This is a genomic window from Collimonas sp., from assembly GCF_044339385.1.
GTDB lineage: Bacteria > Pseudomonadota > Gammaproteobacteria > Burkholderiales > Burkholderiaceae_D > Collimonas.
The window spans coordinates 1-41655 of record NZ_JBIIVN010000003.1 but is presented as its reverse complement, the minus strand read 5'-3'; the positions used below and the strand labels follow the sequence as shown (position 1 = coordinate 41655).

Here is a 41655-nt window from a genome sequence, read left to right as displayed (position 1 = left end):
AAGAAGTGGACGATGCCATTGCGGGACTGGAAGGGAGCACTTAACCGCTTCACTATCCAGTTTGAAGAACGGATGAAGCCGAATTAAACGAAATTCCGTTTACACAAAATCCAGCACACCCTCCGGCTCATAGCAGGCTTGATCGCCTGCCTGACATTAACCGTTGCCGCATGCCAAACTGCATTGCACAGCCCTTTGCGGAAGTCCCCATGGCTCTCAAGCGGAAGTCACTTAGTCCAATGAGTATCACCGGAATGACTACCAACTATTTTGCACCACTCTGTCAACGCGGCATCAAGCGACGTACTTTGAATAATTCGCCAAAAATCAGTATGTGTTTCTGGCAAGACTTTGTGCAATATCCGCTTTAACCATACCAAGCGAACAAATGTCCAGACGCTCTGGATGTATATTTTTAAAATTAACGCCTACTTTATCGTGTTTATCTATTGTCAACCAAGCACTAAGGCCGCAACACATATTTGTTTTCGCTGACGCATTCATAGCGCTGCAAAATATTGCCGCTGTCGTCGGCGCTCTCCAGATACACATTGAACTGCCACAGGCGCGCCATGTGCCGCAGCATTTCATCGGTGCCATCGGCAAGCGGCCGGCCGTCGCTGCGGAAATGCCGCAAGGTCAGGCTGCGGTCGCCGCGGGTGTTGACCGACCAGACCTGGATATTCGGTTCGCGATGATTGAGATCGTATTGACGCGACAGCGCCTGCCGCACGTATTGGTAGCCGGAACCATTATGGATCGCTGAGACTTCCAGCTCGCTGCGGGTGTCATCGTCGAGCACTGCAAACAGCCGCATGTCGCGGATCAGTTTGGGCGACAGATATTGCGCGACAAAACTTTCATCCTTGAAGTTGCGCATCGCGTAATGCAAGGTGTCGAGCCAAGGCGTATTAACCAGTTCGGGAAACCATTCACGGTCTTCATCGGTCGGATTTTCACATATGCGGCGGATATCGCTCATCATTGCGAACCCGAGCGCGTAAGGATTGATGCCACTGTAGTACGACTTGGTTACCGGCGGCTGATACACCACATTGCTATGCGAATGGAGGAACTCCATCATGAAGCCATCGGTCAGACGGCCTTCATCGTATAACGTATTCAGTATCGTGTAGTGCCAGAATGTCGCCCAGCCTTCGTTCATGACCTGAGTCTGGCGCTGCGGGTAGAAATACTGTGCAATCTTGCGCACGATACGAATCACCTCGCGTTCCCAGGACTCCAGCAAAGGCGAATTTTTCTCGGCAAAATACAACAGGTTTTCTTGCGGCTCAGGCGGGAAACGGCCTTCTACCTTCTCTGCTGCTTCGGCCTTCTTTTCCGGCAAGGTGCGCCATAATTCATTGACTTGCGACTGCATGTACTCGGCGCGCTCGCGGCGCTGCGCACGCTCTTTTTCCAGCGACAATTTTTGCGGCCGCTTGTAGCGATCGACGCCATAGTGCATCAATGCGTGACAGGAATCCAGCAGCTCCTCAACTTTGGCAAAGCCGTAGCGCTCTTCGCACTCGGCAATATAACTCTTGGCATACACCAGATAGTCGATGATGGCGTGGGCATCGGTCCACAACTGGAACAGATAGTTACCCTTGAAAAAAGAGTTATGTCCATACGCCGCATGCGCGATCACCAGCGCCTGCATGGTCATCGTATTTTCTTCCATCAGATAGGCGATGCAGGGATTCGAATTGATGACGATTTCGTAGGCCAGGCCCATCTGGCCGCGCTTGTAGTCGCGCTCTGTCATCAGGAAATGCTTGCCGAAAGACCAGTGCCGGTAATTCACCGGCATGCCCGCCGAAGCATAGGCGTCCATCATCTGTTCGGCGCTAATGATCTCCAGCTGAATCGGATAGATATCCAGTTTGTAACGCGCCGCGACACGGGCAATTTCATCGTTGTACTGTTCGATCAGATCGAAACTCCAATCAGACGGACAAGGCAGCTTTTGATTGATCAGACGGTCGTTCATGTCTGCACCTACTTCTCGAATAATTCGCGGAAGACCGGATAGATTTCGCTGGCAGTCTGCACCTTCTTCATTGCAAACTGCGGATTGACCGCAGCGATCTGCTGATATTCGGTCCATAGATTCTGTTCTTCGACGGTCACCTGGATATACGCAAAATAGCGCGAACGCGGCAGGATTTCCTGTTCCAGCAGTTGCCGGCACTTAGGTGAATCGTCATTCCAGTTATCGCCGTCCGACGCCTGGGCGCCATAAATATTCCAGTGTCCGGGCGGATAGCGGGCATCGATGATCTGCTTCATCAGCTCCAGTGCGCTCGACACTACCGTGCCACCGCTTTCCTGCGAATGAAAAAAGGTATCTTCATCGACCTCGTCGGCACGCGTGTGGTGACGGATAAAAACCACTTCGATATGTTCGTAATTACGGGTCAGGAACAAATACAGCAGAATGAAGAAGCGCTTCGACAGATCCTTGCGCTGCTCATCCATCGAGCCCGACACATCCATCACGCAAAACATCACGGCGCGGCTAGAGGGTTGCGGCACCTTGACCCGGTTGACGTAGCGCAGATCGAAAGGATCGATAAACGGGATGCGCCAGATGCGCCCCTTCAGGTGATGGATATCGTCTTCGAGCCGCTTGATCTCATCGCACCGGTCTTGCGGATCGGCCTTGAGCGTCTCCATCAGCTTCTCCAGCTCGCGCAGCTTGACCACCAGCGGTGAACCTAATGCAATGCGCCGCCCCAGCGAACTGCGCAGCGAACGTACGATATCGATATTGTTGGGGGTGCCATCGGTTGAGTAACCGGCGCGCATGTTCTTCCAGCTAGGCACTGCGATCAGGTTGGTTTTGATCAGGCGCGGCAACTCCAGGTCTTCAAAGAAGTACTGCATGAATTCTTCGCGCGACAACTGAAATACGAAATCATCCTCGCCTTCGCCCTGATCGCTAGCTGAACTGCCGCCGCCACCGCTGCCGCCCTGAGGGCGAGCAATGCGATCACCTTGCAGATAATCCTGATTGCCGGGATGAACCATTTCGCGCTTGCCGCCCGGCCCGTGGCCAAATACCGGCTCACCGATGCCCTTGCGCGGAATGCTGATGCTCTTGGCGTTCTCGATTTCCTTGATGATGCCACGGTCACGCACCGCTTCGGTCACCGAACGATGGATGGCGGCCCGGAAGCGCCTTAAGAAGCGCTCCCGATTGGCAATACTCTTGTTCTTGCCAGAAAGTCTACGGTCGATTATCTGATGCAACACGGTCGGCTCTCCTGGTCGGAATGCATCTGGTGAGCTGCCGGTAACAGGAACTTAACTTTATGCCGCTTACCGGCGATTCACCTTATGACGATTTGCGCACACGCAGATACCATTCGCACAGCAAGCGCACCTGTTTTGGCGTATAACCTTTGCTGACCATGCGATTGACAAAATCTTCGTGCTTGCGTAATTCTTCGTTGGAACCCTTGGCATTGAATGAGATAACGGGAAGCAAGTCCTCGGTATTCGAGAACATTTTCTTTTCGATCACCACACGCAATTTCTCGTAACTGGTCCACAACGGATTCTTGCCGGCATTCGAGACCCGCGCGCAATACAAAGTTGACAATTTCGTTACGAAAATCCTTCGGGTTACTAATGCCGGCGGGTTTCTCGATCTTTTCCAACTCGGCATTCAGTGCCGCACGGTCAAAACTCTCACCGGTGTCGTGATCGCGGAATTCCTGATCCTGAATCCAGAAGTCTGCATAGGTCACATAGCGGTCGAAAACATTCTGACCATATTCGGAATACGACTCCAGATAAGCGGTCTGGATTTCCTTACCGATGAATTCGGCATAACGCGTCGCCAGCGTATCCTTGACGTAGGAAAGGTACTTCTGCTCTACCTCTTGCGGGAATTGCTCGCGTTCGATCTGCTGCTCCAGCACATACATCAGATGCACCGGACTGGCCGCGACTTCGGTCGAATCGAAGTTGAACACGCGCGACAATATCTTGAACGCGAAACGCGTCGATACGCCGGTCATGCCTTCATCAACGCCGGCATAGTCACGATATTCCTGGAACGACTTGGCTTTCGGATCGCTATCTTTCAGATTCTCGCCGTCATAGACCTGCATCTTCGAGAAGATACTCGAATTTTCCGGTTCGCCAAGACGCGTCAGAATCGAGAACTGCGCCATCATCTTCAGCGTACCCGGCGCGCAGACCGCCTTGCCCAGCGACGATGTGCGGATCAGCTTTTCATAAATCTTGATTTCCTCGGAAACCCACAGGCAATAAGGGACCTTGACGATATAGATGCGGTCGAGCAGCGCCTCGTTATTTTTGTTGTTGCGGAAGGCTTTCCACTCCGATTCGTTCGAGTGCGCCAGGATGATGCCGTCGAAAGGAATCGCGCCAAAACCTTCTGTGCCCTTGAAATTGCCTTCCTGCGTCGCGGTCAGCAAAGGATGCAATACCTTGATCGGCGCCTTGAACATTTCAACGAATTCCAGCAAGCCCTGGTTCGACAGGCACAACCCGCCGGAATAGCTGTAGGCGTCGGCATCGTCTTGCGAATATTGCTCCAGCTTGCGGATATCGACCTTGCCGACCAGGGTTGAGATGTCCTGGTTGTTTTCGTCGCCCGGTTCGGTCTTGGAAATCGCAATCTGCCGCAAGATCGACGGATAACGTTTCACCACGCGGAACTTGCGGATATCGCCGTTGAATTCGTGCAGGCGCTTGACAGCCCAGGGGCTCAGGATTGACTTCAGGTAACGGCGTGGAATGCCATACTGTTCTTCCAGGATAGCGCCATCTTCTTCGTAATCGAACAGGCCGAGCGGCGACTCATTGACCGGCGATCCTTTCAGCGAATAAAACGGCACGTGCTCCATCAACTGCTTGAGGCGCTCGGCGATCGACGATTTACCGCCGCCGACCGGGCCCAGCAAATAGAGAATTTGTTTGCGCTCTTCCAGGCCTTGCGCAGCATGGCGGAAATAAGCCACCACCTGCTCGATCACCTCTTCGGCACCGTAGAATTCCTTGAATGCCGGATAGACCTTGAGGGCCTTGTTGGCAAAGATGCGCGACAACGATGGATCATGGCGCGTGTCGACCTGTTGCGGTTCGCCTATCGCCATCAGCATGCACTCCCCAGCTGTCGCATAACAGCTTGGATCGTTCTTACAAAGCGACAGATACTCTTCTAGTGAAAATCCTTCTTCTCTGGTTTTGTCGAACCGGCTCGCAAAGCTGCTTTAGATATCCATATCACCCCCCCGCATCAACGATGTTGCGAAAACAAACTGAACGAATCTTTCTACCAAATTTGACTACTTCCGAAGCGCGCAGTTCCGAGATGAAACCCCGCAGCTTTCGCAGGATCCGGAAGACGCCGACACGATCTGATTCTATATCTTTTTCCTGCTTGTAACAGGGATTTCTCTGTGAACACACAAACAGTTTAAATGTGACGCATTTTCTCTGCATATCATTTCTGATTCCACGGTGCGACCTTAAACAGAATCAACATGCCCGGCAACGCCAGCACAAAGCATAAAATAAAAAAATGAAACCAGCCTGTTTGAGTAACGATGTAACCTACCGATGAGTTGACAAAGGTGCGCGGCACCGCGGCAAGACTGGTAAACAATGCGTACTGCGTAGCAGTGTAACGCGGATCGGTAGTGCGGGCGATATAGGCAACAAAAGCGGCCGTACCGAGGCCAACGCCAAACGCCTCGCCGCCAATCACGAGCGCCAAAACGAAAGGATCTGGCCCGATCTGCGCCAGCCAAGCAAAGCCGAGAATCGTCACCGCTTGCACCACACCGAAAATCCACAACGCCCGATTGATGCCGATCCTGACCATCCATATGCCGCCGATCAAACCACCGATCAGACTGGCCCAGAGGCTGGTCGTCTTGGAAATCACGCCGATTTGCGTCAGCGAAAAACCCAGATCAATATAAAATCTGGTAGCAAGGGCGGTGGCCATGCTGTCGCCGAGCTTGTACAGGAAAATGAATCCAAGTACCCACAGCGCGCCGCGCCAGCCGTCTCGGGCGATGAATTCCTGGAACGGCAAGACTACCGCCTCGCGGATATTCTTCGGCGGCGAACCGTACACGTCCGGCTCCTTAATCAGTAAGGTGCAGATCAGACCGGGCAACATGAACGCGGCAGTAATCCAGAACACCGCCTGCCAACTCATATGATCGGCGAGGAACAGCGACAGCGCTCCCGGCACCATGCCGGCCACCTTGTAAGCATTGACGTTGATCGCCGCGCCCAGGCCCTGCTCACTATCCGGCAGGATTTCGCGGCGATAGGCGTCGATCACAATATCCTGGCTGGCCGACAGGAACGCCACCACTGAAGCGACGAAAGCGATCCCTGCCACTTGCGTGTGCGGATCAAGCATGCCCATGCCGCCGATGGCGACGAACAGGCTGACCTGGGTCAGCATCATCCAGCTGCGCCGACGTCCCAGCTTGCCGAAATGGAACCGGTCCATCAGTGGCGACCAGAGGAACTTCCAGGTATACGGGAACATGACCAGCGCGAACAGCCCGAGCGCTTTGACGTCAAGACCCGACTTGCTTAACCAGGCTTGCAACAAACTCAGCAGGATGAACAAAGGCAAGCCGGAAGTGAAGCCGAGGAAGGCGCAAATCAGCATGCGCCGGTTGAGATAGTGATGCCAGGGATTTGAATTTGATGTCATGAGTGCGCCCGCGACAGCGGGAAGTTAAGTATCTGCCGGACTACAGCATCAGTTGCTGTGCAATCGGACATTTGAAAATCACCTTCATGCGCGCGCCGACAGGAATCCATGGTGACAGAAAAGTGCATCCCCGCCCGCGTGGCGATGACATGGTTATCGTTGTATCGAAACAGCTTGGCAGGTCTCCTTGATTTTTACTTATTACCGGTTTATTTTTTGCGAAAGCGGAATACCGCAAGACTACCACGCCAGTTGGGCAAGACCGAGACCGGCTGGCCGTGGTGCAGCGCCACGCATTCGAGCACTTCCAATCCGACCTGGTTCGCCAACTCTTCAAAATCCTTGATGGTTGCGCAACGCAGATTGGGCGTGTCATACCATTCGTAAGGCAGGCTCTTGGAGACCGGCATGCGACCGCGCAATAGCGCCACTCTATGCGGCCAGTAGGCAAAATTGGGGAACGACACGATCGCCTCACGGCCAACGCGGGCAATATCGCGCAAGACGCCCTCGACATTCTTCATCATCTGCAGCGCCGACAGGCATAGCACGGTGTCAAAGGCGTTGTCGGCAAACAGCGTCAGGCCGGCCTCCAGATCCTGTTGAATGACCGAGACGCCACGCGTGACGCACGCCGGAATCTTGTCATCGTCGATCTCGACGCCGTAACCGGCACATTGCTTGTCGGACTGCAAGTAATCCAGCATGACGCCGTCGCCGCATCCTAAATCAAGCACTTGCGAGTGCGCCGGTACCCAATGCGCGATGAAGGCCAGGTCGGGACGCAAATTGCTCAATTGCTGGAAATTCATGCGCTTGCTCCTGTCACTTCGGTCTGGTCGTTGATTGTCGATGATTGCGGCAGCCCCAACTCCTGCCAGATGCGGTTGTAATATTCACGCACCACGCTCATATAACGCGGATCATCCAACAGGAAAGCGTCGTGGCCGTGCGGTGCATCAATCTCGGCATAGCTGACGCGGCGCTTGTTGTTGACCAGCGCCTGCACGATTTCGCGGCTGCGCTCCGGCGCGAAGCGCCAATCGGTCATGAACGACACCAGCAGGAACTGCGCCTGGGTCTTGCTCAAAGCGCGCGTCAGATCGTCGTCGAACTCCTTGGCCGGATCGAAATAATCGAGCGCCTTGGTAATCAGCAAATAGGTATTGGCATCGAAATATTCAGAAAATTTATCGCCTTGATAACGCAGGTACGATTCGATTTCAAAATCGATACCAAAGCCGAACTGGTACTCGCCGGAGCGCAGATCGCGGCCGAATTTTTCAGCCATGTCGTCATCCGACAGATACGTAATGTGGCCAACCATGCGCGCTACCCGCAAGCCGTTCTTGGGCACCACACCATGCGCGTAATAATCACCGCCGTGAAATCCCGGATCGGTCAGGATCGCCTGGCGGGTGACATCGTTGAATGCAATATTCTGCGCCGACAGCTTGGCGGTCGAGGCGATCACCAAGCAGTGGCGCAGCCGGTCCGGATACATCAGGCTCCACGCCAGCGCCTGCATGCCGCCCAGCGAACCGCCCATGACCGCGGCGAAGCGCACGATGTCCAGCGCATCGGCCAGCCGCGCCTGAGCCTGCACCCAGTCTTCGACCGTGACCACCGGGAAATCGGCGCCGTAGGGCTTGCCGGTGGCGGGATTGACATGCATCGGGCCGGTTGAACCGAAACAAGAACCGAGATTGTTGACACCGATGACGAAAAATTTATCGGTGTCGAGCGGCTTACCCGGCCCCACCATATTGTCCCACCAGCCGACATTCTTTTCATCGTCCTGATACACGCCGGCGACGTGATGCGAGGCGTTCAGCGCATGGCAAACCAGCACTGCATTGGATTTGTCGGCATTGAGGCTGCCATAGGTTTCGTATACCAGCGTGTAATCCGCCAGCAGCGCGCCGCTTTGCAACTGCAGCGGCGTCGCGAAATGCATCGATTGCGGTGAAACTATTCCTTGGGACATGGTTCGGGCGCCAGGAGGTCATTGACAATAAAAAAAGCCCGAAAGCTTGCGCTAGTTGGGATAATCAAGGGCTTGTAGTTCAAGCTCGCTTTAGCCCTATTTATTTGGCACTCCCGATCCATGACGGATCCGGCAATGCCGCGCGCCCGCAAGCTGACGTGGTAAGACCAATCAAATCGGCGCGATACGCAAGAATAACCAAGTCGAGCGCTGGCGTCAAGCGCTACTAAATTATCAGCCTCCTATGCCGTCGCCCGCATTTGCCCCACCGCCGCCGCAATCGCGCTGGGTTCGGTGCTGCGCAGGATCTTTTTGGTTTGTTGCGTCAGGTCGTCGAGATCGCTGTTCAGGATTTCTTGCTTGACCGCAAGCAATTGTGCCGGATGCATTGAAAACTCCAGCAAGCCCATGCCGAGCAGCAAACGGGTGAATTTAACGTCGCCGGCCATTTCGCCGCATACCGAGACCGGAATCCCGGCCTTGCGGCCCATCGCGATCACGCTCGACAACAGGAACAGCACTGCCGGGTGCAGCGGGTTGTACAGGTGCGCCACCTCGTGATCGACGCGATCGATTGCTAACGTGTACTGGATCAGGTCGTTGGTGCCGATTGACAAAAAATCCATGCGCTTGATGAACATCGGCAGCGCCAAAGCGGCGGCCGGAATTTCGATCATGGCGCCGGTCTTGATATTTTCGTCGAACGCAATGCCTTCATCGCGCAGTTGCTGCTTGGCTTGCTCGATGATGGCCAGGGTCTGGTCGATTTCAAAGGCGTGCGCCAGCATCGGGATCAGCAATTTGACAGTGCCGAAAGCGGAAGCGCGAAGGATCGCCCGCAGTTGCGTCAGAAACAATTGCGGCTCGGCCAGGCAATAACGGATCGCGCGCAGACCCAGGGCCGGGTTCAGGGCGGTCTGCTCATCCTTGTTGAGCGGCTTGTCGGCACCGACATCCAACGTGCGGATGGTTACCGGGCGCCCCTTCATCGCCACCACCGCCTGCCGATACGATTCAAACTGCTCATCCTCGGTTGGCAACTGGTGCTGTGAGCCGATCCGGCCCATGAGCAGGAACTCGGAGCGGAACAAACCGACGCCGCTGGCGCCGGACTCCAGCGCCGACGCACAATCGCTTGGCAGATCAATGTTGGCCAGCAGACTGATTTCGGTGCCGTCCAGCGTAACCGCGCGGGTTTTCTTGATCTTGCCGAGTTTGCGGCGGGCCCGCAGTTGATGCGCCTGGCGCTCCCGGTATTGCTTTAATATCAGCGGCGCCGGATCGACGATCACTACGCCGGCGTCGCCGTCGATGATGATCCAGTCATCCTGCTTGATCATCTTGGAGGCATTGTTCATGCCGACCGCAGCCGGGATATCGAGACTGCGGGCGACAATCGCGGTGTGCGAGTTCTGACCGCCCAGATCGGTGACGAAACCGGCAAAGGCGCGACCGCGGAACTGCAACATGTCGGCTGGCGAAATGTCGTACGCCACCACCACGATATTGGCGAAGGATGCACCGTCGCTGTCGATTTCCGGCAGGCGGGTGGCGGTGCCGGTGAGGACTTTCAGCAAGCGCTCGCCGACCTGCAGCACATCCATCTTGCGCTCGCGCAGATAGGTATCTTCAATTTCATCGAACTGCGCCGACAATTCATCGATTTGCGTCACCAGCGCCCATTCGGCGTTGTACTGGCGGTTGCGAATGATATCGAGCGACATCTCGGCCAGCATCGGGTCCGACAGGATCAGCAGATGGACGTCGACAAACGCCCCTAGCTCGGGCGGCGATTCTTTCGGCAAATCGTTGCGAATGGTCTGCAGCTCGGCGCGCACCTCGGCCACCGCATTTTGCAGACGCTGGACTTCAGCCTCGACCTCGGTCTCGCCGATGACGTAATGTTTGACGTCCATTGCCGCCAGCGCGAGCAGGTGAGCGCGGCCAATAGCGATACCGCGCGATACCGGAATGCCATGTAGGGTAAAGGATGCCATCTGGTGAGCCCGCTGGAAAATTCAATTCAAATGATCGTGGCACGGAGATGTGGTATAAGTCTCAGCGTCTGGCATCAGGTGCTGTGTCGGCAAGGCCATCCCTGCGACAAATTACCTTATCGCCAACCGATTCAACAAGAAACATCAAGTCGCCAAGTAGTGCCCAAGTAAGTTGCCGCGACAGGCGGCGATCACCCGGGTTTATTCGCCTTCGCCAAATTTGTCCTGAATCAGTTGGTTGAGGGCATCGAAACAGGCTCTTTCGTCCTCACCCTCTGCTTCCAACAGGATCGTACTACCCTTGCCGGCTGCCAGCATCATGACACCCATGATCGACTTGGCATTGACGCGGCGCTTGTTGCGCGTCATCCACACTTCGCTTTTGAACTTACTTGCCAGTTGTGTAAATTTGGCCGAGGCACGAGCGTGCAGGCCGAGCTTATTAATAATTTCGATTTCTTGTTGAATCATTTTGTCTTTTAATTAGTGTTGTTTTATTAAAATGCAACTTTACCTGATCGCTACGCCGTCAGTGCGACGTCAGTAATATCGCCGTCCGGTCTCAGTGAGATGCCCGAACCCGGTTATCGACCCGCACCGCGCCGCCCTGCCCCCCGGCCAGCGCCATTTCAGTGACCACATCCAGCGTATCGTTACGATAAGTCAGCGCCCGGAGCAGCATCGGCAGGCTGATTCCGGCAATCACCTGAGTCTGATTACCGCTACAGAACGGCAGTGTGCAATTAGACGGCGTACCGCCCATGACGTCAGTAATTACCAGCACGCCAGAGCCATCGTCGAGCCGCGCTGCAGCCTGCTTGGCCAGTTTTTGCACTTCAACCGGATTCTGGTCGGCGATGACGTCAATCGCTTCGAGTCGCTCCGGAACCTGACGAAACACATGAGCAGCAGCGGCGATGAATGCCTGCCCCAGCGGGGCGTGGGTTAATAGAAGAATGCCAATCATAATGTTGATCTCAAATCCGCTTGGCGGATCTATCCGGTTTACAACGGTTTTACAGCAACTTGCATCGCGCCTGCTTGCTTAACTGCTTGCTCAAGCAACAATTCAGGATAACTAAACTAAAAACAAACTCCCGGCCTACTTCAGCGCTGCTTCCAGCGCATCAATGAACATGGCGGCAACATCGAAACCGCTTTGTTGCTTGATTTCCTGAAAACAAGTCGGGCTGGTGACATTCACCTCTGTCAGGTAGTCTCCGATCACATCTAATCCTACCAGTAACAAGCCGCGCTGTGCCAACACCGGGCCAAGCGCTTCGCCGATTTCGCGATCGCGCTCGGTCAGCGGCTGCGCCACGCCAATTCCGCCGGCAGCCAGGTTGCCGCGCACTTCGCTGCCTTGCGGAATCCGCGCCAGCGAATACGGCACCACCTTGCCGCCAATCACCAGCACGCGCTTGTCGCCGGCGACGATCTCCGGGATGAAGCGCTGAATCATGATGGTGCGATTGCCGTTGTCGGTCAGAGTTTCGATGATCGATCCGAGATTCAGCGCATCCTGCCGCACCCGGAAAATACCGGCGCCGCCCATACCGTCTAGCGGCTTCAGGATCACATCCTGATGTTCAGCATGGAAAGCGCGCAGACGAGCGGCATCACGCGTGACCAGGGTTGGCGAAGTGAATTTGGAAAATTGCGCGATTGCCAACTTTTCATTGTGATCACGGATTGCCTGCGGTTTGTTGAACACCCGTGCGCCTTGCGCCTCGGCCAGTTCCAGCAGATAGGTGGTGTAGATGTACTCCATGTCGAAAGGCGGGTCCTTGCGCAGCAGGATCGCATCGAATTGCGACAGAAACATCGACGTCGCCGGGCTGGCCCGATACCAGTCCTTGGCGTCCCCGGTCAGCGTCACACGCGCCACGCTGGCGGTGACGATCCCGCTTTCCAGGGCCATGTCTTTTGGCTCGAAAGCATAGATCGTATGGCCGCGTTTGACCGCCTCGACCATCATTGCGTAGGTCGAGTCTTTATAGGTTTTGAAGGTGTCCAGGGGGTCGGCGAGGAAAGCGATTTTCATTTTTTCAGATCCATATTGTTGAATGGCTGTTTAGTATTCTTCCGGATTCGGATCGGTCTTCTCCATCTCCAGCGACGCCGCCAGCAACCCCAGCCGCGCCACCACACCATACATATAAAAACGGTTGGGTGCGGTGGTGCCTGGCTTGGCCAGCATATCCGGCAGCGCGTGCTGCTGGGCGAATGCGAGCGGTACGAAATGCGCGCCGGGGGCGTTCAGATTTTCGTTGATGCCGCGTTCGGCGTGGACCCGGTAAAAACCGCCGACCACGTACCGGTCGATCATGTACACCACCGGTTCGGCGACCGCGTCATTAATGTGCTCGAAGGTATGCACGCCTTCCTGGATGATCAGGTCGTGGATCTCGCCTCCGGCCTTGCCTTGCGAGAGTTTCTCGCGCTGCTTGCGACTGAGTTCCTTGATCTGACCGACTTCAGTCACGCTCATCACGCACATGCCGTCGGTGCCGGCATCGGCTTTGACGATCACAAACGGTTTTTCCGTGATGCCGTATTCCTTGTATTTCTTACGGATCTTCGCCAGCAGTGAACTGACGCTAGCGGCCAGCTTGTCTTCACCGTCGTTGGCCTGGAAATCAACCTGATCGACCTTGGCGAAGAAAGGATTGAGCATCCACGGATCGACATCAACCAGCTTGGCGAATTTCTTCACCACGTCGTCGTAGGCGGAAAAATGGTTGCTCTTGCGGCGCACCGTCCAGCCGGCATGCAGCGGCGGCAGCAGGTTTTGTTCGTTGAGGCGTTCCAGGATGCCCGGCGTGCCGGAGGGCAGATCACTATTCAACAGGATGGTGCACGGATCGAAATTCTTTAGACCCAGGCGACGGCCGTTGGCGGAGCGTTCAAGCGGCTCCAGCGTGATGGTGCTGCCGTCCGGCAGTTCGATGGTCTGCGCGTCTTTCAAATCCGGCGACAACGAGCCGAGCCGGACATGCAGGCCGGTCTGGCGGAAAATCTGCATCAGCCGGGCGACATTCTGCAAATAAAAAGTATTGCGCGCGTTCATCTCCGGCAACAACAACAAATTTTTGGCGTCCGGACAATATTTTTCGATGGCGGCCATCGCCGCCTGGACCGCCAGCGGCAGCATTTCCGGTGAGAGATTATTGAAACCACCCGGAAACAGGTTGGTATCGACCGGCGCCAGCTTGAAGCCTGAATTGCGCAAATCCACCGAGCAATAGAACGGCGGCGTATGCTCTTGCCATTCCATGCGGAACCAGCGCTCAATGGCCGGGGTAGCTGTGAGAATTTTCTTTTCTAGGTCAAGCAAGGGGCCATTCAGGGCCGTGACTAGGTGGGGAACCATAAAAACTTTCTCTGTGAAACTAAATGGCGTCGTTTAAAGCTGATTTTTAAAGCTAATTAATTGCAAATTAATCGCCAATTACTAACTAATTACTAGCTAATTACTAACTAATTACTAGCTAATTACTAGCTAATTACTAGCTAATTACTAGCTAATTACTAGCTAATTACTAGCTAATTACTAGCTAATTACTAGCTAATTACTAGCTAATTACTAGCTAATTACTAGCTAATTACTAGACAACAGCCTCTTGCGAAAGTGTATTCGGCGTCAAAACCAGATACGCAGAAGAGACGCCGATTCTAACGGCAATTGCACAATTTCGCCGCTCCGCCGACGCACTGTTGCTAAAACGGTGTGGAAACCCGGTGGTGAGGAAGCTCGGCAAGCCTGCGTCAGCTTTAAGTCGGGCCGCTTGCGTTTTTTTAAAGTACCCGGAAAGAAAAAAAGCGCCCTCTTGGTGCCTTCTGCATCATGTCACATTGACATCAATTCGGATAGTATCTCATTGCGCCGCGCTCAAACCAGTTTCTTGTACATGAAACTGGTGTCGGCCAACCTGCCGGTAGTCGAGCGTGCGTAGTCGGGAATCACTCCTGCCAACTGATAGCCGAGGGAGCGATACAGCGATTCCCCGGCATCACCGGTGCGTGTGTCGAGCGTCAATAGAGAACGGCCCTCGGCACGGGCGACCGCCTCGGCCTGTTGCATCAGGCTGCGCGCTACGCCTTGACGACGCGCGTCGGGATGCACCAGCAACTTGGAAATCTCGGCCCGATGGCTGCCATTGGCTGGCGTGGCCAGCAGCACCTGCACCGTGCCAACCACTTGCCCGGCAACCCGCGCCACCAGCAGACGACGGCCACCGCTGACCAGCGAACCATTGACGCCATACCAGAATGAAAACGCATCCTCGGCATCCGGCACGCCCAAAAAGCCGACACTGGCACCGTGCCTGACGCAAGCCATCAAAATATCAGCGAGCGCGCCCACCACCTGATCGAACTGGCCGGCCCTGATGTCTTCCACCGTGCACGTTGGCAGTTGTTGCGCCGCGCTACTCGGGTTCACTTTGACCACTCCGTATACAGATAAAACTCAACAGCTTAAACACAAAATCCCAGGTTATGACTGCGGACCCGGGATCACATGGCTTCGATCAAACCGCCGGATGGCCGCCGCTGCGGCCATCCGGCAAAATCAAACTAGACTTAATAGTGATAGGCGGATTCGCCGTGGCTGGAGATATCCAGGCCTTCGCGCTCTTGCTCTTCAGTCACACGCAGTCCCATGACGATGTCGACCAGCTTGAACGCGATGAACGAAACCACGCCGGACCAGATCAACGTCGTCATCACACCTTCGAACTGGATCCACAGCTGGCCGCTGATCGAATAGTCTGGCAACACGGCATTGGTCACATAGTCATAGATACCGGTGCCGCCGAGGCTAGGCGCAGCAAACACGCCCGTCAGCAGAGCACCCATGATGCCGCCCACGCCGTGCACGCCGAACACATCCAACGCATCGTCCGCGCCCAGCAACCTTTTCAGGCCAGTGACGCCCCACAAGCAGACGAAGCCAGCCAGCAGACCCATGATCAACGCCCCAATCGGGCCGACAAAACCAGCCGCAGGGGTGATCGCCACCAAACCGGCGACAGCGCCGGAAGCGCCGCCCAGCATCGAAGGCTTGCCTTTACCGATCCACTCGCCGGCGCTCCAGCTGAGGACGGCAGCAGAAGTCGCCAACAGAGTATTGATGAATGCCAGCGCGGCACTACCGTTTGCTTCCAACGCCGAACCACAACAACGAAGCGCCAACCATGGTCAAGGCCAGGCTGTGCGGCTTGAACGCCTCCTTGCCGAAACCGACGCGCTTGCCGATCACATACGAACCAACCAAACCGGCGATGGCCGCATTGATGTGCACCACGGTGCCGCCGGCGAAATCGAGTGCGCCTTTTTGGAACAGCCAGCCACCGGCGGCGGTCAGCTTTTCAGCTGCGGCAGCATCGGTGAAACCGTCCGGACCGGGCCAGAACCAGACCATGTGCGCAATCGGCAGATAAGCGAATGTGAACCACAAAACGGTGAACACCAGGATCGCGGAAAACTTGGCGCGCTCGGCAAATGCGCCGATGATCAGTGCGCAAGTAATGGCGGCAAACGCGCCCTGAAACACCACATAAGCGAACTCCGGAACGATCACGCCTTTGCTGAAGGTACCGGCGACAGAATCCGGCGTCATGCCGTGCAAGAACAAGCGGCTGAAGCCGCCAAAGAATGAATTGCCTTCAGTGAACGCAACGCTGTAGCCGTAAATAATCCACAGTACGATGATCAGCGAGAAGATGGTAAAACATTGCATCAGCACCGACAGCATGTTCTTGCTGCGCACCAGGCCGCCATAGAACAGGCCCAGGCCTGGCAAGGTCATCAGGATCACAAATGCGGTACATACCAGCAGCCAGGCGGTGTCGCCCTTGTTGGGCACTGGCGCGGCAGGCGCTGCTGATGCTGCAGGCGCGGCAGCAGTTGCGGTTGCGGTTGCGGCAGGTGCAGCAGATGTGATAACCGCCGGTGCGGCTGCGGCCGGTGCCACGGCACTGGGTGCCGCCGCACCGGCACTGGCCGCTGCGGATGCGTCATCCGCGGCCGACGCCGGCGCCATCGCGGTAGCTGCAAGCATCAGCGTGCACGACGCCAAAACCGTAGCAAACATTCTTTTGATATTCATATTTTTATCCCCTTACTTAGATTGCGTCTTTGCCGGTTTCACCGGTACGAATACGAATGACTTCTTGCAGATCAAAGACAAAGATCTTGCCGTCGCCGATCTTGCTGGTGCGCGCCGCTGTCTCGATGGCTTCCACCGCTTGCTCGAGGATCGAATCGTCGACTGCCGCTTCGATTTTTGTCTTCGGTAAGAAATCGACGACGTACTCCGCACCGCGATACAGCTCGGTGTGCCCTTTCTGGCGGCCGAAGCCTTTGACTTCTGTCACGGTGATGCCTTGTACGCCAATCGCCGACAGCGCTTCGCGCACCTCGTCGAGCTTGAACGGTTTGATGATCGCGGTTATCAGTTTTATGTTGGCCTCGTTATGGTCAGTTCAAATTTCTAGATTGCGGTATGTTGTAGTTAGCATCGCGCAACGCGTCAGAAGGTTTTTGCCAGTGAGAACACAACACCGTTGCGGCCCAGATTCTTGCCGCTTGGACTGACGTAAGCGCCATCCTTGGCGTTGGTGCCGACAAAAGCCAGGCCCAACGTCACACCGCCGATCTGGTCGAAAGTCTTGGTGACCCCGGCTTTCCAGTCGGTATAACTGGCGAAGCTGAAATTCTCGACAGTCTGGTGGCCAACATGCAGGCCGAGCGTGACACTCGCGCCGACATCAAAATTGGCACCGGCATCGTAGTAAGCGCTGTTCTTGCTGTTGGCGGTGTCAAACAGATTGGTCAGCGCATGCGAGTATTTGAAGTAAGCAGGGCCGTAGCCGAGCTGGCCATACAGTTCGAAGGTATTGGCGTTGCGGCCGATCTGCGTGTAATTGTTGGCCGGGTAGTAGTACAGGCCACCGATGTCATAGGTAAAACCGCCTGGCAGATCGCCGCGCTTACCGCCGTAGATATCCCACTCAACCGGACGCTTGCCGCTGGTACCGGTATTGGCGCTGTCGACCGCATCCTTGATCCATTTGATGTTGGATAGCCAGGTGCCCGCATACAGGCCGGTCGGGTTGTTGGTGTAATCGGCACCGCCCTGCACCGCAGGATCAAAGCGCGTTTGCGAAATGCCGCGGAAACGGTAATCGTTGACCAGGCCGATGTTGTAACTGACTTCATTATCGGGCTTGGCATCTTCGGCATGCGCAAATCCGGTGGCGAAACTTGTTGCTATTGCGGCCGCTAAAATCAGCTTTTTCATGTGAGTCCCTGTTGGTATGTTGAATGAAAAACCGATAAATCGTTACTCTTCAAACATTCCATAGCAGAACCCATGCCAACCGCCGGGCCCGTCCTGTTGCCGCAGTGCTGCAAGCCGCCGCTTGCGACGCATTTAGCGGCAACGATTCGTGACTGTGAATGACAAAAACTTTTCAAAAACAAATAAGCTGCCCAAAAACGCACCTCCATGATGCACGCCGAAGAAGGGCGCCTTATTTTGGTGTGATGATTGCCGCATTTTCCCCCATAGCGTTCAATGGCTCAGCCTATAAAAAGACCGATAACATAACTTCAAGACAATTTTCAATGGTGCACGAACCCAATGATACCATATGGCAACTTTAGAGCAGCATCGCGCAACGCCCCGGATTCAGGCAATATCGCAAGCAATGCAAGCAGATTTTTCAACCACACCTCCTCACCAGACCATGCAAAGCACAGCCATGCCCCAACCATCCGCCACCGACACCGGCCGACCGCTCTCAGATTGGAAGCCAGCACCACGGCCGCAACCGATCCCGCTGCAGGGCGCCAGCACGAGATGCAGCCGATTTGTATGAAGCCGGACATGCCGCCGACGCCGACCCGACCCAATGGGATTTCCTCAGCGCCAGGCCGTTTGCCAATGCGCAAGAGTTCAGCGCCTGGCTCAACAGCTGTGCCGCCAGCAGTAACCCACTGTTTTTTACCGTAGTCGATCAACACAGCGGCAAGGCGACCGGCCTGCTGAGCTATCTGGCCATCGCGCCGGAACACGGCTCGATAGAAATCGGCCATATCTGGTTCAGCGCGCGCATGCAACGCACACGCCAGGCCACCGAAGCGATTTACCTGCTGGCACGCCATGCGTTTGACGATCTCGGCTACCGCCGCCTGGAATGGAAATGCAATTCGCTCAATCGACGTTCGCAGCGGGCCGCATTGCGCTTCGGTTTCACCGCTGAAGGTCTGTTCCGTCAACATCGCGTGTTCAAAGGCAAGAACCGCGACACCGCATGGTTTTCGATGCTCGATAGCGAATGGCCGTTACAACGCGCAATCTTCGAAGCCTGGCTGCACGCCGATAATTTCGACAGCAGCGGCAAACAAAAGAAATCACTGCAGCAAATTCGCGCCGAACAGCTCTGGCCTGCGCGGCTTGACTGCATCAACTGCGGCCGCGAAGCGCGTAAAAATGCTTCGCGGCTCTCACGGCCGCAGTGCATCATCAGCAAGTTGCGTATTTTCTATTGATATTCTTGCGACGCTGCTCCGGAAATGTCGACTATCTGCGTTGCCCCAGCGCCAGCGCCAGCGCCAGCGCCAGCGGCAGCGGCAGCGGCTGCCGTGCCAACCGCAAAGCTGGCGACCACTATCTCATTTCCACAACAAGCCCAGATTGATTGCTTACCTTCCGCTCGGCGATCTGCTAAGTTTGGAGCGAGTACTAATTGGGTGCTACTTGTTATGCTCGCGGCCGCAGGTACGGAGCGACGCACCAGGCGCGGGATGCAGGCGTTTGCGAACAAAGATTCCTCGATCAGCAGCGCTATCTGCCCAACAATCATGTTCCCCGTCTTCGGTACATAGAAATGCACACAATAACTCCTCCTGAATACTCTGCGCCCGCGAAGTTTTTTCATTGGCTGACCGTCATCCTTCTGGTGATCCAGTACTCGATCGGCTGGCTGATGCCTGATATCGGACGCAATACGCAGCCGCTCGGATTGATCAGCTGGCACCTGTCCATCGGCGCGCTGATCGTGTTGCTGGTAATGATCAGGCTGCTATGGCGCTGGATCCACGGCCCGACTGCGCAAGCGCAGATCGTGTCGCCGCGGTTGCACCGGGTTGCGCAAGGTACCCACTTACTGCTGTATTTTTTGCTGCTGGCTTTTCCCCTCATGGGCTGGGCCAATGCCTCGTCGCGCGGCTGGCCGGTATCTTTGTTCGGCGTACTTCCTTTGCCGACGCTCTCATCCAAGGGCTCGCGATTAGGCCACACCCTTGGCGACATGCATCAGTTGCTCGTCTGGGTACTGATCGCCGTCATCGCCTTGCATGTTGCAGCGGCGCTGTACCACCACCTCATCCTCAAAGATGACACACTGCGGCGCACGCTACCGGGCCGCTAAAATTCAGCAATTTCCACACAACGGTTTTAGCCAGACCCAGCTGCAATAGCTGGCGACAATGCGGTGGTTCAACCGCAGGGTATAGGTCATGTAGTTGTAACATTCTGTAACTATGATGACGCTTTTTTTACAATACCTGAAGCCATACAAATGCGACTCCGACACCCTTTCCTGCTTGGTCAGCTGGCGCTGGCCGTCGCTGCGACACTAACATTAACAGCTTGCGGCGGCGGATCAAACGATCCACAAACGACTTTACCTGGCGCACCGTCAGCGCTGATCATTCCGCCACCGCCAGAGGACCCCGGCTATGTCGATACGGCGGCGGTTGCCGCTTCGATTCCGGCCTTTGTCGATAACGCGGCAAGCAACCAGCGCGGCGACGCCCGCTATGCAACTCTGGAAACGAATGCTGGCGTGCGTATTCTGGCCGGCTTTAAGGAAATTTGGCAGCCGCTCACCGATATCGTGGATGCTGGCGTCACCGCTCCCGCCGTGGGTAATTTCCCGGCGATTGTGCCATCGGCATGGACCGGCGTTCCGGACGATGGCACCCCGGGCGGCACAGTACTCAACGCAGCAGTGCACAACGCCAACATACAATACGTCGTCACAGCAACCTCGAACCGCACCCCAGATCAAGCAACGGCAGCTTATCTGGATGATCGGCGCGGCAAGGGATATAGCGTCACCGATGGCATGGGCCCTCTGACGACAGCATGGCGTCAGGCAGCACAACAAACGACAAGCATCACCACAGTGCCGGCCGACGCCACCACTGTTTTGTAAAACGATAGCGGCAACAACACCGGCGTCGGCGGCAGTGCCAATCCGGGGTTTGGCGGCGGCGTCGATTTTGTCAACGCAATGAGCAACAATGGTTCAACAGAACCGGCCAAGCGTTTTTACAAGTACACACGGCCATTCCGCTGGAACAGCAATGTGGTTGTCTTGCCGGCTCTGGTGCCGGCAAAAAGCACAACACCAGCCACCGACGGCGGCTTTACCAGCGGCCATTCGGCAGAAGCTACCCGCGACGCAGTGGCGATGGCCTATGCGGTTCCTGAGCGCTTCCAGGAGATGATTGCCCGTGGCCTGGAATTGGGCGAGAACCGGATTTTGGCCGGTATGCATTCGCCACTGGACGTCATCAGCGGGCGCGTACAAGCGCAAGCCGTGGTGGCAGCCAATCTGCTCGATCCAGCGAATGCGGCTGCCAAGGTTGCTGCCGTCAAGCAAGCGCATGCGACGCTGATGGCGCAAACCAATACCACGCCGGATACCTTCAATGCGTTTGCTCACTCGTCTGACACCAACACTGATCGCTTTGCCGATTACGCCGTCAACAAAGCAAACTATTTGCGCCGGATGACTTACGGCTTTGCGCAAATCGGTAAAACAACCGCGCCGGCGATCGTACCCAAGGGCGCCGAAGTACTATTGGAGACGCGCTTGCCTTACCTCAGGGATGAGCAACGCCGCGTGGTGTTAAAGACCACAGCGATTGCTTCAGGATATCCGGTATTGGACGATCCGGAAGGCTGGGGCCGCCTCAATCTATTTGCCGCAGCGGACGGATATGCTGCGTTCAATGGCAATGTTGTGGTATCGATGGACGCCAGCAAGGGCGGGTTCTTTGCAGCCGACAAATGGCGCAATGACATCTCAGGCACGGGTAAGCTGACCAAGCAAGGCAGCGGCGTTCTGACATTGAGCGGCAAAAAAATACCTGGAGCGGCGGCACCCAGCTGGAGGGTGGCACGCTGGAAGGAAATTCCGTATCGGCCTTCGGTATCGGCGATGTCTACGTTCGCAGCGGTACGCTGGCGAGCAATGCTCCTGCGGCACTGACCATTTCCGGAAAATATACGCAATTGGCGACCAGCACATTGGAGCTCAATCTTGGCAATGGCCAGCAAGGAAAATTTGCTGTCGCCGGCAATATGACGATTGCCGGTGGCACGCTGCGCGTCAAATTCCAGGGCGGCTACAAGCCTGCTCCGGGAGAAACACTAAATATCATTACCGCAGGCAGCTTGAAAGGAAAATTTGATGCGATCTCTGTAGACGGCTTCTCCGCGACGCCGTTGTACAGCGATACCGGTCTGCAATTACGTATCGGCGCCTGATGGCCGGTTGAGGCCGTGAGGCAGGTTGAGACTCGCCAAAACCTGCCAAGACCCGCATGCCGTTCAGTTGAGACTGGACGGCATTTTTATTTGCAAGAACAGCGAGAGTTGCACCCATGAGCGGTCGTTGGGCCGACTTCGCGTCCGAAAACACTAGTGCCTGCACCAACAAATGGACTGGCACGCGGATAAGCGTCGCCGCGCCTGTTGTTAGTAAGAGTCCGATTCGTGTAGACAGCGTGAGTATCCCTGCAATGACGATGGCGATAGACGCCGGAACCGGCGCGGTACGTATCCTCTGTCCATGCAATGTAGATCGCAACATTCAAGAATACCGCCAGTGATATGGCACGTTCGAGCAGGCTGCTGACCGCGGCGCTCATGCGCAGGCGCACGAACACAGGCAGGACGCGAACAGGCAGGCTAGTGCTCAGCAAGGCCAGAATGGCCCGGCTATGAGAGGAAATCATCATGCCCCGGCCCGCCACATCCGCCAGGTGCTGAAGGTGATACCAGGCAGCCAAAACCACACTGGCCCCAGTGCTGCCAATAGCCCAAGCAGCGCGGATCCGGCCTTGCAAGAAAATACAGATCAAATTGGGTTCAAAGCTCAGTTGCCCCTTTTTTGCGGAACAATTTTTGCAATCCCGCTCGGTAACAACATCGTTGCCCCGGCAACACCTGGAAAATTTTCTGCCAGTAGCCGCTGTGCACAAGTCAACCTTAAGTCTCTCAACACGGCCGCCGCAAGACGGAAAATTGCTTAAACCGCGTGGTCGGTTCATAATTTGAATACCAGCGCGGGACGCATCGGTTATCATTTTTCATATTGTCGAGGCGAGCGCAATCGGCCACGCGACGGCGCTCATGAAACTCCGTCCCGCCAGACTTTTCCACCTTCAGAGGACGATCATGAACAAACCTAATTTCTTCGACGACATTCAAGCCAAGATCAATCAAGCGATTGAAAACTCACCTGCCAAAGACATCGAGAAAAACGTCAAGGCCATGCTGGGCCAGGGCTTCTCCAAGCTTGATCTGGTGACTCGCGAAGAATTCGACGTGCAAACGCAAGTGCTGGCAACCACCCGCGCCAAGCTGGAAGCACTGGAAGCGCGCGTGACGGAACTTGAAGCCCAATTGAAGCGCTCTTGATTCCGCCAAGACGGTGACGCTAGCGGTATTAAAAAGTCGGGCGCTGGCAGGCATGCAAGCACCCGAAGTTACAGTGGAAGTCCATCTGGCCAATGGCCTGCCCTCCTTCACCATCGTCGGCCTGCCCGAAACCGAGGTCAAGGAATCCAAGGACCGGGTCCGCGCAGCATTGCAAAACGCCCGCTTCGAATTCCCCTCGCGCCGTATTACTGTCAATCTGGCACCAGCCGACCTGCCCAAGGAATCCGGACGCTTCGATCTCCCTATCGCACTCGGCATACTGGCGGCATCCGGACAAATGCCGGCGGATGAACTCGATGCCTACGAATTCGCCGGAGAACTGTCGCTGTCGGGCGAGCTGAGGCCCATTCGCGGCGCGCTTGCGATGACTTTTGCCATGACCTCGGATAACCGGAATGCCGGGGCATCCAAGGCAGAGGGTAGCGCCTCAGCAACACCAGCCCCATCGGCGCGCGCCTTCATCCTGCCGCGCGCCAACGCGGACGAAGCGGCGCTGGTGTCGAATGCACATGTTCTGCCGGCGCAATCGTTGTTGCAGGTATGCGCGCATTTCTCCTCTCGACAAGCCGATACCAGACTGCAACGTCATATACCCCGACCGCAATCGAAGCCTCGCAGCCATGCCGACTTCAGCGATGTCAAAGGACAGTTGCAAGCCAAGCGTGCTTTGGAGGTAGCCGCGGCCGGCAACCATAGCGTGTTGTTGATCGGGCCGCCCGGCACAGGAAAATCGATGCTGGCTTTACGGTTTCCGGGAATCCTGCCGCCGATGACTGATCTGGAAGCGCTGGAATCGGCAGCCGTACAATCGCTGACGAAAGGATTTTCGGGAGAGGCCTGGAAAATCCGTCCTTATCGCGCCCCGCATCACACCGCATCGGCGGTGGCGCTGGTCGGTGGCGGTAGCCCGCCGCGTCCCGGCGAAATTTCACTCGCGCATCGCGGCGTTTTGCTTCTCGATGAATTGCCGGAATTCGATCGCCGCGTCCTCGAAGTGCTGCGCGAGCCACTCGAATCGGGTCACATCACGATTTCCAGGGCAGCGCAACAAGCCGACTTTCCGGCTCGCTTTCAATTGATCGCAGCGATGAATCCCTGCCCCTGCGGCTATCTCGGTCATGCGACCCGGGAATGCCGCTGCACGCCAGATGGCATCGCCCGCTACCAGAACAAGATTTCCGGTCCGCTGCTGGATCGCATCGACATGCAGATTCAGGTTCCGGCAGTGCCTCACGAGCAATTGCTGCAGCAAGCCGATGGCGAGCCATCAGCACTTATTGCCGCCCGCGTCGAGCAGGCGCATGAGCTTCAGTTGTCACGCCAGGGCAAACAAAACCAGGCGTTATCTACCAGCGAAATCGATCACTTCTGCAAACCCGACAGCGCCGGCGAAAACATATTACGCAGCGCGATGACGCATCTGCACTGGTCTGCGCGCGGCTACCATCGGGCACTGAAACTAGCACGCACCATCGCCGATCTGGCTGGTGCCGAAAACATTGCGGTGACCCATGTCGCCGAAGCCATTCAGTACCGGCGGGCCTTGCGTGATACCTAGTTGAGGCTAGGCGTTGCGTATCAATGGCGCGCTATTTTTGGCTAGGTTGCTTTGATCAGGTTGTCGCGCAATGCGGCGACTGCGCCTTGAACGCTGGAAAATTCGCTATCGGTCAAACCGCAGGCGCTGACCAGATTCATGTCGAGTCCCTTTTCGCGCAGGCGTCGGCCGGCATCGGTCAGACTGACCAGCACCTGGCGTTCGTCGCTAGGATCTATCCGGCGTTTTAGATAGCCCATCGACTCCAGCTTCTTGAGAATCGGCGTGAGCGTGTTCGATTCCAGGAACAGCTTCTCGCCGATGCTGCTGACCGTCTGATGATCCTGCTCCCACAACACGATGATGACGATGTACTGAGTGTATGTGAGGCCGAGCGCTTCCAGTATTGGTTTGTATGCTTTTCCGAAGGCGAGATTGGTCGAGTAGATGGCAAAGCATAAAAACTCGGAAAGTTTCGGGCTCCTCTTATTGGTGGTGTTGGGCATGGTCTTGCGACTCCTTGTGAATGCAAATAACTGTGCCGCCAGCGCACAGGGGAGATGGCGGTTTTTGCCGCCAAAACTTTCCGGCAAGCATTAAAATAGCATACATTATACATCGCGCACGATTTAATAGCATATATTGACATATCGCAATTCCCCGATATAATCAGCGCTGTTGTTGGATGACCTCGGATGTAAATTAACTTACCCTAACGATTGCCAGCCGGTTGGCAATCCCAGTCTTTAGAGAGGATTGATCATGACTAAAATAGAAAAAGTGCTGTACACAGGTAAAACCCACACCTCTTCGGGCGGCCGCAGCGGCACCTCGCGTAGCTCCGACGGTCGTCTCGATATTCAATTGTCGCCACCTGGCGGCAACGGCACCAATCCAGAACAACTGTTCGCGGCTGGCTGGTCGGCCTGCTTCATCGGTGCGATGGGGTTGGCGGCAGGCAAGTTGAAAGTGGCTCTGCCTTCCGACCTCTCGGTAGATGCCGAAGTCGATCTGGGCACCACCGATGGCGGCTATTTCCTGCAAGCGCGCCTCAACGTCAGCCTGCCTGGCATTGATCGCGAAGTCGCTCGGGCACTGGTGAATGCAGCCCACGAAACCTGCCCTTACTCCAAGGCCACACGCGGCAACATCGGCGTGGAAATCAATCTGGTCTGAGCCGCTGATGACGCTGATCTGATGCGGCGCTGAAGCGCAACCAGGCTCAGCGATAAAAAGCCCGCCGTTACCATCAGGCATCGGCGGGCTTTTGTTTACTGGCTAAGTACAGATGGCTTCTACGGAAGCGCGATACGACACTCAGCTCAGATCATGCAGGGTGGCAGCGGTATTCAGCTTTCAACCGAGCTGTTAATCATTCATCCATCAGCTCATCTTTGGCACTCCCAGCCTGGCTTCCAAGCCGCCCTCGGCGAGGTTGTGCAGCGACAGCGTAGCGCCCATCATCAGCGTCAGTTGCCGTGAGATAGCCAGCCCGAGCCCGGTGCCGCTGGCGTTGCGACTGCGCGATTCTTCCACACGATAGAAAGGTTCGAATACGGCTTCCAGCAAATCCTCTGGAATGCCCGGCCCGCTATCGCGCACGAGGATTGTCAAGGGCGTGTCGGCAGGCGATGCGGCGGCGATGATGCGGGCGTTGCCGCCATATTTCAAGGCATTGTCGATCAGATTGCCAAGGACGCGCCGTAATGCCTGCGGACGGGTTACCAGGGTCGTGCCGATGCGGCCCTCCAGCACCACGTCGCTACCGGCATCGACATAGTCGCACACCATACTGTCGAGCAAGGCATCGGGATCAATCGACATGGCGGCTCTGCGGTGCCGTGCAGGGTCCGGGCAAATGCCACTCCCTCCTTGACCAGATTTTCCATCTCGTGCAGGTCCTGCTGCAGCTTGACGTGCGGGGGGGGTTCATCCATCACGTCGACCCGCAACCGCATGCGCGTAATAGGTGTCTGCAAATCATGCGAAATCGCTGCCAGAATTTGTACGCGCTCGGTCATGTAGGTGGCAATCCGATCCTGCATGGCATTGAAAGCCTTGGATGCGCGCGCCACTTCCCAAGGGCCGTTCTCGGGCAGGCGCGTGGCCTTGAGATCGGGGCCGAGCGTGTCAGCCGCGGCCGCCATTGTGTGCAACGGACGCGTCGCCAGCCTTACCGCAAACCAGCAGCAAGCAGCTAGCAAGAAAAGTTGCAACAGCAGCACCAGCGGCAGCCATGGTGAAACCGGTAAGCCCCACACCGGACGCATGTCGATGGTCAGCGGAGTGCCGTCGCTGAGCTTCAGATGCACTTGCATGTGCTCTTTGTCGCCGGGTATGGCGTTGACGGTCAGCGCGTAGGTTTTTCCGATGCCGTCGGCGATTGATTTCTCTACCATTTGCGACAAGCGGGCGTCGGGCCGTGCACCGGGAGTCGCAGGAATGCCGGAATCGAGAGCAAAAGTGTAAGTACGGCGCGCCAGACGCGGTAGCCACTCAACCCGTTCGGCGGGCGATAAGCGATCGAGCAGCGCCACCGAACTGACTGCTTCACGCTCGATGTAACCCATCATGACATTGGTGGAGGCTTGATCACGCTCGGTCAGCGTCAGCCAGAACGACAGGGTCTGCGCCAGCACCAGGCCAATGCAGAGAATCAGAGTCAGCCAGGCGAACAGTGTGCGTGACCAACGCAAAAAAGGGAGGGTCATTGGTTGCTCTCGATCAATATTGCGACGACCGGAAATACTCAGACCCATTGCGTAGCACCTTGATGTCGCTCTGTGTATCGCGTCGACTATCAGGATATGGCCCAAGATATGACTCAAGACAGGGCTCAGAATTTCCGTACGCGAATGATACCTTATCTGGTTTGCGCCGACCTGCCGCTCAGCCCCTCAACCCATGTAACAAGGGGCTTACAACCTACTCTGCGGCAATAAATGAGGCGTCACAAATACATCACCGGCACTCGAATCGCCCTTTTTTACTACCGATATCGATTCGCCACAGGCTGCGACTATTGCAGGCCGGAGCTAACGGCTAAATGCGCCAGCGACTTTCATGTCTGCCCGATAAAAAATCCGCCGGAGATTTGTGTCGGAATGTATCTGGCTCTGATCCATACACAAAACACGCGGCAATGCCGCTTTAGGGAAACAAGCCAGATACATCCAGGCATTCAAATAGAGGCTAGTTAAAAAACATTGGATGCCAATCATGTACAACCTTCTAGAAACACCACTTGCCTTGCTGGCCGGTATTCTGACCATCGCCTCGCCGTGCGTCTTGCCGGCGCTGCCAATTTTGCTCGGCACGTCGGTCAGTTCTTCCGGATCGGCCCCTAGCCGCACGCGGCCGCTGTTTATTATCGCCGGCTTCATTTTGAGCTTCTCGGCGTTCGCCATGTTGTTGGGCGCCGTCTCCAGCAGCATCCACATCGCTCAGGACGCTATTCGTACCGGCGCGATTGCGCTGCTGGGGCTATCGGGGCTGCTGCGGTTGTGGCCACGTCCGTATCAAATGCTGGTGGCGTATCTGCAAGCGCCATTGCAACGCATGCAAAGCGCTGCGCCGAAAGTACGGCCCGGCAACACCGGCGGCTTCGTACTTGGCATGTCGCTGGGTGCGGTCTGGACGCCCTGCGCCGGCCCGGTACTGGCATCGATTCTGGTGCTGGTTGTTAAGGCGCAAGACCTCGGCTGGTCGGCTCTGCTGCTGTTGATGTATGCAATCGGTGCTGAGATCCCGATGCTTGCCATTCTGTACGGCGGCCAGTACATCAGCCGTCACGTCCGAGTGGTAGCGCGCCATGCCGAAAACCTGCAACGACTGTTCGGCGTGCTGGTGATACTCACCGCGCTGGCGATCTATCTGCAGTACGACGTGCTGATCATCGCTCGACTGACCTCCTTGTTTTCTTCCACTTCTCTGTAATCTGTAAAGGAATATTTTATGCTTTCCCGTCTCAAAACTTTCACCATCGTTACGGCACTTGCCGCCACCGTTTCCACTGGCGCCTCCGCCAGCGCACTGACTAAGAGCTTCGCTGCACCTGAATTTACCGGTATCGAAAAATGGCTCAACAGCGAGCCGCTGACCATGCAACAACTGCGCGGCAAAGTAGTGCTGGTGGACTTCTGGACCTACACCTGCATCAACTGTATCAATACATTGCCGTACGTTAAATCGTGGTATCAGAAGTACAAAGACCAGGGTCTGGTCGTGGTCGGTGTGCATACCCCGGAATATCCGTTCGAGCGCAACACGGACAATGTCAAAACCGCGATCAAGCGACTCGGCGTACCTTACCCGGTAGCGCAAGACAACCAGTACGCCACCTGGAACGCTTACCACAACCAGTATTGGCCAGCGGTGTATCTGATCGATAAAAAGGGTCAAGTGGTCTACACTCACTTCGGCGAAGGCCAGTACGGGCAAACCGAAGAAGCCATCAAGAAACTGCTGGCACAACCGTAATCCGCCGAGCATCCGTAGGGAATCAGCAGAGATCTTGGTCTGCCTGGGTTATGCGTCAACCGCCACACCCGGCGCGCTGTTTAGGAATAGACAGGGCGCCGGGGTCAGCGCAAACGGCTGACAGGCAAACTTTGAAAGTTGATCTGATTTAAGCTTGTTTTAATTTTATTTTCGTATTGTGTGGGTGTGAGCTGAGGAACGTTATTCGTTGCCGTACCGAGCTGTCTTTTCTGGAGGACGCACCATGAACAAGCACATCTTTCTTGCCGCATGGGCATTGTTTACCGCGACTGCGGCGTTTGCCGCAAATCCCGCGCAATCCCAGGATACGCGCACCGTCGCGGCTGCCGTCAGCTACCTCTCAGGCGACATTGGGCAGGACCAAGCGGCGGCCATACAGCGCCAGGCAAAAAATTACCCGCTGGAGCTTGAATTTGTCGTCAAGGCGACCCCCCAAAGGATGAGTTTACGGCCGACGTCCGCGTCAAAATCAGCGACGCTGACAACCATGCGGTGCTCAATGCCGTATCCAATGGGCCTTTCTTCCTGGCGCAATTACCGGCCGGACACTATCGCATCGAAGCGATCAAAAATGGCCAGTCGAAAACCCGCGATGTTGTCATTACCAGCGGCTCTCATCAGCACATGCTGTTTGAATGGATCGAGTGACAGCTATAAAACATGGCGATAGGCAAATATTTATTCGCTTGTAGCGAAAATGCATTGCCTTAATGAATATTTAATCTGTGATAAACATTTGCCGTGGCGTACCATATGACAAAATGGCTACGTTAATTCTTTGATCAGTGAATTTTGGCCGGTGCATATGTCCATCCAGACAGAAATAACTTTCTTCAATCAGGAGCAAGGAGCTAAAAAATAATATTTTTGCGGGCTGACTTGAAAACTGCTTACTTGATCATTACCTTCTGTATTAACTACCGGGAGCGCATATGAACCTGATTTATAACAGTGGCCAATACAGCGTCGTCGAATTTGTTGCAGACGAACAACGCGAAGCTCTGCGTTTCGGAGGCTATGAAATCGTCGATAAGTCGTTCAAGCGCGAGATTTTCATTGCTGGTGCTTTAGCAGAGTTTTTCCGTAAAGGGGTCGAAGATCTGATTGCAACAGAACCGAGCATCGAAGATATCGATGCTTTTCTGGGCAGTTATGACTCCTTGATGAGCCAGCCAGTGACGTTGCAGTAATCCCGGCACCTTGCTTCTTCGCCGTTCCAGCACGTGCGCTGGAACGCGCTGCCGTGCCGCCGCCTGAACTGCTGTCGCCGACGCTGCTGCGGGTGCGTTGCGCTTATCTCTAAGTTTTATATTTCTAAATTTTATATCTTCAAGATTTATATTTTTGCGTTTGTTTTATATCTTTACGCTTCCTGTCTTTACGTCTTCCATCGCTACGTTTCATGTTTGCCAACTCCAACCCCATTCACAGCGCGCAAACCGGCATCCATGAGCAGCTAGCGGCAACCGTGGCCAGACATGCCGCACACACATTTCAGAAACCAGTCAGCGGCTACAACCAGGCCGCATTCGATGCCAGTATTGCCGCCTGGCGTGCCGCCGGTTGTCTGCCACCGATACTGGATGCCGGTTGCGGAGTTGGCTTGTCAACCATGCATCTGGCGGCGCAATACCGGGATCATTTCGTCATCGGCGTCGATCAATCGGCAGACCGGGTCGGGCGTAACACGCTATGGTCCGGTAGCACGCCGCAGCCGCAGAATTTCATCAGGATACGTGCCGATCTGGTAGATTACTGGTGCTTACTGCTGGCGGCTAACATTTATCCGGCACGGCATTACCTGCTGTATCCAAATCCCTGGCCGAAAATCGGCCAGTTGAGCCGGCGCTGGCATGCCCACCCGGTATTTCCAGATATCGTCGCGCTGGGCGGCATTCTCGAATGCCGTAGCAACTGGCAAATCTATGTGGAAGAATGCGCCAGCGCGCTGACGCAATTGAGCGGTATTCATGTCAACTGCGAGCCATACCAGACGACGGTCCCTATCACGCCGTTCGAGAATAAATATCTGGCTTCGGGACATCAGTTATGGCGTTGTCGGGTGCAGCTCGGCCAGCCGGCAACAAAGTAAGGGCGCCAGCCGCCAGCGCCGCTTCCGCCGCGACCATCGGCAGCCGGCGCGAATGACAGACGCAAGCCGGCACGGCTTGCGCTGAGGGGCACAACGCTTAAATTTCGACTTTGGTGCCCAATTCAACCACACGATTGACCGGGATGTGGAAAAAGTCGGATGGCTTGGCGGCATTCTGATACATCCACGCGAACAGCTTTTCGCGCCATAGCTGCATGCCCGGGATCTTGCTCGGGACAACCGTGTCGCGGGCCAGGAAGAACGAGGTATCCATGACGTCGAACTCTAGCCCGAACTGGGCTGTGGTCAAGGCCATCACGGTCTGCACATCCGGCGCTTCCTTGAAGCCGAATGCCGCACGCAGGACATAGATATCCTTGCCCAGTTCGCGCAATGTCAGGCGCTTGCTGTCTTCGACGAAAGGGACGTCCCAAATGCTGACCTTCATGAAAAACACGCGCTTGTGCAGGATACGGTTGTGCTTCAGGTTGTGCAGCATCGCCACCGGCACCGTATTGACATTGCCGGTCATGAATACCGCCGTACCTTCAACCCGGTGCGGCGGGTGCGCCAGCAGCCCTTCGACAAAAGGCTCAAGCGGAATCCCTTCATCCTTGGTGCGCTCACGCAGCAGCATGCGACCAGCGTACCAGGTCATCAGCAAGAAGAAGGCAAAGCCGCCGAGCAGCAACGGGAACCAGCCGCCGTAGACAATCTTTAGCAGGTTGGCGGCGAAAAACGCAAAGTCGACAACGAAGAAAGCACTGATGACCAACGCCACCAGAAAAGGATTCCATTTCCAGACGGTGCGCATGACCACCGCTGCCAGCACTGTGGTGATCAGCATGGTGCTGGTCACGGCGACGCCATAGGCGGCGGCCAGGTTGTCGGATTTCTTGAACGCCAGCACAACTGCTACCACCAGAATCAACAGCATCCAGTTGATCATCGGGATGTAGATCTGGCCGCGTTCGTCTTCAGAAGTGTGCAGGATACGCATGCGCGGCACAAAGCCCAGCAGGATGGCCTGACTGGTCAGCGAAAACGCACCGGAAATTACTGCCTGCGATGCGATCACGGTAGCGGCGGTCGCCAGAATCACCATCGGCACCAGCAAGGCGTCCGGCACCATCAGGTAGAAAGGGTTCTCAATCGCACTCGGGTTGGCCAGCAAGTTGGCGCCCTGGCCAAAGTAATTCAGCAGCAGGCATGGCATTACGGTGTACAGCCAGGCAAAGCGGATAGGACGAATCCCGAAGTGCCCCATGTCGGCATACAAGGCTTCAGCGCCGGTGAGCACCAGCACCACTGAGCCGAGCACCTTGAACGCCTGCAGCGTATGAGCCTCCATGAACGCATAGGCATAATAAGGATTGATCGCTACCAGAATTTGCGGCGCCTTGACCACATTGAAAATGCCCAGCAGACCCAGCGACAAAAACCAGAAAAACATGACCGGACCGAAAAATTTGCCGACCACGGTGGTGCCATGCTTTTGAATCAGGAACAAGCCGATCAGGATGATCAGCGATAGCGGCACCACGTAGCGGCTCAGGCCCGGCGTGGCGATTTCCAGCCCCTCCACCGCCGACAGCACCGAGATGGCTGGCGTGATCACGACGTCGCCGTAAAACATGCAGGCACCGAACACACCCAGCATCATCAACGTCTTGGCGCGCCGCGAGCCGTGCCTGGCCGTGCGCAGCGACAGTGCCATCAATGCCAGCACACCGCCTTCGCCGTTATTGTCGGCCCGCATCACGAACAGCACATACTTGAGCGACACCACGATGGTGATCGCCCAGAACAGCATCGAGATAATCCCCAGCACCCCATCCGGCGAGAACGAGATGCCATGTTCGGCGCTGAAACATTCTTTCAATGCGTACAACGGACTGGTGCCGATATCGCCGAACACGATCCCCATTGCAGCCAGCGTGATGATGTGTAGACGGGATGACTTGAATCCGGCGCTATGACCGCTGGTTTGCGTATTGCTCATGGTTTCTCTCATCTTATTGGTAAGGGCAAGTCCGGCATTCTGGAATGCATGGACCACTTACTTCCGATTATTCTGATTATTTCTTTTCAGATATTTTTTGACGCGTCGCACAAGGTGGCGGATTTTACTATCGAACCCTGGCCCGAACTAATTTGCGGTGCCAATGCCGTTGTGAAAATACATCGCCGCTTTGCTGAAGAGGTGTTTATCAGCTGGTCCCGACACACCGCCACATCAGAAAAGCCAACCAATAACAAAAAATTAATGACAAAACATTCGCCACATGCCGCTGCAAGCCTGCCGTCAAAACCTACTCGCCCTTCAGGACCAACGCTCTTTCATACAAAGCATTTTTCTTTTGACCAGTAATTTGCGCCGCCAATGCCGAAGCTTGCTTGATCGACAATTCTGCCAACAGAATCTTCAATACCCGCTCTCCTTCCGCGCTGTCGTCCAGCGCAACCGGCGCGGCCTCGATCAACACGACAAACTCGCCTTTTTGCCGGTTGGTGTCGGCCGCCAGCCATGCCGGAGCGTCGCCCAAGGCACAGCGATGCACGCTTTCAAACAGTTTGGTGAGCTCGCGCGCCAGCACCACCTGGCGTTGCGGGCCGAATGCCAGCAACAGCGCGTCGACGGTTTCGACGATGCGATGCGGAGCCTCATACAGCACCAGCGTGGCGCTGGCACCAACCAGGCCGCTGAGCACGATCTCACGCTGCCGTCCTTTGCTGGGCAAGAAGCCGATAAACTGGAACTGATCGTTGACCAGGCCGCTGACCGACAGCGCGGCGATGGCCGCCGCCGGCCCCGGCAACGGCAGCGCACGTAAGCCGGCGCGCAGCACCGCATCGACAATCCGCGCGCCCGGGTCCGATACTGCGGGGGTGCCGGCATCGGACACCAGCGCGATCCTCTCGCCGGCCTGCAGGCGGGCGACGATCTTATCGGCCGCTTCGCGCTCATTGTGCTCATGCGCCGCCAGTAAAGTCTTGGATAAACCATAACGGCTTAGCAAATGGGCAGTATTGCGCGTATCTTCACAGGCCACCGCATCGACCATCGATAATACGTGCAGTGCGCGCAAGCTGATATCGCAGACATTCCCGATAGGCGTAGCCAGCACATATAATGTTGACGCGGGATACGCCTGCTGCGCTACCTCATCCAGGATTGACGAATTGACGAGAGCGCTGGCAGATTGATGAGTCATGGGGAGTCATGGGGAGTCATGGGGAGTCATGGGGAGTCATGGGGAGTCATGGGGAGTTATGCATGTTTTGTAAATGGGTCAAGCTGACATTGGTGGCAGGGATCCTGTTGAACGGATTGTGCCCGGCTGCGCTGGCAAACACAACCATCGTCGAATCGGCCAGCCCTGACCAGAGCGGCAATACTATTCCACTTGCCAGCATCGCGCTGCTGCTGCCGCCGCGTTCCGGGCCTTTGGGTGCCGCCGCAGACGCCGTGCGCGCCGGCTTCCTGAACGCCTATGAACGCGACAAGAGCGATCTGACGGTCAGCGTCATCGAAGCCGCCGATACCGCCGCCGACATGCTGGCCGCTTATACAGAAGCCAGCAATAAATTCGATATTCTGGTCGGCCCACTATCGCGCACCGGGATCACGGCCATCGTACAGAGGGGCCACATGAGCAAACCGACGATTGCACTGACTCAGCCCGATCTGCCGGCCGGCCAGGAACCGATGCTGCCGCCACAGATGCTGCCGATCGGACTGTCGATAGAAGCCGAAGCACGCCAGGTCGCCAACCGGGTAGACGCCGAACTGGCGCCCGGCAAGGTGTTCGTGCTGAGCACCAGCGTGGCCTGGCAAAAGCGGGTTGCCGCCGCATTCGCGCAGCAGTTGCAAGGCAGCAGCCTGCGCGCAGAGCTGATGACTTTTGCGATGGCCGACGGCGCCATCAACCCCGCCGCGCTGATACAACTGCAACAACGTATCGAGAGCGAAAGGCCGCGCCTGCTGTTTGCCGCCCTCAACGCCGACCAGACCAGGCAGATCCGCAACGCGATCGGCGAGGAGACGCCGATCTATGGCATTTCGCAACTGAATCCGCTGGCTCTCGACGATACCAATCCTGAGCACCAGATCCCTGAGTTGAATGGGGTGCGGCTGCTCGATATTCCCTGGCAAGTGGAGCCTGACCATCCGGCGGTGATGGCCTATCCGCGCCGCAGCGATAGCCCTGGGCAGCAACCCAATGCTGATCTGGATCGCTTGTACGCGCTCGGCATCGATGCCTTTCGGATTGCGCGAGAAGTAGCGACGCGCAACATTGTGTTCCAGATCGACGGCGTCACCGGCCGGCTCAACGTCCGTTTTGGCGCCGGCATCGGCACACCGAGTTTTGAACGCATCGAGCCGGAGGCGGTATATCAGAACGGTATCGTCAGGCCGCTGTACATACACTGAGCGCGATGTTGCCGCGTCGTTGCATGCAATCGCTGTCATGAGTCTCCTCGACACCGTCATCCAGGGCCTTTCAAGCCGACGCGGCCAGGCCGCTGAGGATATCGCGCTGGTCTATTTGCAGAAGCGCGGATTGCAACTGGTAGAACGCAATTTCCGCTGCAAGGGTGGTGAAATCGATTTGATCCTCAGCGAGCCGGGAGCATCCCGTCAACTGGTGTTTGTCGAAGTCAGGCAGCGCAGCAGCAAGCGCTACGGCGGTGCCGCAGCCAGTGTCACGCACCGCAAACAAACCAAGCTGATTATCGCCGCCCAGGTTTTTTTGCAACGCCATGCGGCGCCTCCGGCCTGCCGCTTTGACGTCGTAGCGATTGACGGCGAGCACATCGAATGGATCAGAAACGCGTTCGAGACCTGATCCTCGCTCACGGTTGTGCCGGGAATCCGGCAGCGCCAGCTATAATCTGGCCAACACAACCACTGACTATCGAAATCCAGCTTATGATCCGACTCATTTAACCAGCTTATTTGCAAGCTTACTAACCGGCTTACTAACCGGCTTACTAACCGGCTTATTGACAGGCTTACTAATTGGCTTACTAATTGGCTTATTAACCAGAAAACAATTCCGAGCAGAGCGCATGGCAAGTAAAGCTTGAAATCGCCACGCGCATTTTCGGTAGTATCCACCACCATCCACACCGACATCATGATAAATCAACGTATCCTGGCGCACTTCAACGAAAGTGCCGAACTCAAAGCTCGCTCAGCTGAGGTCCTGGCCGGACCGATTTCCAGTGCGATTGAACTTATGTTCTCAGCGCTGTCCAACGGCAACAAGATTCTTGCTTGCGGCAACGGCGGTTCGGCTGCCGATTGCCAGCATTTTGCGGCGGAACTGGTCGGACGCTTTGAACGCGAGCGGCTACCGCTACCAGCTCTGGCGCTGAGCACCGATACCTCGATCATCACGGCGGTCGGTAACGATTACAGCTTCAACGAAATCTTTTCGAAACAGGTGCAGGCATTTGGACAGGCTGGCGATGTGCTGCTGGCATTTTCCACCTCGGGAAATTCGGCCAACGTCCTGGCGGCGATTGACGTTGCGCTGGAACGCGAAATGCGCGTGGTGGCGCTGACCGGCAAAGGCGGCGGCGCCATCGGCAAGAAACTGACCGGGGCAGATGCCCATATTTGCGTGCCGCACGACCGCACCGCACGCATCCAGGAAGTACACCTGCTGACGATACACTGCTTATGCGACGGCATCGATGTCGCTTTATTTGGAGGAGATGCGAATGATTGATCGGGGAAGTTGGAGCAAATGGCAGCGTCGATTGGCCGCAGTGGCACTGTGCGGCACGGTGGCGCTGAGCTTGCAGGGTTGTGTCGCCCTGGCGCTCGGCGGCGCTGTCGCCGGTGGCTTCGCAGTGACGGACCGGCGCACGCTGGGTGCACAAACCGAGGACAAGGCGATCATGCTCAAGGCAGAAACGCGGGTTCCGGGCGTCGTCGGCCAGGATGGTCATGTCAACATCACCAGCTTCAACCGCAAGGTATTGCTGACCGGCGAAGTACGCGACGATGCCGCCAGGGCCGCCGCCGAACGCGAGGTGCAGGCCATCGAAAACGTCCATGCAGTCGATAACGAGTTGGCAATCGGTGCGCCATCGACATTTTCAGCGCGCTCCAAAGACACCTTCATCACCAGCAAGGTGATCGCCTCGCTGGTCGATGCCAAGGATGTATTCGGCAATTCGATCAAGGTCGTCACCGAACGCGGCAATGTCTATCTGATGGGCCGGGTTACCGAACGTAAAGGCAAACGCGCGGCAGAAATCGCCGCAGGCGTGAGCGGCGTGCAAAAGGTGGTCAAGGTGTTTGAGTACATCACCGAGGATGAATTGACGCAAATGTCGTCGGCACCGCGCGAAAGCGCGAAATAAGCAACCAGTAAAGTGCCGACAGGCCAGATAGCTCAGATAGCTCAGATAGCTCAGATAGCTCAGATAGCTCAGATAGCTCAGATAGCTCAGATAGCTCAGATAGCTCAGATAGCTCAGATAGCTCAGATAGCTCAGATAGCTCAGATACAGCGCCTCACGCCGACATCCTCATAGGGTTCGACACCCAAGAGCCGCCGCTGCGCTTGCTTTTGGGCTTCTTGTCATATAACGTTGCCGCTGGACAAACCGTCCAGCGGCTTTTTTCTGGGGAAAACAATGATCGGCTTCGTCATTTTTCTGGCAATCGTCCTCGCCCTGGTTGCCTGGGCAGTTGCTATCTATAACCGTCTGGTGAGTTACTGCAATCGCTTCAAGAATGCCTTCGCGCAGATCGATATACAGCTCAAACGCCGTTACGATCTGATCCCGAACCTGGTGGAAACCGCCAAGGGTTATCTGAAACATGAGCGCGAAACGCTCGAAGCCGTGATCTCGGCACGCAACCATGCGGTCGCGGCCAACGCCACCGATGCCGTCGCAGTCCGGCAAATGGCCGCCAGCGAAGGTGTGCTCAGCGCCAGCCTGGGGAAACTGTTTGCGTTATCGGAAGCATATCCGGACCTGAAGGCCACCCAGAACATGATGCAGCTGACCGAAGAGCTGACCGGCACCGAGAACCGGATCGGCTTTTCGCGTCAGGCATACAACGACAGCGTGATGGAATACAACACCGCCATCGAACAGTTTCCCGCTTCGATTTGCGCCGGCATGTTTTCATTCAAACCGGCGCAACTGCTGCAAGCCACCGAGACGCCGGAAGAACGCAAGGCCGTCAAGGTCACGTTCTGAACGCTGGCGGCTGGCGGCATCTGGCATCTCAACTTCTCCTCACTGAGTTGCGCGCATGACTTTCTTTGAACAACAACACCAGGCGCGGCAGCAAACCCGGAAATTGGTGTTTCTGTTCGGGCTGGCGGTGCTTGCGATCGTCGTCGCAGTCAACCTTGCCATGGCGCTGCTGTGGACGTTCAAATTCGACCCCCATCACGGCATCATGCGCAACTATCCGAAGGGTTTTTTCGAGACCAACACCCTGATCACCCTATTGCTGATCGGCGGCGGTACGCTGATCCAGACGCTCAACCTGCGCGACGGCGGCGATGCCGTAGCCCAAATGGCTGGCGGCCGCCTGGTCTCGCCAGCCAGCGCCGACATGCAGGAGCGGCGCCTGTTGAGCGTAGTCGAGGAAATGGCGCTGGCCGCCGGCATCGCCTGTCCCAAAGTTTATCTGCTGGAGCAAGAGGACGCGATCAATGCCTTTGCCGCCGACTACAATCCGAATGAAGCTGTGGTAGCGGTCACACGCGGCGCGCTCAACCGCTTGACGCGGGATGAGCTACAGGGTGTGGTGGGCCACGAGTTCAGCCACATTCTGAACGGCGATATGCGTCTCAACGTGCATCTGATCGGCGTGCTGTTCGGCATCCAGATGATCGCCGGGTTCGGCCAGCAATTAATGAATTTCGGCAGCAGCTTCTGGGATGTCGGCGCGCGCAACAACCGGGACAAGGGCCCGCCGTGGCAGCTGGTATTGATCGTTAGCGGCCTGGTGTTGTTCGTGATCGGCTATATCGGTATCTTCTTCGGCCGTCTGATCAAATCCGCCGTGTCGCGCCAGCGCGAGTTCCTGGCCGACGCCAGCGCGGTCCAGTTCACCCGCAATCCGGATGGCATCGGCGGTGCGTTGCGCAAGATCAGCGGCCTTACCGACCGTAACAAGATCGGTTCGCAAATCAATCATGCCAGCGCCGAGCAACTATCCCAGCTGTTCCTCGGCAGCGCCCGCCGCAATCTGCTGGACGGCTGGTTTGCCACCCATCCGCCGCTCACAGAACGGCTGCGCCGCCGGAATTAGCGCTGCCGTTTGCCGCACCCAGCGAACGGCTGGCCGACCTGCCCTTTGACGCCTCAGGTTCGGTCGGCGCTGCTGCCGCTGCAAATTTTGCGGCGGCAGCAGATACGCCCTCCATGCAGAAAACGCTGGCATTCGGTAACAGTAGCGGTACCAGCTTTGCGCTGGCGCCGCAACTCGACAGCGCCGTGCGCGAGCCGGTCGCCGCTTGCGCGGTGGTCTATGCGCTACTGCTGGGCGAGGGGGGGGCTGAACGCGCTCAGCAATTGGCGGCGATCAACAAAGAATCGCCGCAACAGGCAGCGTTGACGGCCTTCCTGAGCGAACCGATCGCCCGCTTGCCGCTGAGCGCCAGGCTGCCGCTAGTCGATCTGGCAATGCCGGCGCTGCGCCAGCTGGCGCAGCCTGAGCGCGACAAATTACTGGCGACTGTTGATCGGTTGATTGCCGCCGACAGCCGCATCACGCTGGCCGAATTCGTCCTGCAGACTATCCTGGCGCGCCGCCTGGCGGCGCGGGCTGGGCGATTGGTCCCGATCAAATTCAATCGCCTGGCAGAGCTGAATAACGATATCGCAGTCATGCTGTCGCTGGTGGCGCACGTGTGCGTGCCTTCCGGCGCGGCTCACAGTGCTGAAGCCCGCATAGCAGCGTTCTTGCGCGGGGCGCGGCGCAGAATTGAATCTGGCCGCCAGCGACTATTGCGACGGCGCAAGCCTTAGCTTTCCGCGGGTCCGGCAGGCGCTGGACAACGCCAATCGTCTTGCGCCTCTGGCCAAGCCACAGTTGATCAAGGCGTTGTTGGCCGTCGCCGAAACCGGCAATGCCGGGGACGGCCAACCGGATCTCGCCAGCGCCGACATATTACGCGCCATTTGTGCCGGTATCGAAGCACCTATCCCGCCTGCGGTTGCGGCCACCTATCGCGCTTATCCGTGGCAATTCGATAATTAGCATCAAATCCTGGCGGTTTGGACAAAGATCCGCGCCGGTGACTATAATAAGGACTTTCGGGCTTTGCCCATGTTGGGATTTTCGCCATACAACCTCAAGTTGAACAACCCTCCGGCAAACGGCACTGGATCAAGGCCGTAGCCACTGTCGCGGTGCTTGCCGTGGCAACTGCCGGCTATCTGTCGATGTCGAAAAAGGACGTCGCACCTGACGTTACTTTCACCAACCTCAAGGGCCAACAGATAGCGCTGCAAAGCTTGCGCGGCAAGGTGGTGATGGTGAATTTCTGGGCCACCAGTTGCACGACTTGCGTGGCCGAAATGCCGCAGATGGTCGAGACCTATAACATGTACAAGGACAAGGGCCTCGACTTTGTCGCTGTGGCGATGAGCTACGACCCGCCTAATTACGTGACGAATTTCGTCGAAACACGCGGTTTACCATTTCAGGTAGCGCTGGATCTGCAGGGTAAGCTGGCCAACTCGTTCGGCGATGTCAAGTTGACGCCAACTACTTTCGTGATCGACAAGCAGGGCAATATCATCAAGCGCTACGTCGGTGAACCGAAGTTTGCGGGATTGCACGCGCTACTGGATAAAGCACTCGCTACATAATTAAAAAGCGCCGCAAACATTCATCCCGTCGGGGGCAGGCCCAGCCTCACTGTGAGGCTGTCTTTGCGCCGCTGCCTGGCAGTGCCGCGATCACTAAGAGACGGTTTCATAAAGGCCCGAAGGGGCTGTTAACTTTTCCGGCAAGCTGCTACTCTTCGGCATTGATATAGATAAGGCTGAAGAAGAGATGGGCAAACCGATCGTGGAAGATGCACTGTGGA

The 41655-nt window shown here is 56.3% G+C and carries 36 protein-coding genes and 4 pseudogenes; 21 read left to right on the top strand and 19 right to left on the bottom strand.

What is annotated here, in order from left to right; genetic code table 11:
• Positions 1-463: 463 nt before the first annotated feature.
• The 15 genes and pseudogenes from ACIQ0R_RS00625 to ACIQ0R_RS00555 form a co-directional block, all read right to left on the bottom strand.
• Entirely contained in the window at positions 464-1993 is a 1530-nt protein-coding gene (locus ACIQ0R_RS00625) for a SpoVR family protein (RefSeq protein WP_395822652.1), read from the bottom strand.
• 8 nt (positions 1994-2001) lie between these two features.
• Positions 2002-3258, bottom strand: coding sequence for a YeaH/YhbH family protein (locus tag ACIQ0R_RS00620; protein ID WP_395822650.1), 1257 nt, complete (start codon positions 3256-3258; stop codon positions 2002-2004).
• An 82-nt stretch (positions 3259-3340) separates the two neighbouring features.
• Positions 3341-5249, bottom strand: a pseudogene (locus tag ACIQ0R_RS00615) (PrkA family serine protein kinase); the annotation flags it as partial.
• A 233-nt stretch (positions 5250-5482) separates the two neighbouring features.
• Entirely contained in the window at positions 5483-6718 is a 1236-nt protein-coding gene (locus ACIQ0R_RS00610) for an AmpG family muropeptide MFS transporter (RefSeq protein ID WP_395822648.1), read from the bottom strand.
• Positions 6719-6927: 209 nt separating this feature from the next.
• Complete coding sequence (gene metW, locus ACIQ0R_RS00605) at positions 6928-7530, bottom strand: methionine biosynthesis protein MetW (protein WP_395822646.1); 603 nt, start codon at positions 7528-7530, stop codon at positions 6928-6930.
• A complete protein-coding gene (locus ACIQ0R_RS00600) occupies positions 7527-8705 on the bottom strand; it encodes a homoserine O-acetyltransferase (protein WP_395822644.1) in 1179 nt (392 codons plus the stop codon). Before ACIQ0R_RS00600 ends, metW begins: the two co-directional genes overlap by 4 nt.
• Before the next feature lie 242 nt (positions 8706-8947).
• A complete protein-coding gene (gene ptsP / locus ACIQ0R_RS00595) occupies positions 8948-10702 on the bottom strand; it encodes a phosphoenolpyruvate--protein phosphotransferase (RefSeq protein ID WP_395822642.1) in 1755 nt (584 codons plus the stop codon).
• A gap of 201 nt (positions 10703-10903) precedes the next feature.
• The gene (locus tag ACIQ0R_RS00590) at positions 10904-11173 is read right to left on the bottom strand and encodes an HPr family phosphocarrier protein (protein ID WP_395822640.1); all 270 of its coding nucleotides are present in this window, start codon (positions 11171-11173) and stop codon (positions 10904-10906) included.
• A gap of 91 nt (positions 11174-11264) precedes the next feature.
• A complete protein-coding gene (locus tag ACIQ0R_RS00585) occupies positions 11265-11669 on the bottom strand; it encodes a PTS sugar transporter subunit IIA (RefSeq protein ID WP_395822638.1) in 405 nt (134 codons plus the stop codon).
• 135 nt (positions 11670-11804) lie between these two features.
• Complete coding sequence (gene gshB, locus ACIQ0R_RS00580; RefSeq protein ID WP_395822636.1) at positions 11805-12746, bottom strand: glutathione synthase; 942 nt, start codon at positions 12744-12746, stop codon at positions 11805-11807.
• A 30-nt stretch (positions 12747-12776) separates the two neighbouring features.
• On the bottom strand, positions 12777-14075 hold the full coding sequence (gene gshA, locus ACIQ0R_RS00575; RefSeq protein WP_395822634.1) for a glutamate--cysteine ligase: 1299 nt from the start codon (positions 14073-14075) through the stop codon (positions 12777-12779).
• Positions 14076-14594: 519 nt separating this feature from the next.
• Positions 14595-15146, bottom strand: coding sequence for a GNAT family N-acetyltransferase (locus ACIQ0R_RS00570; protein WP_395822632.1), 552 nt, complete (start codon positions 15144-15146; stop codon positions 14595-14597).
• A 140-nt stretch (positions 15147-15286) separates the two neighbouring features.
• Positions 15287-16799 (bottom strand): annotated as a pseudogene (gene amt, locus ACIQ0R_RS00565) (ammonium transporter).
• Positions 16800-16830: 31 nt separating this feature from the next.
• The gene (locus ACIQ0R_RS00560) at positions 16831-17169 is read right to left on the bottom strand and encodes a P-II family nitrogen regulator (protein WP_395822660.1); all 339 of its coding nucleotides are present in this window, start codon (positions 17167-17169) and stop codon (positions 16831-16833) included.
• A 68-nt stretch (positions 17170-17237) separates the two neighbouring features.
• Positions 17238-18008 carry a TorF family putative porin gene (locus tag ACIQ0R_RS00555; protein WP_395822630.1) on the bottom strand — a complete coding sequence of 257 codons (771 nt, stop codon included), beginning with the start codon at positions 18006-18008 and terminating at the stop codon, positions 17238-17240.
• Between the two features lie 572 nt (positions 18009-18580).
• Here ACIQ0R_RS00555 and ACIQ0R_RS00550 point away from each other — a divergent pair.
• The 5 genes and pseudogenes from ACIQ0R_RS00550 to ACIQ0R_RS00530 all read left to right on the top strand — a co-directional run bounded on the left by ACIQ0R_RS00550 (position 18581) and on the right by ACIQ0R_RS00530 (position 25005).
• Positions 18581-19261, top strand: coding sequence for a GNAT family N-acetyltransferase (locus ACIQ0R_RS00550; protein ID WP_395822628.1), 681 nt, complete (start codon positions 18581-18583; stop codon positions 19259-19261).
• Positions 19262-19599: 338 nt separating this feature from the next.
• Positions 19600-20142 (top strand): cytochrome b, encoded by a 543-nt coding sequence (locus tag ACIQ0R_RS00545; protein WP_395822626.1) that lies wholly within the window; start codon positions 19600-19602, stop codon positions 20140-20142.
• 150 nt (positions 20143-20292) lie between these two features.
• Positions 20293-22271 (top strand): annotated as a pseudogene (locus ACIQ0R_RS00540) (phosphatase PAP2 family protein).
• A 912-nt stretch (positions 22272-23183) separates the two neighbouring features.
• Positions 23184-23426, top strand: a complete 243-nt coding sequence (locus tag ACIQ0R_RS00535) for an accessory factor UbiK family protein (RefSeq protein WP_395822624.1) — start codon at positions 23184-23186, stop codon at positions 23424-23426.
• A gap of 13 nt (positions 23427-23439) precedes the next feature.
• Positions 23440-25005: a YifB family Mg chelatase-like AAA ATPase gene (locus ACIQ0R_RS00530; RefSeq protein WP_395822622.1), complete on the top strand. Its 1566-nt coding sequence runs from the start codon at positions 23440-23442 to the stop codon at positions 25003-25005.
• 41 nt (positions 25006-25046) lie between these two features.
• Here ACIQ0R_RS00530 and ACIQ0R_RS00525 read toward each other — a convergent pair whose 3' ends face one another.
• A complete protein-coding gene (locus tag ACIQ0R_RS00525) occupies positions 25047-25490 on the bottom strand; it encodes a MarR family winged helix-turn-helix transcriptional regulator (RefSeq protein ID WP_395822620.1) in 444 nt (147 codons plus the stop codon).
• A 256-nt stretch (positions 25491-25746) separates the two neighbouring features.
• Between ACIQ0R_RS00525 and ACIQ0R_RS00520 the strand changes: the two genes are divergently transcribed.
• Entirely contained in the window at positions 25747-26160 is a 414-nt protein-coding gene (locus ACIQ0R_RS00520) for an organic hydroperoxide resistance protein (protein WP_395822618.1), read from the top strand.
• A gap of 207 nt (positions 26161-26367) precedes the next feature.
• On the opposite strand, the pseudogene ACIQ0R_RS00515 reads toward ACIQ0R_RS00520, so the two are convergent.
• A pseudogene (locus ACIQ0R_RS00515) lies at positions 26368-27695 on the bottom strand (ATP-binding protein).
• 508 nt (positions 27696-28203) lie between these two features.
• Between ACIQ0R_RS00515 and ACIQ0R_RS00510 the strand changes: the two are divergent.
• From ACIQ0R_RS00510 to ACIQ0R_RS00490, 5 genes are all read left to right on the top strand, one after another.
• Positions 28204-28920 carry a cytochrome c biogenesis CcdA family protein gene (locus tag ACIQ0R_RS00510; protein ID WP_395822616.1) on the top strand — a complete coding sequence of 239 codons (717 nt, stop codon included), beginning with the start codon at positions 28204-28206 and terminating at the stop codon, positions 28918-28920.
• An 18-nt stretch (positions 28921-28938) separates the two neighbouring features.
• A complete protein-coding gene (locus ACIQ0R_RS00505; protein WP_395822614.1) occupies positions 28939-29463 on the top strand; it encodes a thioredoxin family protein in 525 nt (174 codons plus the stop codon).
• 244 nt (positions 29464-29707) lie between these two features.
• On the top strand, positions 29708-30154 hold the full coding sequence (locus tag ACIQ0R_RS00500; RefSeq protein ID WP_395822612.1) for a hypothetical protein: 447 nt from the start codon (positions 29708-29710) through the stop codon (positions 30152-30154).
• 262 nt (positions 30155-30416) lie between these two features.
• A complete protein-coding gene (locus ACIQ0R_RS00495; RefSeq protein ID WP_395822610.1) occupies positions 30417-30674 on the top strand; it encodes a DUF3567 domain-containing protein in 258 nt (85 codons plus the stop codon).
• 212 nt (positions 30675-30886) lie between these two features.
• On the top strand, positions 30887-31576 hold the full coding sequence (locus tag ACIQ0R_RS00490) for a tRNA (guanine(46)-N(7))-methyltransferase TrmB (RefSeq protein ID WP_395822608.1): 690 nt from the start codon (positions 30887-30889) through the stop codon (positions 31574-31576).
• Positions 31577-31673: 97 nt separating this feature from the next.
• Here the strand turns inward: ACIQ0R_RS00490 and ACIQ0R_RS00485 are convergent, their stop codons facing one another.
• Positions 31674-33503 carry a potassium transporter Kup gene (locus ACIQ0R_RS00485; RefSeq protein ID WP_395822658.1) on the bottom strand — a complete coding sequence of 610 codons (1830 nt, stop codon included), beginning with the start codon at positions 33501-33503 and terminating at the stop codon, positions 31674-31676.
• 48 nt (positions 33504-33551) lie between these two features.
• On the opposite strand from ACIQ0R_RS00485, the gene ACIQ0R_RS00480 reads away from it, so the two are divergent.
• Complete coding sequence (locus ACIQ0R_RS00480; RefSeq protein WP_395822606.1) at positions 33552-33947, top strand: hypothetical protein; 396 nt, start codon at positions 33552-33554, stop codon at positions 33945-33947.
• Here ACIQ0R_RS00480 and rsmI read toward each other — a convergent pair.
• The gene (gene rsmI / locus ACIQ0R_RS00475; protein ID WP_395822604.1) at positions 33889-34791 is read right to left on the bottom strand and encodes a 16S rRNA (cytidine(1402)-2'-O)-methyltransferase; all 903 of its coding nucleotides are present in this window, start codon (positions 34789-34791) and stop codon (positions 33889-33891) included. The genes ACIQ0R_RS00480 and rsmI overlap by 59 nt on opposite strands.
• Positions 34792-34853: 62 nt before the next feature.
• Here rsmI and ACIQ0R_RS00470 point away from each other — a divergent pair, with 62 nt between their 5' ends.
• From ACIQ0R_RS00470 to ACIQ0R_RS00430, 9 genes are all read left to right on the top strand, one after another.
• Positions 34854-36011 (top strand): penicillin-binding protein activator, encoded by a 1158-nt coding sequence (locus ACIQ0R_RS00470; RefSeq protein WP_395822602.1) that lies wholly within the window; start codon positions 34854-34856, stop codon positions 36009-36011.
• Between the two features lie 37 nt (positions 36012-36048).
• Positions 36049-36426, top strand: a complete 378-nt coding sequence (locus ACIQ0R_RS00465) for a YraN family protein (protein ID WP_395822600.1) — start codon at positions 36049-36051, stop codon at positions 36424-36426.
• Between the two features lie 291 nt (positions 36427-36717).
• Positions 36718-37314: a phosphoheptose isomerase gene (locus ACIQ0R_RS00460; RefSeq protein WP_395822656.1), complete on the top strand. Its 597-nt coding sequence runs from the start codon at positions 36718-36720 to the stop codon at positions 37312-37314.
• Positions 37307-37954, top strand: coding sequence for a BON domain-containing protein (locus ACIQ0R_RS00455; protein WP_395822598.1), 648 nt, complete (start codon positions 37307-37309; stop codon positions 37952-37954). The genes ACIQ0R_RS00460 and ACIQ0R_RS00455 overlap by 8 nt, the downstream gene beginning before the upstream one ends.
• Positions 37955-38230: 276 nt before the next feature.
• Positions 38231-38803, top strand: a complete 573-nt coding sequence (locus ACIQ0R_RS00450) for a LemA family protein (RefSeq protein ID WP_395822596.1) — start codon at positions 38231-38233, stop codon at positions 38801-38803.
• A gap of 55 nt (positions 38804-38858) precedes the next feature.
• A complete protein-coding gene (locus ACIQ0R_RS00445; protein WP_395822594.1) occupies positions 38859-39869 on the top strand; it encodes a M48 family metallopeptidase in 1011 nt (336 codons plus the stop codon).
• A 113-nt stretch (positions 39870-39982) separates the two neighbouring features.
• Positions 39983-40588, top strand: a complete 606-nt coding sequence (locus ACIQ0R_RS00440; protein WP_395822592.1) for a hypothetical protein — start codon at positions 39983-39985, stop codon at positions 40586-40588.
• Complete coding sequence (locus ACIQ0R_RS00435; RefSeq protein ID WP_395822590.1) at positions 40545-40820, top strand: hypothetical protein; 276 nt, start codon at positions 40545-40547, stop codon at positions 40818-40820. Before ACIQ0R_RS00440 ends, ACIQ0R_RS00435 begins: the two co-directional genes overlap by 44 nt.
• A gap of 185 nt (positions 40821-41005) precedes the next feature.
• Positions 41006-41434, top strand: coding sequence for a TlpA disulfide reductase family protein (locus tag ACIQ0R_RS00430; protein WP_395822654.1), 429 nt, complete (start codon positions 41006-41008; stop codon positions 41432-41434).
• Positions 41435-41655 lie beyond the last annotated feature (221 nt).

Bases quoted from the DNA above. Each gene is read 5' to 3' on its own strand.
- ACIQ0R_RS00625 (WP_395822652.1), bottom strand. From the start codon at position 1,993: ATGAACGACCGTCTGATCAATCAAAAGCTGCCTTGTCCGTCTGATTGG.
- ACIQ0R_RS00610 (WP_395822648.1), bottom strand. From the start codon at position 6,718: ATGACATCAAATTCAAATCCCTGGCATCACTATCTCAACCGGCGCATG.
- metW (WP_395822646.1), bottom strand. From the start codon at position 7,530: ATGAATTTCCAGCAATTGAGCAATTTGCGTCCCGACCTGGCCTTCATC.
- ACIQ0R_RS00600 (WP_395822644.1), bottom strand. From the start codon at position 8,705: ATGTCCCAAGGAATAGTTTCACCGCAATCGATGCATTTCGCGACGCCG.
- ptsP (WP_395822642.1), bottom strand. From the start codon at position 10,702: ATGGCATCCTTTACCCTACATGGCATTCCGGTATCGCGCGGTATCGCT.
- ACIQ0R_RS00590 (WP_395822640.1), bottom strand. From the start codon at position 11,173: ATGATTCAACAAGAAATCGAAATTATTAATAAGCTCGGCCTGCACGCT.
- ACIQ0R_RS00585 (WP_395822638.1), bottom strand. From the start codon at position 11,669: ATGATTGGCATTCTTCTATTAACCCACGCCCCGCTGGGGCAGGCATTC.
- gshB (WP_395822636.1), bottom strand. From the start codon at position 12,746: ATGAAAATCGCTTTCCTCGCCGACCCCCTGGACACCTTCAAAACCTAT.
- gshA (WP_395822634.1), bottom strand. From the start codon at position 14,075: ATGGTTCCCCACCTAGTCACGGCCCTGAATGGCCCCTTGCTTGACCTA.
- ACIQ0R_RS00555 (WP_395822630.1), bottom strand. From the start codon at position 18,008: ATGAAAAAGCTGATTTTAGCGGCCGCAATAGCAACAAGTTTCGCCACC.
- ACIQ0R_RS00545 (WP_395822626.1), top strand. From the start codon at position 19,600: ATGCACACAATAACTCCTCCTGAATACTCTGCGCCCGCGAAGTTTTTT.
- ACIQ0R_RS00535 (WP_395822624.1), top strand. From the start codon at position 23,184: ATGAACAAACCTAATTTCTTCGACGACATTCAAGCCAAGATCAATCAA.
- ACIQ0R_RS00525 (WP_395822620.1), bottom strand. From the start codon at position 25,490: ATGCCCAACACCACCAATAAGAGGAGCCCGAAACTTTCCGAGTTTTTA.
- ACIQ0R_RS00520 (WP_395822618.1), top strand. From the start codon at position 25,747: ATGACTAAAATAGAAAAAGTGCTGTACACAGGTAAAACCCACACCTCT.
- ACIQ0R_RS00510 (WP_395822616.1), top strand. From the start codon at position 28,204: ATGTACAACCTTCTAGAAACACCACTTGCCTTGCTGGCCGGTATTCTG.
- ACIQ0R_RS00505 (WP_395822614.1), top strand. From the start codon at position 28,939: ATGCTTTCCCGTCTCAAAACTTTCACCATCGTTACGGCACTTGCCGCC.
- ACIQ0R_RS00500 (WP_395822612.1), top strand. From the start codon at position 29,708: ATGAACAAGCACATCTTTCTTGCCGCATGGGCATTGTTTACCGCGACT.
- ACIQ0R_RS00495 (WP_395822610.1), top strand. From the start codon at position 30,417: ATGAACCTGATTTATAACAGTGGCCAATACAGCGTCGTCGAATTTGTT.
- ACIQ0R_RS00490 (WP_395822608.1), top strand. From the start codon at position 30,887: ATGTTTGCCAACTCCAACCCCATTCACAGCGCGCAAACCGGCATCCAT.
- ACIQ0R_RS00485 (WP_395822658.1), bottom strand. From the start codon at position 33,503: ATGGGGATCGTGTTCGGCGATATCGGCACCAGTCCGTTGTACGCATTG.
- ACIQ0R_RS00480 (WP_395822606.1), top strand. From the start codon at position 33,552: ATGACCGCTGGTTTGCGTATTGCTCATGGTTTCTCTCATCTTATTGGT.
- rsmI (WP_395822604.1), bottom strand. From the start codon at position 34,791: ATGACTCATCAATCTGCCAGCGCTCTCGTCAATTCGTCAATCCTGGAT.
- ACIQ0R_RS00470 (WP_395822602.1), top strand. From the start codon at position 34,854: ATGTTTTGTAAATGGGTCAAGCTGACATTGGTGGCAGGGATCCTGTTG.
- ACIQ0R_RS00465 (WP_395822600.1), top strand. From the start codon at position 36,049: ATGAGTCTCCTCGACACCGTCATCCAGGGCCTTTCAAGCCGACGCGGC.
- ACIQ0R_RS00460 (WP_395822656.1), top strand. From the start codon at position 36,718: ATGATAAATCAACGTATCCTGGCGCACTTCAACGAAAGTGCCGAACTC.
- ACIQ0R_RS00455 (WP_395822598.1), top strand. From the start codon at position 37,307: ATGATTGATCGGGGAAGTTGGAGCAAATGGCAGCGTCGATTGGCCGCA.
- ACIQ0R_RS00450 (WP_395822596.1), top strand. From the start codon at position 38,231: ATGATCGGCTTCGTCATTTTTCTGGCAATCGTCCTCGCCCTGGTTGCC.
- ACIQ0R_RS00445 (WP_395822594.1), top strand. From the start codon at position 38,859: ATGACTTTCTTTGAACAACAACACCAGGCGCGGCAGCAAACCCGGAAA.
- ACIQ0R_RS00440 (WP_395822592.1), top strand. From the start codon at position 39,983: ATGCAGAAAACGCTGGCATTCGGTAACAGTAGCGGTACCAGCTTTGCG.
- ACIQ0R_RS00430 (WP_395822654.1), top strand. From the start codon at position 41,006: ATGTCGAAAAAGGACGTCGCACCTGACGTTACTTTCACCAACCTCAAG.